Origin of the sequence: Mesorhizobium sp. WSM4311 (assembly GCF_002295115.1) — a bacterium.
GTDB lineage: Bacteria > Pseudomonadota > Alphaproteobacteria > Rhizobiales > Rhizobiaceae > Mesorhizobium.
The window spans coordinates 1-40,711 of sequence record NZ_NSFV01000024.1; the positions used below are offsets into that span (position 1 = coordinate 1).

At 64.2% G+C, this 40,711-nt stretch carries 41 protein-coding genes and 1 pseudogene; 30 read left to right on the forward strand and 12 right to left on the reverse strand.

Annotated elements, in window-relative coordinates; translation table 11 throughout:
- Nucleotides 1-246 precede the first annotated feature (246 nt).
- Nucleotides 247-1,302, reverse strand: coding sequence for an ornithine cyclodeaminase (locus tag CK226_RS32690; RefSeq protein ID WP_095771416.1), 1,056 nt, complete (start codon nucleotides 1,300-1,302; stop codon nucleotides 247-249).
- 2 nt (nucleotides 1,303-1,304) lie between these two features.
- Entirely contained in the window at nucleotides 1,305-2,237 is a 933-nt protein-coding gene (rocF, locus tag CK226_RS32695; protein WP_095794007.1) for an arginase, read from the reverse strand.
- A 134-nt stretch (nucleotides 2,238-2,371) separates the two neighbouring features.
- Between rocF and CK226_RS32700 the strand changes: the two genes are divergently transcribed.
- The gene (locus tag CK226_RS32700) at nucleotides 2,372-2,812 is read left to right on the forward strand and encodes an Lrp/AsnC family transcriptional regulator (RefSeq protein WP_095794031.1); all 441 of its coding nucleotides are present in this window, start codon (nucleotides 2,372-2,374) and stop codon (nucleotides 2,810-2,812) included.
- A gap of 68 nt (nucleotides 2,813-2,880) precedes the next feature.
- Here CK226_RS32700 and CK226_RS35865 read toward each other — a convergent pair.
- The 3 genes and pseudogenes from CK226_RS35865 to CK226_RS32715 all read right to left on the reverse strand — a co-directional run.
- A pseudogene (locus CK226_RS35865) lies at nucleotides 2,881-2,993 on the reverse strand (L-rhamnose mutarotase); the annotation flags it as partial.
- A gap of 35 nt (nucleotides 2,994-3,028) precedes the next feature.
- Nucleotides 3,029-3,703, reverse strand: a complete 675-nt coding sequence (locus CK226_RS32710; protein WP_095794008.1) for a GntR family transcriptional regulator — start codon at nucleotides 3,701-3,703, stop codon at nucleotides 3,029-3,031.
- Nucleotides 3,704-3,870: 167 nt separating this feature from the next.
- Complete coding sequence (locus CK226_RS32715; protein WP_095794009.1) at nucleotides 3,871-4,719, reverse strand: LysR substrate-binding domain-containing protein; 849 nt, start codon at nucleotides 4,717-4,719, stop codon at nucleotides 3,871-3,873.
- Nucleotides 4,720-4,812: 93 nt separating this feature from the next.
- Between CK226_RS32715 and CK226_RS32720 the strand changes: the two genes are divergently transcribed.
- Nucleotides 4,813-5,814 (forward strand): bile acid:sodium symporter family protein, encoded by a 1,002-nt coding sequence (locus tag CK226_RS32720; RefSeq protein ID WP_245437914.1) that lies wholly within the window; start codon nucleotides 4,813-4,815, stop codon nucleotides 5,812-5,814.
- Here the strand turns inward: CK226_RS32720 and CK226_RS32725 are convergent.
- Entirely contained in the window at nucleotides 5,811-7,355 is a 1,545-nt protein-coding gene (locus tag CK226_RS32725; RefSeq protein ID WP_179301175.1) for a GMC family oxidoreductase, read from the reverse strand. The two genes, CK226_RS32720 and CK226_RS32725, sit on opposite strands and share 4 nt — an antisense overlap.
- A 149-nt stretch (nucleotides 7,356-7,504) precedes the next feature.
- Nucleotides 7,505-8,479, reverse strand: a complete 975-nt coding sequence (locus tag CK226_RS32730; RefSeq protein WP_245437915.1) for a GntR family transcriptional regulator — start codon at nucleotides 8,477-8,479, stop codon at nucleotides 7,505-7,507.
- Between CK226_RS32730 and CK226_RS32735 the strand changes: the two genes are divergently transcribed.
- The 10 genes from CK226_RS32735 to CK226_RS32780 all read left to right on the forward strand — a co-directional run bounded on the left by CK226_RS32735 (nucleotide 8,364) and on the right by CK226_RS32780 (nucleotide 17,817).
- Nucleotides 8,364-9,194 carry a 2-(acetamidomethylene)succinate hydrolase gene (locus tag CK226_RS32735; RefSeq protein ID WP_245437916.1) on the forward strand — a complete coding sequence of 277 codons (831 nt, stop codon included), beginning with the start codon at nucleotides 8,364-8,366 and terminating at the stop codon, nucleotides 9,192-9,194. The two genes, CK226_RS32730 and CK226_RS32735, sit on opposite strands and share 116 nt — an antisense overlap.
- Nucleotides 9,195-9,237: 43 nt before the next feature.
- The gene (locus CK226_RS32740; RefSeq protein ID WP_095794013.1) at nucleotides 9,238-10,377 is read left to right on the forward strand and encodes an NAD(P)/FAD-dependent oxidoreductase; all 1,140 of its coding nucleotides are present in this window, start codon (nucleotides 9,238-9,240) and stop codon (nucleotides 10,375-10,377) included.
- Nucleotides 10,378-10,446: 69 nt separating this feature from the next.
- The gene (locus CK226_RS32745; RefSeq protein WP_095790561.1) at nucleotides 10,447-11,037 is read left to right on the forward strand and encodes an amino acid synthesis family protein; all 591 of its coding nucleotides are present in this window, start codon (nucleotides 10,447-10,449) and stop codon (nucleotides 11,035-11,037) included.
- A gap of 30 nt (nucleotides 11,038-11,067) precedes the next feature.
- Nucleotides 11,068-11,526: a YbhB/YbcL family Raf kinase inhibitor-like protein gene (locus tag CK226_RS32750; protein ID WP_095790562.1), complete on the forward strand. Its 459-nt coding sequence runs from the start codon at nucleotides 11,068-11,070 to the stop codon at nucleotides 11,524-11,526.
- Nucleotides 11,527-11,596: 70 nt separating this feature from the next.
- Nucleotides 11,597-12,319: a class II aldolase/adducin family protein gene (locus CK226_RS32755; RefSeq protein WP_095790563.1), complete on the forward strand. Its 723-nt coding sequence runs from the start codon at nucleotides 11,597-11,599 to the stop codon at nucleotides 12,317-12,319.
- Between the two features lie 111 nt (nucleotides 12,320-12,430).
- Nucleotides 12,431-14,062, forward strand: coding sequence for a choline dehydrogenase (locus CK226_RS32760; protein ID WP_095794014.1), 1,632 nt, complete (start codon nucleotides 12,431-12,433; stop codon nucleotides 14,060-14,062).
- Nucleotides 14,059-14,988, forward strand: a complete 930-nt coding sequence (gene fhmpcd1 / locus CK226_RS32765) for a 5-formyl-3-hydroxy-2-methylpyridine 4-carboxylate 5-dehydrogenase (RefSeq protein WP_095794015.1) — start codon at nucleotides 14,059-14,061, stop codon at nucleotides 14,986-14,988. Before CK226_RS32760 ends, fhmpcd1 begins: the two co-directional genes overlap by 4 nt.
- Nucleotides 14,989-15,118: 130 nt before the next feature.
- The gene (locus CK226_RS32770) at nucleotides 15,119-15,949 is read left to right on the forward strand and encodes an ABC transporter ATP-binding protein (protein ID WP_095794032.1); all 831 of its coding nucleotides are present in this window, start codon (nucleotides 15,119-15,121) and stop codon (nucleotides 15,947-15,949) included.
- Nucleotides 15,946-16,773 carry an ABC transporter permease gene (locus tag CK226_RS32775; RefSeq protein WP_095794016.1) on the forward strand — a complete coding sequence of 276 codons (828 nt, stop codon included), beginning with the start codon at nucleotides 15,946-15,948 and terminating at the stop codon, nucleotides 16,771-16,773. Before CK226_RS32770 ends, CK226_RS32775 begins: the two co-directional genes overlap by 4 nt.
- A gap of 33 nt (nucleotides 16,774-16,806) precedes the next feature.
- Complete coding sequence (locus CK226_RS32780) at nucleotides 16,807-17,817, forward strand: ABC transporter substrate-binding protein (RefSeq protein WP_095794017.1); 1,011 nt, start codon at nucleotides 16,807-16,809, stop codon at nucleotides 17,815-17,817.
- Between the two features lie 37 nt (nucleotides 17,818-17,854).
- Here CK226_RS32780 and CK226_RS32785 read toward each other — a convergent pair whose 3' ends face one another.
- Nucleotides 17,855-18,280: a hypothetical protein gene (locus CK226_RS32785; RefSeq protein ID WP_095794018.1), complete on the reverse strand. Its 426-nt coding sequence runs from the start codon at nucleotides 18,278-18,280 to the stop codon at nucleotides 17,855-17,857.
- 153 nt (nucleotides 18,281-18,433) lie between these two features.
- On the opposite strand from CK226_RS32785, the gene CK226_RS32790 reads away from it, so the two are divergent.
- The 7 genes from CK226_RS32790 to CK226_RS32820 all read left to right on the forward strand — a co-directional run bounded on the left by CK226_RS32790 (nucleotide 18,434) and on the right by CK226_RS32820 (nucleotide 25,930).
- Complete coding sequence (locus CK226_RS32790) at nucleotides 18,434-19,408, forward strand: BMP family protein (RefSeq protein WP_245437917.1); 975 nt, start codon at nucleotides 18,434-18,436, stop codon at nucleotides 19,406-19,408.
- A 77-nt stretch (nucleotides 19,409-19,485) separates the two neighbouring features.
- Complete coding sequence (locus tag CK226_RS32795) at nucleotides 19,486-21,054, forward strand: ABC transporter ATP-binding protein (RefSeq protein WP_095794020.1); 1,569 nt, start codon at nucleotides 19,486-19,488, stop codon at nucleotides 21,052-21,054.
- Complete coding sequence (locus CK226_RS32800; RefSeq protein WP_095794021.1) at nucleotides 21,051-22,148, forward strand: ABC transporter permease; 1,098 nt, start codon at nucleotides 21,051-21,053, stop codon at nucleotides 22,146-22,148. The genes CK226_RS32795 and CK226_RS32800 overlap by 4 nt, the downstream gene beginning before the upstream one ends.
- Nucleotides 22,149-22,151: 3 nt before the next feature.
- Entirely contained in the window at nucleotides 22,152-23,087 is a 936-nt protein-coding gene (locus tag CK226_RS32805) for an ABC transporter permease (RefSeq protein WP_095794022.1), read from the forward strand.
- Nucleotides 23,088-23,134: 47 nt separating this feature from the next.
- Nucleotides 23,135-23,941 (forward strand): 4-pyridoxolactonase, encoded by an 807-nt coding sequence (locus CK226_RS32810; RefSeq protein ID WP_095771395.1) that lies wholly within the window; start codon nucleotides 23,135-23,137, stop codon nucleotides 23,939-23,941.
- 25 nt (nucleotides 23,942-23,966) lie between these two features.
- Complete coding sequence (locus CK226_RS32815; RefSeq protein WP_095794033.1) at nucleotides 23,967-25,145, forward strand: alanine--glyoxylate aminotransferase family protein; 1,179 nt, start codon at nucleotides 23,967-23,969, stop codon at nucleotides 25,143-25,145.
- A gap of 38 nt (nucleotides 25,146-25,183) precedes the next feature.
- Nucleotides 25,184-25,930, forward strand: coding sequence for an SDR family NAD(P)-dependent oxidoreductase (locus CK226_RS32820; protein WP_095794023.1), 747 nt, complete (start codon nucleotides 25,184-25,186; stop codon nucleotides 25,928-25,930).
- Between the two features lie 73 nt (nucleotides 25,931-26,003).
- Here the strand turns inward: CK226_RS32820 and CK226_RS32825 are convergent, their stop codons facing one another.
- On the reverse strand, nucleotides 26,004-26,966 hold the full coding sequence (locus CK226_RS32825; protein ID WP_095771393.1) for a dihydrodipicolinate synthase family protein: 963 nt from the start codon (nucleotides 26,964-26,966) through the stop codon (nucleotides 26,004-26,006).
- A gap of 108 nt (nucleotides 26,967-27,074) precedes the next feature.
- On the opposite strand from CK226_RS32825, the gene CK226_RS32830 reads away from it, so the two are divergent.
- From CK226_RS32830 to CK226_RS32880, 11 genes are all read left to right on the forward strand, one after another.
- Nucleotides 27,075-28,115: a proline racemase family protein gene (locus CK226_RS32830; protein WP_095771392.1), complete on the forward strand. Its 1,041-nt coding sequence runs from the start codon at nucleotides 27,075-27,077 to the stop codon at nucleotides 28,113-28,115.
- A gap of 100 nt (nucleotides 28,116-28,215) precedes the next feature.
- Nucleotides 28,216-29,343: a serine hydrolase domain-containing protein gene (locus CK226_RS32835; RefSeq protein WP_095794024.1), complete on the forward strand. Its 1,128-nt coding sequence runs from the start codon at nucleotides 28,216-28,218 to the stop codon at nucleotides 29,341-29,343.
- A 366-nt stretch (nucleotides 29,344-29,709) separates the two neighbouring features.
- The gene (locus CK226_RS32840; RefSeq protein ID WP_245437918.1) at nucleotides 29,710-30,690 is read left to right on the forward strand and encodes a PilN domain-containing protein; all 981 of its coding nucleotides are present in this window, start codon (nucleotides 29,710-29,712) and stop codon (nucleotides 30,688-30,690) included.
- Between the two features lie 2 nt (nucleotides 30,691-30,692).
- Complete coding sequence (gspM, locus tag CK226_RS32845; protein ID WP_095794025.1) at nucleotides 30,693-31,286, forward strand: type II secretion system protein GspM; 594 nt, start codon at nucleotides 30,693-30,695, stop codon at nucleotides 31,284-31,286.
- Entirely contained in the window at nucleotides 31,283-31,840 is a 558-nt protein-coding gene (locus tag CK226_RS32850; protein ID WP_095794026.1) for a hypothetical protein, read from the forward strand. Before gspM ends, CK226_RS32850 begins: the two co-directional genes overlap by 4 nt.
- A complete protein-coding gene (locus tag CK226_RS32855) occupies nucleotides 31,837-32,763 on the forward strand; it encodes a hypothetical protein (protein WP_095794027.1) in 927 nt (308 codons plus the stop codon). The genes CK226_RS32850 and CK226_RS32855 overlap by 4 nt, the downstream gene beginning before the upstream one ends.
- The gene (locus CK226_RS32860; RefSeq protein ID WP_095794035.1) at nucleotides 32,760-34,403 is read left to right on the forward strand and encodes a GspE/PulE family protein; all 1,644 of its coding nucleotides are present in this window, start codon (nucleotides 32,760-32,762) and stop codon (nucleotides 34,401-34,403) included. Before CK226_RS32855 ends, CK226_RS32860 begins: the two co-directional genes overlap by 4 nt.
- Nucleotides 34,403-35,620: a type II secretion system F family protein gene (locus CK226_RS32865; protein ID WP_095790578.1), complete on the forward strand. Its 1,218-nt coding sequence runs from the start codon at nucleotides 34,403-34,405 to the stop codon at nucleotides 35,618-35,620. Before CK226_RS32860 ends, CK226_RS32865 begins: the two co-directional genes overlap by 1 nt.
- On the forward strand, nucleotides 35,617-36,090 hold the full coding sequence (locus tag CK226_RS32870; protein ID WP_095794028.1) for a GspH/FimT family pseudopilin: 474 nt from the start codon (nucleotides 35,617-35,619) through the stop codon (nucleotides 36,088-36,090). The genes CK226_RS32865 and CK226_RS32870 overlap by 4 nt, the downstream gene beginning before the upstream one ends.
- Nucleotides 36,072-36,446 carry a prepilin-type N-terminal cleavage/methylation domain-containing protein gene (locus CK226_RS32875; protein ID WP_179301176.1) on the forward strand — a complete coding sequence of 125 codons (375 nt, stop codon included), beginning with the start codon at nucleotides 36,072-36,074 and terminating at the stop codon, nucleotides 36,444-36,446. Before CK226_RS32870 ends, CK226_RS32875 begins: the two co-directional genes overlap by 19 nt.
- A gap of 104 nt (nucleotides 36,447-36,550) precedes the next feature.
- Complete coding sequence (locus tag CK226_RS32880) at nucleotides 36,551-37,162, forward strand: general secretion pathway protein GspJ (protein ID WP_095794029.1); 612 nt, start codon at nucleotides 36,551-36,553, stop codon at nucleotides 37,160-37,162.
- Nucleotides 37,163-37,183: 21 nt separating this feature from the next.
- Here the strand turns inward: CK226_RS32880 and gspG are convergent, their stop codons facing one another.
- The 3 genes from gspG to gspD are packed head-to-tail and all read right to left on the reverse strand — an operon-like array spanning nucleotide 37,184 to nucleotide 40,277.
- Nucleotides 37,184-37,654, reverse strand: coding sequence for a type II secretion system major pseudopilin GspG (gspG, locus tag CK226_RS32885; RefSeq protein ID WP_179301177.1), 471 nt, complete (start codon nucleotides 37,652-37,654; stop codon nucleotides 37,184-37,186).
- Complete coding sequence (locus CK226_RS32890) at nucleotides 37,654-38,148, reverse strand: A24 family peptidase (RefSeq protein WP_095771384.1); 495 nt, start codon at nucleotides 38,146-38,148, stop codon at nucleotides 37,654-37,656. Before CK226_RS32890 ends, gspG begins: the two co-directional genes overlap by 1 nt.
- Before the next feature lie 2 nt (nucleotides 38,149-38,150).
- A complete protein-coding gene (gene gspD, locus CK226_RS32895; RefSeq protein ID WP_095794030.1) occupies nucleotides 38,151-40,277 on the reverse strand; it encodes a type II secretion system secretin GspD in 2,127 nt (708 codons plus the stop codon).
- Nucleotides 40,278-40,711 lie beyond the last annotated feature (434 nt).

Below are 40,711 nucleotides of genomic sequence, written 5' to 3' on the forward strand. Positions count from 1 at the left end.
TCATCCTGCCGGACGTGCCGGAAATCATCTCGCCGATCATCTACGCGCTGCCGATCCAGATGCTGGCCTATTTCGCCGCCGTGTTCATGGGCACCGACGTCGACCAGCCGCGCAATCTGGCGAAATCCGTGACGGTCGAGTGACGGCAACGTCGATGGCCCGTTATCTCGTCGAAGGGACGATCGACAAGACCTGCAGTCACTCTCAATGCCTGCGGGATCGTTCGCGGCATCTCATCGGTTCTGGTTATGCCGCGCTCTGCATGGCCGCTCTCAGCAGCATGCCATAGAGGTCGCGCGGTTCGTCCGGATCGGCCAGCAGATCGAGCTCCTCGTAAAGGCCCGTTGCCTGCAGCTGGTCGCGCACATAGCGCAGCGCCGAAAAGTCCTCGATGGCGAAGCCGACGGAATCGAACAGCGTGATCTGCTTGGCGTCCCGGCGGCCTGACGCCTGGGCGGCGATGACTTGCCAGAGCTCGGTCACCGGATGGTCGGGATCAAGCTGTTGGATTTCACCCTCGATGCGTGTCTGCGGCGGGAACTCGACGAAAATGTCGGAGCGCAGCAGGATGTCCCTGTGCAGCTCGGTCTTGCCGGGGCAATCGCCGCCGACGGCGTTGATGTGGACGCCGGCTCCGACCATGTTGTCGGTGAGAATGGTGGCGCATTGCTTGTCGGCGGTAACGGTCGTGATGATCCCGGCCCCTTCGACCGCTTCCTGCCCGGTTTCGCAGATGGTGATGTCAAACCCCATGCCAGCCAGGTTCTTGGCGCATTTCAGCGAGGCGGATCGGTCAATGTCGTAGAGCCTGAGCCGGTCGACGCCGGTCAGCGCCTTGAAGGCGATCGCCTGGAATTCCGATTGGGCGCCATTGCCGATGATGGCCATGGTGCGTGCGCCGCGCGGTGCCAGATATTTGGCCGCGACGGCGGATGTCGCGGCGGTGCGCAGCGCGGTGAGAATGGTCATTTCGGTGAGCAGCATCGGGTAGCCGCTGCCGACATCGGCAAGCACGCCGAACGCGGTGACCGTCTGCAAGCCCTGGCGCATGTTCTTGGGATGGCCGTTGACATATTTGAAGCCATAGAGCCGCCCGTCGCTCGTCGGCATCAGCTCGATGACGCCGTCATGGCTGTGTGAGGCGATGCGAGGCGTCTTGTCGAAAAGCTCCCAGCGGCGGAAATCTTCCTCGATATAGCTGGCGAGCTCGGTCAGGAAGCGCTCGACACCGATGGTGATCACCAGCTTCATCATCCGGTCGACGCTGACGAAGGGGACGATGTTCAGCTTTGCCGTGGTCATGATCAAAAGCTCCCGGAATGGCTGCGGGTCGGGCGGTCCATGATGCGGCGGCCCATCAGGCTCGCCGTCAGGTCGACCATAAGCGTCGCGGTTCGGCCACGCTCGTCCAGAAAAGGATTCAGCTCGACCAGGTCGAGACTGGAGACGAGGCCGCTGTCGGACAGCATCTCCATCACCAGATGCGCCTCGCGGAACGTCGCGCCGCCGGGAACCGTGGTGCCGACGGCCGGCGCAATCGACGGGTCGAGAAAGTCAACGTCGAGACTGACATGCAGCAGCCCGTCTTCATCAGACACGCGCGCCAGGAAGGCGCGCAGCAGCGGCGCGATACCATGCTCATCGATGGCGCGCATGTCGTGCACTGTCACGCCCGCCTGGTTGAGCGCGCTGCGCTCGGCCGGGTCGACACTGCGCAGGCCCATGGTGCAGATGCGCTTGGGGTCCACCGCCGCCGGCAGGTCCGGGAAATAGCCGCTGAAACCCGGCTGGCCGCTGGCGTAGGCGAGCGGAACACCATGCAGATTGCCGCTGGCGGTCGTGTCCAGCGTGTGGAAATCCGGATGCGCGTCGAGCCACAGCACGAACAGCGGGCGCCCGGCCTCGGCGGCGCGGCGGGCGAGGCCCGACATGGTGCCGGCCGAGATCGAATGGTCGCCGCCGAGAAAGATCGGCATGGCGTCCTCGCTCGCCGTGTAGGCCGCCGCGGCAATGGCGGATGTCCAGGCCGATATTTCGGGCAAGGCCTTCAGCGCCAGATTGCCATGCACGACGCGCCTCGCCGGCATTGGCTGGACGGCGCCCATATCCTCGACGGTGTGGCCGAGGCCGGACAGCACCTCGGCAAGCCCTGCCGTCCTCAGCGCACTCGGCCCCATTTCGCAGCCCATTCTGCCGGCGCCGTCCTGCACCGGCGCCCCGACGATCTTGCAACGCATTGTTTTTCCCGCGGCCAAAGTTCGAATGGCGAGAGGAGAACACGGCGAGCCGGCAATATGAACAGGTAGAATTGGCAATCCGAGAAGTATAACCTATCATAATGGCGGCCGAATTTATCAAAATGGGAATCCCGATGGATGCTTTGGACGAACGGCTCGTAACCTTGCTGCGGCATAACGCCCGGCGCAGCGTGTCGGACCTTGCCGTCGATCTCGGCGTCTCGCGCGCCACGGTTCGGGCACGCATGGAGAGGCTGGAACGGTCGGGCGACATCATCGGCTACACGGTGGTGCTGCGCGCCGACGCCGTCGATCAGCGCATCCGCGGCATCATGCTCATCGAGATCGAAGGCCATGCCGCCGACCGCGTGGTTCGGGCGCTGGGTGGCTTCCCGGAAGTCTCGACCATCCATACCACCAACGGTCGCTGGGATCTGGTGGTAGAGCTCGGGACGGCGTCACTGACTGATTTCGATGCGGTGCTACGGCGTATCCGATTGATACCCGGCATAACGGGCAGCGAAACGAGCCTGCTCCTGGCGACGCCGCGCACGACGCGGGCACGACTGACGTAAGCACACCTTCAATGAAGTTCTGGCGGCCGAGGACGTTCTCCCCGACGAAGCCGAGGGGAAATAGCGCGGATGTTGGCGCGGCTTATGACGGCGAGAACCTCCGCCAGACCGCGGCGTGGACGCGCTTGTATTCAGCGATCGCCTTAGCCTTCAGGCCGATGCACGGTCCCATTCTTCGCATGGGCTGATCGTATCCGTTGCGATCGACGGCGAGCGTCAGCCGAGAAGCTCGGCGGCGACTTCGAGTGTGTTGCGGAACGACGTCTCGAGATGATTCTCCATCGCCTGCGCAGCGCCCTCGGCGTCGTGTCGCTTCAGCGCGTCGAGAATGGCCTCGTGCTGCTCGATCGTCTGCTCGCCATAGCCGGGCTTGGGAATGGCGAGATAGCGGCCGCGGTCCATCTGCGCCTTGGAGATGTCGACGGCCCGCCAGATCATCGGCAGGCCGCAGATCTCGGCAATGGTGCGGTGGAAGACGTCGTCGAGTTGGATAGCGGTGGCATACCGGCCACGTGCTATGGCGAGCTTGTGCGCCGCCATATTATCCTCCAGCAGTTCGGCGGACGCCGGCGTCAGCCTGGCGGCGGCGCGCCTGGCGCTTTCCATCTCGAGCGCCCGGCGGATGACATAGGCCTCTTCCAGGTCGGCGCGGCTGATCGGTGCGACATAGGTGCCGGTCTGCGCCAGGATTTTCACCAGGCCTTCGTCGCTGATGCGCTTGACCGCTTCCCGCACCGGGGTGCGCGATACGCCGAGCGCCTCGGCGATGGCCACCTCGTTGATGACTTCACCCGGTTTCAACTGGCCGACGACAATCAGATTGCGGATCTTGTGATAGATTTGATCGCGCAGCGGCAGCGCCCGATTGAGTGTCGAAGGATCCAGCTCCATGGCAAATCCGTATCTTCGTTCGCCTGAGACGGTCAATAGAATGTCAATGCACCAGGGACAAGGGGCCTAGGGTCTCCCTAACAGCTATGAGGCATCAGCCAGATGTTTCCGGGGGTGAAGGCTCTGTTCAACGTCAATTTCGTCGCAGGCATCCGCAACGCAATAGGTCAGCGCAGACCTCTCACCTTGGTCAGAATATCTTCCGACAGCGCCGAGACGAGCGCCCTGTCGGCGCCCTTGCTGGGGATCAGGACAAACTCCACATCCTCCAACGGCGGCAGGCGCCCGGATGGAATCTCTTTCAAACCCGAGGGCGACATGCTTTGCGGTTGCACCAGAACCCCCATGCCGGCGCGGGCGGCGGCGGTCAGGCCGCTCAGGCTCCCGCATGTGCAGACAATACGCCACGGCATGCGATGCCGTTCGAGCACTTCCAGCGCAATGCTGCGCGTGACGCTCGGCGTGGGGAAGGCAATCAACGGCAAGGCCGCGAGCGACAGGACGTGTTCCGGATCGCGGGCGAGCCAGACAAGCGGCTCGCGATAGACGAGCCGGCCACGGCTGTCGCCCAGCCGACGCTTTGCCAGAACGAGATCGAGCTCGCCATTGTCCTGCATCTGGTAGAGCACGCCGCTCAACGCCACGGTCAGTTCAAGGTCAACGGATGGGTGAGACCGGACGAAATCCTCCAGCACCAGCGGCAGCCGGCTCGTCACCAGGTCCTCGGATACGCCGAGCCTCAACGTGCCCCGCAGCCTCTGTGCGGTGAAAAGCGCCTGCACCTGTCCCTCTATCGACAACAGGGTCCGGGCATGGCCGAGCAGGGCTTCGCCGTCTGGCGTCAGCACCACCTTGTGCGTATCGCGGGCCAGCAACTGCCTGCCAAGCGCGGCCTCCAGCTTGCCGATGTGCTGGCTGACGGTGGATTGCCCGAGCCCCAGCCTCTCCGCCGCGAAGGTAAAGCTTCCCATCTGCTGGACGGCGACGAAGCTGCGAAGTTGGACCAGATCGAGCATTGATATCTCAAATTACGATAACTGTTATTCCTTGTATCCCATTTCGCAATGCACGAAAAGGCAGCACTGGACTTACTCTGGAGCGAACATGTCATGCGCCGCTTTCTGCCGGACACCTTTCTGATCCTCCTGTTGTGCACCGTCGCGCTTGCGTCGCTCGCGCCGGCGACCGGGACGTTCGCGGGATGGTTCGCGATCGCGACCAATCTTGCCGTGGCGCTGCTGTTTTTCCTGCATGGTGCAAGGCTCTCGCGTGATGTCGTCGTCGCCGGCCTGATGCATTGGCGCCTGCACCTGGTGATCCTTATGACGACCTTTGGCCTGTTCCCGCTGCTGGGGCTGGCGCTTGGCTATCTGCCCGCCTCGATCCTGCCCAAGCCGCTTTATCTCGGCATTCTGTTCCTCTGTGTCCTGCCGTCGACGGTGCAGTCATCGATCGCCTTCACCTCGATCGCCGGCGGAAACGTCCCCGCGGCCATCTGCTCGGCCTCCGCCTCCAACATCTTCGGCATGTTCCTGACACCCTTGCTCGTCGGCCTGCTCTTCTCCATTGGTGGCCATGGCGGTCTTTCGTGGGACGCGGTGAGCCAGATCCTGCTGCAGCTGCTCCTGCCTTTTGCGCTCGGACAACTGCTGGAACCGCGCATCGGCAACTGGATACGCTCCCGCAAGACACTGCTGATGCCTGTCGATCGCGGCTCGATCCTGATGGTCGTCTATCTGGCCTTCAGCACGGCGGTCGCCGAGGGGCTGTGGCACATGTTCTCGCTGCGCGACATTGCCGTGGTCGTTGTCGCCGACATGGTGCTGCTCGGCCTGGTGCTTGTGCTGACGACCTATGGCAGCCGGCTTCTCGGCTTCGACAGGGCCGACCAGATCACGATCACCTTCTGCGGTTCGAAGAAGAGCCTGGCGAGCGGCGTGCCGATGGCCAATGTGATCTTTGCCGGCCAGGGCGTCGGCGCGATCGTTCTGCCGCTGATGCTCTTCCACCAGATACAGCTCATGGTCTGCGCCATGATCGCGCAGAAATATGCCAAGGCGGCGCACCGGCCTGCCATACTGCAAGCCGAGCCAACGGCCTCGGTGGCTTAGTACTGTCGGGCGAAAGTCTCGGCAATCGCGAGGACCGCGGCATGAATCGGTCCCGCGGTGAGGTTGGGCATGATCGAGGCGTCCACGACAAAAAGATTGTCGAGCGCCTTGAGTCGTAGATTTGCATCGACGACGGCGTCCGGGTCCTTGCCCATTCTGCAGGTGCCGCAGGGATGGTGGTGCGTGATGACCGATCGCGCGATGAAGTCGTCCATCTCGGCCGCACTGTTCAGCGCGCCTGGCAGGAGTTCGCGCTCTCGCCAACCGGCGAGTTCATCTCTGTGCCCGATGGTCCGGGCTGCCTCGAGTGCTGTGCGAAACCGCTCGCGGTCTCGGCCGGTGTGCAGGTATGCCGGGTCGATGATCAACCGATCGCCGAGCTCAGGCCCACTTATGCGCACGCTGCCGCGGCTCGTCGGGTGGGTGATGCCGAACAGCAGCGAGTAAGCGGTGCCTGCGGCGGGTGCCTTGAAGCGTTCCGACACGATCGGCGCGACACCGCAGCCAACGACAATTTCAGGCTGCCCGGCGGCGGTGAAGCTGTCAGCCCGCATATAGGCCATCGATTCCGAATGTTGGAGGCGCGATGGCGGCACCGGTTTGCGGGCCGCGTAAAGGTTGCCGGCGCCAAGCAGGTGATCCTGGAGGTTTCGACCGATGTCAGGCATATCGATCACGCAGTCGACCCCCGCTGCATCGAGCACATCGCGCGGACCGATGCCCGAACGCATCAGCAAGGCCGGACTTTCCAGCGCTCCGGCACAAAGCACAATCTGATCCGCAAACACTTCGACCGAACCCTGTCGCCCCACGAACTCGAGGCTGCGGACCTGATTGCCCTCCAGCTTGAGCCGTCGCACCCGGGTGCCCGTGAGGATGGTCAGGTTCTCGCGGCCTCGAACCGCCTTTGTGAGCCAGGCATCCGCCGCCGTAACCCGGCGCCCGTCGCGAATGTTCAAGGAGTTCGGGGTGACGCCGATCATCTCTCCGCTGTTGTGGCCTTCAAGGCGAGGCAGACCCAACGATGCGCCTGCCTCGATGAAGGCGCGAGCAAGCGGACTGACTTCGTCCGCCGGCAAATGGATCGGCAAAGGCCCGCCCTTGCCGTGAAGGCCGTCGCCACCAAGCGGGTGGTCTTCGATAGCCTGGAAAACGGGCATAAGTTCATCCCAACTCCATCGGCGATCCTCGGTTGCATCAACCCAGGCCTGGAAGTCTGACGGATGACCGCGCATATAGCCCATCGCGTGCAGGCAACTCGAGCCGCCGATCAACCGCCCGCGCGCCCAATGATGCACCCGGCCCGCGGTGCCGGCTTGCGGCTCCGTGCGATAATCCCAATCGTAGCTGCGGCCCTGAAGCGCCGGCCAGGCAGCGGGGTTCCAGATGTCCGGGTCCGTCGGCTCCTCGCCGGCCTCGATCAGCAGAACGCGGCTGCCTGGATCTTCGCTCAGCCGCGCGGCAAGCAACGACCCGGCCGACCCGCCACCTACGATGACGATGTCGCAATTCGGTGCGTGCTCAACATTGGCCCCGGTCATCGTCACTCCATCTGCCACTTGCCGGTTGCGATAGTCGTCATGTCTGACACCGACACGGAGAAACCCCGCGCATCGATCCGCCTTTGGCCGATCCGAAACGTCATGAAGGACTTCGAGTCTTCAGACGGAACCTCAGTCCATCGAAGAACTCAAATCCCGTTGTCCATGGATATCTTCGCCGCCGCTTTCGCCCTCAAGACGTGCTGCTTCGAGGCTTTTCGGGCGGCTTTCTCGTCGCCGGCGGCGATGGATTCGAATATCTCCCTCATCTCCGCCAAGCTGCTTTGTGCTCTGCCCTCCAGCGACATCGATCGTCCTCGAAAGAAGCTGATCCGCGCCACCAGACCGCGGTGGACTTCCTCCAGGATCGGGTTGCCGCAATTGGCGAGTATGATCGAATAGAAATCCGCGGCGGTCATCACCTGCGCCAGGCTGTCGTTGCTGGAAGCCGCCTCTTCGAATGCGGAAAGCGATTTCTCGAGTTCACGCAACTGTTCCGGAGAAATCCTTAGCGCGCATCGTCCCGCCGCCTCGACTTCCAGCAACTCTCGAACCTCGTAGATGGCGGTTGCCACCTCCCAGGAAAGTGCCGGTATCGACGGCCCGCGGTTGGGCACGATCTCGATCAGGCGCTCGGCCTCAAGACTGCGCAAAGCCTCCCTCAGCGAGGGGCGGCTGATGCCGAGTTGTGTGCACAGTTGACTTTCGATGAGGCGGCTACCCGGCTGAAACAACCCGGAGAAGATCGCCAGCCGTAACTTGTCGACGGTCTCCCGTTGCACTGTCCGTGGCGAAATTCGCAAATTCAAATCTGGGGGCATTGGTAACGTCTCATGGCCTTTGAGTCGCAAAACTGAAGCAGCATACGCCACGCCGTGCAAATTTGACAGCAGGATAGCCAGATTGTCAAATATGAAGATTGTCAGACAATCGGCTTGACGTGACCCCGGTCTGTATGATCCTTTTGCGGGAGACGGGCAGCGAGGCGAGGATCCAAGGATCATGGACATGGCGGCAGACATGGCTTCCGACCACTTCATCTCGCGACGCGTCGACATTGGCCGCATCACCTTGAACGTGCGCCAGAGGGGCAGCGGCCCCTTGATGCTGTTCTTCCACGGCATCACCTCCAATTCCGCCGTCTTCGAGCCGTTGATGATCCGGCTTTCGGACCGGTTTACGACAATTGCGGTTGACCAGAGGGGGCATGGCCTCAGCGACAAGCCGGAAACCGGCTACGAGGCGAATGACTACGCGCACGACATCGCCGGCCTGATACGCACGCTCGATCGCGGCCGTGCCATCCTTGTCGGACATTCGCTTGGTGCTCGAAATTCGGTCGCGGCCGCGGCGAAATACCCGGATCTGGTGCGATCGGTCGTCGCGATCGACTTTACGCCGTACATCGAGACCGACGCCTTGGACGCGTTGGAAGCGCGCGTGAACGCGGGGAGCCAGCTTTTCGAGGATGTGAAGGCCGTCGAAGCATACCTCGCCGGCCGCTATCCGAACATTCCCGCCGACGCCATCAAGATCAGGGCTGAAAGCGGCTATCAGCCGGTCGTCGGCGGATTGCGTCCATTGGCATCGCCCGCGGCAATGGCGCAGACCGCCAAGGGCCTGCGATCGGATCTGGTGCCCGCCTACCGCGATGTGGCGAAGCCCGTCCTCATCGTTCGAGGCGAGGCGAGCAAGTTGGTTTCGGCGGCGGCACTGGCGAAGACAAGCCGGCTGCGGCCTGACCTGCCCGTCGTCGTCGTGCCGGGCGCCGACCACTACGTCAACGAGGTATCTCCCGAGATCACGTTGAAAGCCATCACCAACTTCATAGACGCTTGACGGCCCGAGCGCCGTCTTCTTGCACGCAGCATCAGGATAGAAAATGGCCAGTGTAAACAAAACTCCGGGCAAAACGCGTCGTGCCGAGGTCGCCGGCGGCGGCTTTGCAGGCCTGACAGCCGCCATCGCTCTCAAGCAGAATGGTTGGGATGTCAGGCTGCACGAAAAGAGTTCGGAACTGCGGGCATTCGGCGCGGGCATCTATCTCTGGCACAACGGCCTTCGCGTGCTCGAAGGGCTGGGCGCCCTTGACGGTGTTCTCCAGGGCTCGCACACGCCTCCGACCTACGAGACCTGGATGCACAACAAGTCGGTTTCCAAGGAGACGTTCAACGGTCTCCCCTGGCGCATCATGACCCGCAGCCACCTGCACGATGCGCTGGTCAACCGGGCCCGTGCCCTGGGTGTCGACATCCGCGTCAATTCCGAGGCGGTTGGCGCCGATCCGGAAGGGCGCTTGACCCTCCAGACTGGCGAGGTTCTCGAAGCCGACTTGATCGTCGGCGCCGATGGCGTCGGCTCCAAGGTCAGGGATTCCATCGGCTTCAAACAGGATCGCTGGGTTTCGAAAGATGGTCTCATCCGGCTGATTGTCCCTCGCATGAAGAAAGAGCTCGGCCATGGCGAGTGGGACAACACCATTGACATGTGGAACTTCTGGCCGCGTGTTCAGCGAATTCTCTATTCGCCCTGCAATGAGAATGAACTCTATCTCGGCTTGATGGCTCCGGCCGCTGATCCTCGTGGATCGAGCGTGCCGATCGATCTCGAAGTTTGGGTCGAGATGTTTCCTTTCCTGGAGCCGTGCCTGATCGAGGCGGCCAAACTGAAAACCGCCAGGTACGATAAGTACGAAACGACCAAGCTGGATAGCTGGACAAGAGGCAAGGTCGCCCTCGTGGGGGATGCCGCGCATGCCATGTGCCCGGCTCTTGCCCAGGGCGCCGGTTGCGCGATGGTCAACGCCTTCAGCCTGTCGCAGGACCTGGAAGAGGGCTCTTCGGTCGAGGATGCGCTTGTCGCTTGGGAGACGCGCATTCGCCCGATAACGGATCGCTGCCAGGCCCTGTCTGGCGACTATGCGGCGAACCGCTCGCTCTCGAAAGGAAACATGTTCACGCCGGCGGCGCTGGAAGCCGCCCGCTACGACCCGCTGCGCCGTGTCTACTCGTGGCCGCAGTAGCGTCGGGCCAGCCGGTCAAGGAATTAATCGGTGCGCGCGGAAACAGCGCGCGCCTTTCAGGAGATAAAGATGAATTATTCCAGTGAAGTCGAAAGAGATTATGATGTCAGGGGATGGTACTCCTCGGTCCAGGAAAGCCGGCATGACGGCGGCACGCCTGGCGAAACCCTCGTCAAAGTCGCGACTGGCGTTGTCATTCGCAATCCCTTCGCCGGAAAGTTCGTCGCCGAACTGTCCGATCTGACCAATCCGAGTGCAGCGATCGGTCATGCGCTCGGCGAGAGGGCCGTGGCGCTGCTCGGCAACAGGCCGGTCGAAAGCTATGGTAAGGGCGGTATCGCGGGTACATCAGGCGAACAGGAACATGTCGTCGCCTGCATCACCACGGTGTTCGGAGATCCGCTGCGGCAGCAGGTGGGGGGCGGCAAGGCCTGGATCTCGTCGGTCAGCAAGGTCGCTGTCGCCGGCACGACCATCGATATCCCGCTTGCCCACAAGGACGAGCTCTATATCCGTTCCCACTACGATGCCGTTACCTTTTCCGTGCCGGATGCTCCGCGCCCGGACGAACTTCTGATCTGCGTCGCCGTCGCATCGGGTCCGCGCGTGCATCAGCGCGTCGGCGGCAAATCCGTCGCCGACCTCAAGGCCGGCGCCTAGTTCGATCGAATTGCTGAAAGGACGAATTCCATGCCCCTGAACATCAAGGACCTCAAGATCACGTCCGCGGATTTCCAGCCGCTCGGGAAAATGCGAGACGAGCATGCCGGCGACAAGGGCAACGTATTGCCCAGGCTCAGGGTCAGCGGCGTCCCGGCAGGGACGAAGGAGCTCGCGGTCATCTGCCACGATCCCGACGCGCCCCTGCCCAACGGCTTCACGCATTGGGTCGTCTACGGCATCGATCCGTCGACCACGGATCTTTCTGGAGCACAGGAAAAGTTCCGCGTGGGACCCAACGGCGCCGGCGGCAAGCAATATTACGGGCCTCAGCCCCCCGCTGGCCATGGTGAGCATCACTACTACTTCTGGGTCTACGCCCTGGACACGAAGGTCGAGGGGACGCCCACCAGGGAGGAGTTCCTGCAGAAATATGCCGGCAACATCATCGAGCAGAACCGGATCGTCGGCATCTACGAAAACAAGTGAAATCCACGGCCCTGGCGACCGATAACAACAACAAGAATGGTCGCCATCGCCGCAATGGGAGAATTTGGAAATGACAGACAACAGCCCCGCGCGTCAGAAGGTCTTCGAGGAACTCGTCACGGCAACGAAGATACTTCTCAACGAAGGCATCCTGGATACGTTCGGGCACATCAGTGCCCGGGACCCTGAGGATCCCCAGAGTTTCTTCCTGGCCCAGAAGCTTGCTCCGAGCCTGATAACGGTCGATGACATCCTGCGTTTCAATCTCGATGGCGAGACCTCGGATAACCGGCCGTCCTATCTGGAGCGCTATATTCACAGCGAGATCTACAAGGCGCGGCCGGACGTTCAGTGCGTGCTCCACAGTCATTCGCCGGCCGTCCTGCCCTATTGCTTCACCGACCAGCCGCTGCGGCCCGTGACCCATATGGGTGCTTTCCTTGGCGACGCCGTCCCTGTCTATGAGATACGCGACACGCAGGGAGACGACACCGATCTCTTTGGCGGCAGCCGGAGCGTCTGCGGGGACATCGCTGAAAGCCTCGGGAACTATCCCGTCGTGCTCATGGCGCGCCATGGCGTCGTGAATGTGGGCAATTCCGTCCGGGAAGTGGTGTTCCGGGCCTTCTATCTCGAACAGAACGCCGCGGCGCAGACAGCCGGCCTGCAGATCGGCACCATCAAATATCTGTCGCCGGGCGAGATCAAGACGGCAGGAAAACTCGTCGGCGCCCAGATCGATCGCGGGTGGGATCACTGGTCGCAGCGCCTCAGGCAAGCGGGTCTCGCCTGATGTCCGTCGGGCTTTGAACATCAGCTGGAAAAGCTTGGTGTCGGCCAGGCTTTTCCAGCCTCCATCGCAATAGTTCTCTGACGCCGGGCGTCGGACGAAAGCAATGAAACCATGCCGCACGCGGAAAGTTACGATTACATCATCGTTGGAGCCGGATCGGCCGGTTGCGTGCTCGCCAACCGGCTGAGCGCCGATCCGCGATGTTCGGTGCTGTTGCTGGAGGCCGGCGGCTGGGACCGCGATCCGATGATCCACATCCCGCTTGGCTGGGGCAAGATTCTGACCGAGCGCCGCCATGACTGGATGTATTTCTGCGAGCCGGAAGACAATGTCGGCGGACGCAGGGTCGAGTGCGCGCGCGGCAAGGTCATTGGCGGATCATCGTCGACCAACGCCATGGCCTATGTGCGGGGAAATCGCGGCGACTACGATCGCTGGGCAGCAACAGGGCTCAGCGACTGGTCGTACGACAAGGTGCTGCCGTATTTCCGCAAGCAGGAAAGCTGGGAAAGGGGCGCGGACCAGTATCGCGGTGGCAATGGCCCGGTCAGCACCCAGTTCTGCCGCTACAAGGACACGCTGATCGACGCCTTCGCGCAAGCCAGCGTGCAGGCAGGCTATGAGCAGACGAAGGACTACAATGGCGAGCGGCAGGAAGGTTTCGGCCGCCTCCAGATGACGATTGCGAAAGGTCGGCGCGCCTCCACCGCGTCAGCCTATCTGCGGCCGGTGCTGAAGCGGCCCAACCTGACCGTTTTGACGGAAGCGAGCGCAACCAGGATCGTGCTGGAGGGTGCGCGCGCCACCGGCGTCACCATCAACCATCGCGGCGGCGAGCGCACGATTGTCGCCCGCAAGGAAGTGCTGCTTTCCGGTGGCGTGATCAACACGCCGCAACTCATGATGCTGTCGGGCATCGGGGCGCAGGATGAGCTTGCCGCGCACGGTATCCAGACGCGGGTCAACCTGCCGGCGGTCGGCAAGAACCTGCAGGATCACGTCTCGGTCATTCTCATGTACCGGCGCCGCGCTCCGGGCGGCCCCTTCCTGCGCAACATGCGTGCCGATCGGATCGGCTTCGATTTCGTCAAGACCTACCTGACGGGACGCGGTTTTTCCGGCGACGTACCCGGCGGGGTTGTCGCCTTCTTCAAGAGCGGTCCGGCGCGACCCTTGCCGGATGTGCAGTTGCTCTTCACGGCGGCGCCGCTCGCGGCATGGCCATACTTCAAGCCGTTCAAGGCGCCGTTTGCGGATGGCTTCGCAACGCGCATCGTGGCGACACAGCCCGAAAGCCGGGGAGCGGTGAAACTGGCCTCGGCCGATCCTTCCGCGGCGCCCCTGATCCACCAGAATTTCCTCGCCTCGCCGAAGGATTGGGAGTCGCTTCGGGCCGGCTTCCGGGTGGCAAGGGATCTGGCCGCGCAGCCCTCCATGCAGCCCTTCATCGAGGCGGAGTTCTTTCCCGGCCCGAAGTGCCAGAGCGACGACGAGATCGACGAGCATATCCGCAAGACCTCCATCACCGTGCATCATCCGGCCGGGACCTGCCGGATGGGGGCCGATGCGGCCTCGGTCGTCGACCCGCAACTGCGGGTTCGCGGCGTCGACGGGCTTAGAGTGGTGGACGCTTCCGTCATGCCCGACCTGGTCTGCGGAAACATCAACGCGGCAGTGATCATGATTGCCGAAAAGGCAGCCGACCTCATCGCGAGCTCAAAAGAAAGCAGGGCAGTGCAATGATCCGAAATATCGCCATCATCGGCCTGGGTACGATGGGACCGGGCATGGCCGCCCGGCTCGCCAGAGGCGGCCTGCAGGTGGTCGCCTGCGATGTTGCCCCGGCAGCGATAGAGCGCGCGCGATCTATGCTGAGCGTGGCCGAGACCGTTCTCGACGCCTTGGGCATCGGGCCGCCGTCGGCCGGCGTCGGGACGGTTCGCTTCACCGATGATATCGGCGATGCGGTATCCGGCGCCGACCTCGTCATCGAGAACGTTCCTGAAAACCTTTCGGTCAAGGCCGATGTCTATCGCACCATCGACAGCCTGATTGCCTCCGACACGATCGTCGCGTCCGACACGTCGGGTATCCCGATCACCAAGCTGCAGGCGCATATCTCGCATCCCGAGCGGATGGTCGGCATGCACTGGTCGAACCCGCCGCACATCATCCCGATGATCGAGGTGATCGCCGGCGAGAAGACCGCGCCGCAAACCGTGGCGACGATCCGCGATCTCATCCGCTCGATCGGCTTGCTGCCGGTGGTGGTGAGGAAGGACGTCCCCGGTTTCGTCGAAAACCGCGTGCTCTATGCGCTGCTTCGCGAGGCGGTCGACCTCGTCGAGCGCGGCGTCATCGATCCGGAAGATCTCGACACATGCGTGTCCTGGGGCATCGGCTACAAGATCGCCGTGATCGGGCCGATGGCGCTGCTCGATATGGCGGGGCTGGATATCTACAAGTCCGTCTCGTCCTTCCTCAACGCCGATCTCTCCAATCGCGACGATGTCGCGCCCATGGTGCTGGAAAAGACCAACGCGTCGAAGTTCGGCATCAAGTCGGGCGAGGGCATGTTCTCCTATACGCCCGAGCAGACCAAGGCGCTGCAAGGCGAGAGGGCGCGCAAACTCGTAGCGGTGCGACGCATCCTGGAAGGCCGGGAGTAGCCAATGGTCTATCGAGCTCACAAAGCCGGCTGGGTTGGGGAGGTCGTAACGGCGGCCGCTTGTGCCAACGGCGCCTTCGCGGACTGGACGGTGCGGCTGCGGTTAACGCCGGCGCATGGGGTGGCAAGCCATGCGCGTTGAAACCATTCGAGCAGCCGGCGGCCGGCCCGCCCATATCCGTCATGACGACCTGATCTCCGCCAAGGGTGTGTCGGTGGTCATGGCCAAGCAACTGGTTCTGCAGAATATCGATCTTTCGGTGCCGAAGGGGTCGTTTGTCTCGCTTATCGGTCCGTCCGGTTGCGGCAAGAGCACCTTGCTCAAGGTCCTGGCTGGGCTTGTCGATCCGACGAGCGGCAGCGTTTCGATTGCCGGGCTTTCGCCTGTCGAAGCAGCGCGCAAGCGCATGATCGGCCTCGTCTTCCAGGACGCCAATTTGCTTCCCTGGAAGAACGCCGTCGACAACGCATCGATGCTGCTCGGCATCGCCGACAAGTCGCTCTCGCGTGCTAAGTTGCGGGCGCGCGGCCAGGAGATGCTGGAGCTGGTGGGGTTGGGCGACAGCGCCCACAAGCGCCCCCATGAATTGTCCGGCGGCATGCGCCAGCGCGTCGCCATCGCGCGGGCCCTGGCGCTCGATCCGAAGGTGCTGCTGATGGACGAGCCGTTCGGCGCGCTCGACGCCATTACCCGCGATGCCATGGGCCAGTCGCTGCTGGAGATCTGGCAGCGCACCGGCAAGACCATCGTGCTCGTCACCCATTCGATAGATGAGGCCATTCACCTGTCGCGCCATGTCCACGTGCTGGGGATCAAGCCTGGGCGGATCACCGAAAGCCTCGACATTGGTCTGCCCTATCCGCGCGACCTGTCGGTCACCGAGGATCCGGAGTTCGTCAGGCTGGTGGTTCAACTGCGCACTATGCTGCGCGCCAGCCATCAACCGGGAGGTGCGTCGTGAGCGATCAACCCACCACCAATTTCTCCGAGTCGCGGCCCGAATCGCGGCCTTCCTCAAGCTGGGGCGCGGCGACAGGCAGCTGGCTTCCGGCGGTCATTCTTCTGCTGGCGACGATCGTGGTGTGGGAAGCCGTGGTGCGGATTTTCGCCATATCCGCCTTCATCATTCCCGCCCCCTCCGAGATCGCGCAATCGCTGGTCGCGCAATGGGGAACGCTGATGCAAGCGACGCTGGTGACGGCGGGCGAGATCCTGTTCGGATTCCTTGTCTCTGTCGCGGTCGGCATTGCCATCGCGCTGGTCATCGTGCGCTTCGACTGGCTGGGGCGAGCGCTCTATCCGCTGGTGGTGCTGTTCCAGAACGTGCCCAAGGTGGCACTGGCGCCGATCTTCATCCTCTGGTTCGGCTATGGGCTCGCGCCCAAGATCGGCCTGATCCTGGTCATTGCCTTCTTCCCGGTGACATTGTCGATGCTGGCGGGCATGCAGTCGGTCGATCGCTCGCTGCTGTCGCTGATGAATTCGGTCGGCGCCAGCCGCACGCAGATCCTGTTCAGGATTCGCGTTCCGCATTCGCTGCCCAACCTGATGGCTGGAACCAAGATCGCCGCGACGCTCAGCGTCATCGGCGCCATCGTCGGCGAATTCGCCGGCGCATCGGACGGGCTCGGCTACGTCATCCAGTTCGCCTCGACCCAGCTTGATACCGCCCTGGTCTTCGCTGCCCTGCTCCTCGTCTCGGTGTTGGGCATAGCCTTCTACTACGCGGCCGAAATTCTCGAACGCATCGTGGTGCCGTGGGCGCCGAAATTCAGCCAGTCCTAGGTCCGCTCTCAACCAACGAAAAAGGGAACAAAAATGCTCAGACGCTCACTCATCAAGGCAGCCGCGCTTGCGGCGTGTGTCGGGACACTCGGTTTCTCGAGCGTCGGCCTGGCGGCCGACAAGGTCAACGTCCAGCTCGACTGGGTGGTGCGCGGCAACCACGCCATGTTCTTCGTCGGCAAGGAGAAAGGCTTCTTCGCCAAGAACGACATCGACGTCGCCGAGATCCGCAAGGGGTCGGGCTCGCCGGACGCCATGCGGCTGGTGGGCAACGAGAACGCTGATTTCGGTTTCGGCGATCTTCCCACGCTCGCCGTCGCGCGGTCGCAGAATGTTCCCGTCGTGGCCTTGGCGGCCGTCAACCAGCACTCGCCGCTGGCGATCATCTCGCTGGCGAAGACGACGAAGCTCACCAAGCCGGCGGATCTCAAGGGTCTCACCATCGGCATTCATCCGGCCGGTTCGACCTACATCTTCTTCAAGGGCTTCCTGGCGGCCAACGGCCTGACCGAGAAGGACATGACGCTGAACAGCGTTTCGCCGCCCTATGAAAGCTATCTGCTTCTGGGCCGGGTCCAGACGGTGGTCGGCTATGTCGATGCCGAGGTTCCCGAACTGGAGGCCAAGGCCGGCGGCCCCGGTTCGCTCAGCATCATGATGGGCTCGGACCATGGCTGGAAGGCCTATGGCTCGGGCCTGTTCACCTCGCAGACAATGATCAAGGACAAGCCCGAAATCGTCGCCCGCTTCGTCAAGGCGTACAGGGAGGCCTTCGACTATGTCGTGGCGCACCCCGAAGAGGCAGCCGAGATCACCGCCAAGGCCGCACCCGGCTACGCCGACAAGAAGGATGTGCTTCTGGCGCAGATCAACGCCGACATCGCGTCGACCTTCACCAGCCCGGACACCAAGGAACACGGCCTCGGCTGGATGACGAAGACGCAATGGGAGGAAACGCTGAAGACGCTTACCGATCAGGGCGTGCTCAAGGCGGCCTTGTCGGCGGACGACGTCTTCACCGACAAGTTCCTGGCCAAGGAATAGGCCGCGCCATGTCGCGGGCAAACGGATCGATGAGCGCCTACCGGCAGACCAGCGTGTCCTGCTCCACGCCGCAGGACACGGCGCGCGCTCCCTTGGCCGCGTCGGTGGGCTCAAGCGTGATCTGCACGCGGGTGGCGTATGCGCGGCCCGACAGGCCGCACCACAGCCGCTCGACCGGCAGGTTCTCGCGCTTGTCGTTGAGGATCGTGAACGTGCCGGTCTTGGCATCGAACCAGAGCTCGACGCGGGCGCTCTTGCCCGCCTCGACCGTCGCGATCCCTGCCGAATACCAGTGGGCGAAGTCGGCATTGCAGGACAGCCCTTCCTTGCCCGCATTCGAAATCGTCAACGGCACCATGTCGAGCCCGTCGGTGCCCTTGCGGACGATGACATGATGCAACTTGACCGCGTTGGCAAAGGATGTGAACGCCAGCGCCACAGGGAGAATGTAACGGATCTTCACTTTGCCTGAGCTCCATGGGTAAATTTTCTCAGGCAGTCTACCTCGCTTCTGCGCAATAACAACAGGAATATTGATTGGCAAATCAACGGAGAGGGTAACATGTTAAAGATTCTAAAAAGCAGTGTAAGTGCAGTTATACTTGGCGGTATCTTGATGGGTGGCGCTCTTGCAGGTGAAATCAAGTCGATCGCCATCCTGACGCCCGAAGAAGGCACCGATTACGGCTGGAACCAGCAAGGCATCGACGCCGCCAAGGCGGCTGGCAAAGCCGCCGGCGTCGATGTGGTCGTGGCCCAGGGCCTCGGCTATGGCGACGTTCGTCCGACCTTGCGCGAACTTGCGTCAGACGGCGCCAGCCTGCTGATCGCCCACGCCAGCGGCTACAACACCTCGGGGCCTGAAATCGCCAAGGAGTTGAAGGTTCCGGTGGCGATCGTCGACACGCCGAACGGCCTGGAGAAGGGCCTCGTTGCCGATTACACGCTGAGCGGCCACCAGGGCGCCTATCTCGCCGGCCGTCTCGCCGCCAAGGTGTCGCGTTCCAAGTCCGTCGGCATCGTCGTCTCGGGCGAACCGCCATCATGGAATTCGCAGTCGGCGGCGTTCGCGCAAGGCGTGAAGGCGGAAAACCCGGACGTCAAGATCACCTATGCGGTGATCGGACCGGCCGCCTACAGCGATGCGGCCGGCGGCAAGCGCGTCACCGAAAGCGTGATCGCCTCGGGCGCCGACATCATCTTCGGCCAGGGCAACGGTTCGAGCTTCGGCATGCTGCAGGCGGTCGAAACGACCAAGGCAGCGGATGGCGGCAAGGTCTATTTCATCGACGTCATCGGTGACAAATCGCCGATCGACAAGGGCTTCCTGCTGTCGTCGGTGGTGTGGAACATCGAGCCGGTCTATGCGGCCATGATCGCCGACATCAAGGCCGACACGTTCGGCACCAAGCACTACACGATCGGTCTCAAGGACGACTCGGTGAAGCTGCTGAAAACCGCTGCCATTCCGGACAATGTCTGGGCCGAAATCCAGACGCTGCGCGAAGACGTCATTTCCGGCAAGATCAAGGTCGATCCGGTCTATGACGCGGCCGCTGTCAGGGCGCTGATGACCAGCGTCGCCCAGTAAGCGATCACGGGTCAGCCGCCGGAGGGGTGATCCGTTCGCCCCTCCGGCCGATTACCATTCTTTGGTGCAGGGCTTTCATGAGCGGTTCTTCTTCATCGTCTGTTGCCGGGCGCGACATCGTCGCGCTTGAAGGCGTGACCAAGCGGTTTCCCGGCATTGTTGCCAATGACAGCGTCGACCTGTCGATCCGTCCCGGCGAGGTGCATGTGCTGCTCGGCGAGAACGGCGCGGGAAAATCCACTTTGATCGGCATGCTGTCGGGCCTGCAGCAGCCGGACGAAGGGCGCATACTGGTCGACGGCAAGCCAACGCCGATCACATCGCCGCGCCATGCGCTGGCGCTGGGCATCGGTACTGTCTTCCAGCACATGATGCTGGTGCCGACGCTGACGGTGGCGGAAAACCTGTTGCTTGGCGGACCCTGGTGGCAACGCCCCAGGACCGAGGAGCTCGAAGCGCGCGTCGCCGAGATCACCCGCAGTCTCGGCATCACGGTGAAGCTGCATGCCAAGGTGTCGGAGCTTTCGCTTGGCGAGCAGCAGCAGGTCGAAATCCTGCGCGCCATGGTGCGCAACAGCCGGCTGCTGATCCTCGACGAGTCCACCTCCATGCTGACGCCGAAAGGCATCGACGAACTTGGCGCGCTGATGCGTCGCCTCGTCGAGCAGGGCCTGGCCATCGTCTTCATCACCCACAAGCTCAAGGAGGCGGCGGCCTTCGGCGACCGCATCTCGGTGCTGAAGCTCGGCCGCAAGGTCGGCGAGATCCCACCCGAGCGGTTTCGCGCGCTGGGCGAACAGGCGATCATCTCGGAGATCGTGGAACTGATGTTCGGCAAGCAGAAGGACGATCCGGAAGCTGTCGAGCGTCCGGTCCGTACAGTGCGGGCCGAAGCGGCGCCGCTGCTTCAGGTCGCGGATCTGGCGGTCGCGCCGACGGACAATGCGCCGGGCCTATCGTCGATCTCCTTCGACATCCGCCCGGGCGAGATCCTGGGCATCGCCGGCATCGACGGCAACGGGCAGAAGCAGCTGGCCGAAGCGCTGGCCGGCCAGCGCGCGGCGACCAGCGGTTCGGTGCGGCTGGAGGGCATCGCCATCGAGGCGCTGAGCGTCGGCGAACGCCGTCGGCGCGGACTGCGTTATCTGACCGACGACCGGCTCGGCGAAGGCACTGTCGGCACCTTCCCGGTTTCGATCAACTTCTTCCTCAAGCAGGTCGGCGCTGCGCCGTTCTGGCGCCACGGCGTCGAGCAGCGTGGCGAAATCGACGAGCGCGCCGCCCAGCTCGTGCGCGAATACGACGTGCGCACGCCAAGCCTGAAGACGCCGGTCGCCCGGCTGTCGGGCGGCAACATCCAGAAGGTGCTTCTGGCACGCGAACTGGCCGAAGGCGCCAAGGTGGTGATCTTCAACAAGCCGACCTATGGGCTCGATCTCGCCAACACATTGGCGTCGCGCCAACGCATCCGCGATACGGCGGCCCGCGGCCTTGCCGTGCTGCTCATCTCCACCGACCTCGAGGAGTTGCTCAGCATGTGCGACCGCGTCGCCGTCATCGCCAACGGAGCGATCGTCGGCACGGTCGAGAACACGGACGATGCCCGCACCAGGATCGGCCGCCTGATGATCGGACTTGCCGCATGAGCATCGACACCGCCCCCACCACCAGTGCCGCCGCGCTCGATGCCACGAGCGCGGCGGCGACGCGTCGCGACATCCTGCATCGGCTGCTGATGACGCTCGGCCCGATCCTCATCGCTCTCGTCATAGCCGGCTGCATCCTGCTTGCCGTAGGCGTCGACCCGCTCGCCTATTACGGCTTCGTGCTGGAGAAAGGACTGTTCTCCCCGCTCGGCATCCAGCAAACGCTGACCCGGATGGCGCCGTTGCTGTTTCTTGCCGCCGGCCTGATCGTCGCCTTTCGCGCGGGCATGTGGAATCTCGGCGGCGACGGCCAGTTCCTGCTTGGCGCGGTGACGGCGGCGGCCAGCGCGCCCGTACTCGTTCAGATCATGCCGTCCTGGCTGGCGCTGACCTTTTCTTTCCTCATCGCCATGGCGGTGGCGATGATCTGGTCGCTGGTGCCGGCTCTGCTGCGTGCCTATCAGGGCGTCAACGAGATCATCACCACGCTGATGATGACGTTCCTGGGCACCTCGCTCGCCAATGTTCTGGTCAAACTGGTGTTTCGCGATCCCAGCACGACCGTGCCGCAGACACGTACGCTGCCGGTGGAAGACCGGCTGCCGCGCCTGTTCGAAACGACCATCACCAGCGGCCTGCTGCTCGGCCTGGCGGCGATCATCATCGTGCATCTGGTGATGACGCGCACGGCGTTCGGGCTGAAGCTCCGGATCGTCGGCGCCAATCCGCGCGCCGCGGTCCATGCGGGGCTCGGCGTGTCTGGCCTGACCGTCACTGTTTTCGCCATTTCGGCCGGGCTGGCCGGCCTTGCCGGCGCCGTCGACATCATCGGCGTCCAGGGTAATGTCCGCGCCGACTGGAATCCCGCCTACGGGCTGGCGGTCATTCCGGCCGTGTTCCTCGCCCGCATGAACGGCTTTGCCGCGATCGGTTTCGTGTTCCTGCTCTCGGTGCTGTCGATCGGCGGCGAAAGCGCGGCGCGGCGGCTCGGTGTGCCCAATCATTTCACGCTGGTGCTGGTCTCCATCGTGCTGATCGTGCTGGCGCTCGCCGAATATGTCGACCATCGCTACAACCAGTCGAGAAAGGCTTAGGGCATGACCGGGCTCTTCAGCGAAGTCTTTCTCAGTGCGCTGCTGTTCGGCGCCGTCACCGCCGCCATCCCGCTGCTGCTGGCCGGCCTCGGCGAGCAGATGTCGGAAAAAGCCGGCGTGCTCAACATCGGTATCGAAGGCATGATGCTGGCCGGCGCCTATCTCGGCTTCGTCGGCGCCTTCTATTCCGGGTCGTTGTGGCTGGGCTTCCTTACAGGTGCCGCCGGCGGCGTCGCGGTGGCGCTGATCATGGCGCTGCTGTGCGTGCGCATCGGGCTGAACCAGATCGTCATCGGCATCGCGCTGACGCTCGGTCTAGAAGGCCTGACGGCACTGCTTCATCATTTCCAATTCTCGCGCAGCTATCCCCGCCTGCCGGCGGCGGACGCTACCGTCATTCCGCTGTTGTCGGATATTCCTGTCGTCGGGCCGGCCTTCTTCAAACACCATCTGATCGTCTATCTGGCGGTCGCGCTGGTGTTCGGCATGGGCTACCTCTATCGGCGCACGCAGCTCGGCCTCAATCTGCAGGCGGCCGGCGACAAGCCGGCAGCACTCGACGTTGCCGGTATCGACGTCATCAGGACTCGGACGATCGCGGTGCTGACGACCGGCGCGCTGGCCGGGCTCGGCGGCGCCTTTCTCGCCAATGTCGGGGCCGGCCTGTTCATTCCGTTCATCACCAATGGCGCCGGCTTTCTCGGCATCGTGCTGGCCATGCTGGCGCGCGGCCGCCCGGTCTGGGTGCTTTTCGGCGCCCTGCTGTTCGGCGTCTGCCTGTCGCTGACGACGGCCATGCAGGTGGCCGGCATCAACATACCGACCGACGTCATCCAGATGCTGCCGTTCCTGGCGGTGATGATCATGCTGGTGCTGTTCGGCCGGCGTGCCAGCCTTCCGGCGGCACTAGGCATTCCATACGAGCGCGGCGCGCGCTGACCACAATCAGATGCGCGGAAGGGACCCGCGCCAAACAGGAGGCAAGAATGTCGGATACCAAGGTCTACCTGCTCGACGGCGGCTCGCTCGTTCTCGACGGCTATCACGTGTTCTGGAATCGCGGCCCGGGCGGCGAAGTGCGCTTCCCCGTCTATTCGATCCTGATTGAGCATGCCGAGGGCCGGTTCCTCATCGACACCGGCTACGACTACGATCACGTCATGAAGGTGCTGCCCTTCGAGAAGCCGATCCAGGAAAAGCACCAGACCATTCCTGGCGCGCTTGCGCTGCTCGGGCTCGAACCCAAGGACATCGACGTCGTCGTCAACTCGCATTTCCATTTCGACCATTGCGGCGGCAACAAGTATTTTCCGCATGCCAAGAAGATCTGCCATCGCTCGGAAGTGCCGCAGGCGTGCAATCCGCAGCCTTTCGAACATCTTGGCTATTCCGACCTGAGCTTCTCGGCGGAGGCCGCCGAAGCGCGTGGCGCGACCGCGCAGCTGCTGGAAGGCACGACGCGCGCCAACTCGACCTTCGAGGGCATCGACGGCGACGTCGATCTCGCCAAGGGCGTCAAGCTGATCTCGACACCAGGCCATTCGATCGGCCACTACAGTCTGCTGGTCGAGTTCCCCAAGCGCAAGCCGATCCTATTCACCATCGACGCCGCCTACACCCAGAAGAGCCTGGAGACGCTGTGCCAGGCGGCCTTCCACATCGACCCGGTGGCGGGAGTCAATTCGATGCGCAAGGTGAAGAAGCTCGCCGAGGACCATGGCGCCGAGCTGATGTACTCGCACGACATGGACAACTTCAAGACCTACAGGACCGGCACGCAATTCTACGGCTGACCGCCGCCAATCCGGAGACAAGATGATGCCCTATCCCGAACACGCCGATCCGGTCATCACCCTGACCGCGGGGCCGGTGAACGCCTATCCAGAAGTGCTGCGCGGCCTCGGCCGCACGGTGCTTTATGATTACGATCCTGCGTTCCAGCTCTTCTACGAGCGTGTGGTCGACAAGGCGCAGAAGGCGATGCGGCTGTCGAACAAGCCGGTCATCCTGCATGGCGAACCGGTGCTCGGCCTCGAGGCGGCGGCGGCGTCACTGATCGCGCCCGATGACGTCGTGCTCAACCTTGCCTCGGGCGTCTACGGCAAGGGCTTCGGCTTTTGGGCGAAACGGTACTCGCCGCATCTGCTCGAGATCGAGGTGCCCTACAATGAGGCGATCGACCCGCAGGCGGTCGCCGGCATGCTCAAGGCGCATCCGGAAATCACCATCGTCTCGGTCTGTCATCACGACACCCCGTCCGGCACCATCAATCCGATCGACGCCATCGGTGAGCTGGTTTCGGCGCATGGCGGTTATCTCATCGTCGACGCGGTCTCGTCCTTTGGCGGCATGAAGACGCATCCAGAAGACTGCAAGGCCGATATCTATGTCACCGGCCCCAACAAATGCCTGGGCGCTCCTCCCGGCCTCACCATGATGGGCGTCAGCGAGCGGGCCTGGGCCAAGATGAAGGCCAATCCCCTGGCGCCGCGCGCATCGATGCTCAGCATCGTCGATTGGGAAAACGCCTGGTCGAGGGACAAGGCGTTTCCGTTCACGCCGTCGGTCTCGGAGATCAACGGGCTCGATGTCGCGCTCGATCTCTACCTCAATGAGGGACCGGAGGCGGTGTGGGCGCGCCACGCGCTCACCGCCAGGGCCATGCGCGCGGGCGTCACCGCGATGGGCCTGGCGATCTGGGCCGCCAGCGACAGCGTCGCGTCGCCAACGACTACCGCCGTTCGCACCCCCGACGGTGTCGACGAGAAGGCGCTTCGCCAGGCCGCGCGCGCCCGCTACGGCGTGGTGTTTTCGTCGGGCCGCGGCGAGACATTGGGGAAGCTGACGCGCATCGGCCATATGGGGCCGACCGCCCAGCCGATCTATGCCATCGCGGCGCTGACGGCACTTGGCGGCGCCATGAATGCCGCCGGCCAGAAACTCGCAATCGGAAAAGGCATCGAAGCGGCGCTGGCCGTTGTCGACGCCGACGGCTGAACAGACATCACCAGATCACGGATTGAGGGAGCATTTTCATGACTGAACGGCTTGCGGGAAAGACGGCCCTGGTTACCGGCGCCGCACAGGGTATCGGCAAGGCGATCGCCGCGCGGCTTGCCGCCGACGGGGCAACCGTCATCCTCAGCGACATCAACGCCGAAGGCGCCAAGGCATCCGCCGCGTCGATCGGCGGGAAGGCGAGGGCGATCGCCTCCGACATTTCCGATCCGGCCTCGGTCAAGGCACTCTTCGCCGAAATCCAGGCTCTGACCGGAGGGATCGATATCCTGGTCAACAATGCCAGTATCGTGCCGTTCGTCGCCTGGGACGACGTCGATCTCGACCATTGGCGCAAGATCATCGACGTCAATCTCACGGGGACCTTCATCGTCACCCGCGCCGGCACGGACCAGATGCGCGCGGCAGGCAAGGCCGGGCGGGTGATCAGCATCGCCTCCAACACCTTCTTTGCCGGCACACCGAACATGGCGGCCTATGTCGCGGCCAAGGGCGGCGTGATCGGTTTCACCCGGGCGCTGGCCACCGAACTCGGCAAATACAACATCACCGCGAATGCGGTGACGCCCGGCCTGATCGAGAGCGATGGCGTCAAGGCGAGCCCGCACAACGAGGCGTTCGGCTTTGTCGAAATGCTGCAGGCGATGAAGGGCAAGGGGCAGCCGGAACATATCGCCGATGTGGTTTCGTTCCTGGCCTCCGACGATGCGCGCTGGATCACCGGCCAGACGCTGAATGTCGACGCCGGGATGGTCAGGCACTAAGTCAGACAGCGGCTGCTCAGCCCCGCGATGCAACCGGCGGCCGTACCATGGCCGCCCGTCGCATCTGCCAGGCTCAGGCTGCGGACCTTGCAATCACACCGGGTTGCCTCGACCATTGGGCATACCAGCTGTCGAACAGTTTGAGCTGCGCTTCGGCATAGCCGCGCTGGCTGTCGGTCAGGGCATCCGTGTCGTTGAAGTGCAGCAGGTACTCGGGATTACCCTTCAGCACCATCATGTGCTTGAAATAGAGCACCAGGTCTGGGCCTTCGTCGAAGGAGGACAGCACGGCGAGCGCGGCGTCCAGTTCCAGCGCGCGCTGGCGGGCCTCGGCGTCGCCCTTGGCTGCCGCCTGGCTCAAGCCCACAAGGTGCAGCACTTCCTTTGGCAGGACGTTGCCGATGCCGGTGATGGCGCCGGACGCGCCGCAATTGACGAAACCGTGGAAGACCGCTGTGTCGACGCCGATCATCAGCGTGACCTCATCGTCGCGGCTGGTGATGTTTTCCGCCGCGTAGCGCAGATCCGACGGGCCGCCGAACTCCTTGAAGCCGACCAGGTTCGGATGTTCGGCGCGCAGCGCGAAGAACAGGTCCGCACGTGTGGCAAAGCCGTAATAGGGGCTGTTGTAGATGACCGCCGGCAGGTCGGGCGCGGCGGCAAGAATTGCCTTGAAGTGATGGCGCTGCGCCGTCACCGAGGGCCCGCGCGACAAGACACGCGGGATCACCATCAGGCCCCGCGCGCCGACCTTCTGGGCGTGCGCCGCATGCGCCACGGCCTTGGCGGTGTTGACCGCGCCGGTGCCGACGATCACCGGCACGCCGGCCTTCGCCAGGCGCTCGACGCCTTCCATGCGCTGCTCGTCGGTCAGGAGCGGCCAGTCGCCCATCGAGCCGCAATAGACCACAGCCGACATGCCGGCCGCGATCAGCTCTCGTCCCTTGCGCACCAGCGCGTCGAAGTCGGGCTGGCGGTCCTGCGTGCATGGGGTCATCAACGCCGGCATGCAGCCGGAAAAAACATTAGAGGTCATTTCGGATTCTCCTTGAGGCTTGCACGCGGATTGATCAGTTTGTCCCGAAGCGGCACGGCTTGCCAAGCAAAATAGTCGTGGCCGCCAGGGACCAACGCAGGAACAGCAATGCGCAGCAAAACCAGCATTCGTGTCGTCGGCTGTCATGCCGAAGGTGAAGTCGGCGACGTCATCATCGGCGGTGTCCTGCCGCCGGCTGGCCGCACGATGATGGACAAGATGATCACGATGGAGCGCGATCATGACCATATCAGGCGCATGCTGATCTGCGAGCCGCGCGGCAGCGTCGCGCGCCACGTCAACCTGCTCGTTCCGTCGACGCGCGAGGATTGCGCCGCCGGCGCCATCATCATGGAGCCGACAGAATATCCGCCGATGTCCGGATCCAACACGATCTGCGTCGCCACGGTGCTGCTCGAGACCGGCATGGTGCCGATGCAGGAGCCCGAGACGCGCTTCAAGCTCGACATGCCGGGTGGCGTCATCGAGGTGCGCGCGCAATGCCGCGACGGCAAATGCGTCTCGATCACGTTGCGCAACGCACCCGCCTTTGCCGAACGTCTCGACGCTGCCATCGAGGTCGAGGGGCTGGGCACGCTCATCGTCGACATCGCCTATGGCGGCATGTTCTACGCCATCGTCGATGCCAAGGCGCTCGGCTTCTCGGTCGCCCCCGACGAGGCGCGCGAACTGGCGGTGGCCGGCGAGAAGATCAGGCGGGCCGCGCGCGGGCAGCTCGATGTCGTGCATCCGCAATTCGACCATGTGCGCGGTGTGTCGATCGTCCAGTTCGCCATGCCGTTCCAGGGGCCGGGCAATGTCACGCGCAACACCTGCATTGTCTCGCCGGGCCGCTCCGACCGCAGCCCGACCGGAACGGGTACGTCGGCCCGCATGGCCGTGCTGCAGGCGCGCGGCATGATGGGCGTTGGCGACGTGTTGATCCACGAATCGATCATCGGCTCGCGCTTCACCGGCAGGATCGTCGAGCTGACGGAAATTGCTGGGCGCAAGGCCATCGTTCCGGAGATCACCGGCCGGGCCTGGATTACAGGCGAGCACAGCTACTATCTCGATCCGACCGATCCCTATCCCCAAGGCTACGTGCTGTCGGATACCTGGGGCACCTCCACCTCGGTGAAGCAGTAGGCCGAAGCCGGCAATTCACTGGACTGGCGGGTTCTCGCCAAGCCAGAATGGCCTCAACGGCGGCATGCCCGTCATATCAGTACCTGGTGAGAATTCACGCATGAACATGGATGGTATCTGCGATCCGCGCTTTGGTGCCGTGCGCGCGGCGTTTGCCGAGTGTTTCGTCGAGGGGCTGGAACATGGCGGTGGCGTATCCGTCGTCGTCCACGGCAAGACTGTCGTTGACCTGTGGGGCGGTCATGCCGATGCCGCGCGAACCCGCCCGTGGCGGCAGGATACGCTGATCAATGTCTGGTCCTGCACCAAGGGCGTCGTGGCGCTGGCGATTGCAATGTTGGTGGAGCGCGGCCGGCTGGACTATGCCGCACCCATTGCCCGTTACTGGTCGGAATTCGCGGCCGGCGGCAAGGAGCGCATCACGCTCGACCAGGTGATGTCGCACCAGGCGGGGTTGAATGGTCTTGCCGTGCCGATGGACGAGGCGGGTATGTTCGCCTGGACGCCCTTTGTCGACGCGCTTGCGGCCATGCCGCCGCTCTGGGAGCCCGGCAGCCGCTGCATCTATCACGCGCTTACCTACGGTAATCTTGCTGGCGAAGTGCTGCGACGCGTCGACGGACGAAGCATCGGCCGCTTCATCGGCGAAGAGATCGCGGGCCCGCTCGGAGCCGATTTTCATGTCGGTCTGCCGGACGGTGAGGATTCCAGGGTCGCCGAGATGATCGAAGGCCCCGGTGCCTCGGACTGGGTCGACTTTGTCCGCGCCTCGCCCTTTCCCCACGCAGCCGACAATCCGGCGCCCCGTGCATTGGCCCCCAACGACCGCGTCTGGCGCGCCGCCGAGGTGCCGGGCGGCAATGGCCAGTCGACGGCGCACGCACTGGCGCGTATTTACGGCATGATGGCAGCCGGTGGCGTCTGGGAGGGCCATCCACTGATCGGCCGCGCGGCAATCGAAGCGGCGGCGCGTCAGCGTGTTCGCGGCACGGACGAAAGCTTTGCCGCACCCACCGCCTTCGCCGCCGGCTATCAGATGGAAGATCCGGTCTATGGCGGCCGTGCGTCGCCGCAAACGTTCGGCCACACCGGCTGGGGCGGCGCCATCGGCTTTGCCGACCCCGGTGCCGGCGTCGGTTTCGGCTACGTCACCAACCGCATGCTGGGTTTTGACGACATGGACCCGCGCCGCAAGATGTTGATCGAAGCCGTATACGACTCGCTCTGACTGAATGGCTGAGAGCCAGCCGAGTGGCCCGGCAGGCCGGAAGCGGTGCGCGCTCGGCGGGGCGAAAAGTGACCCTGGTTCACGCCGGCGGCTTGCCGGCTTCGGGTCGTTCGGGATTGTAGGCCCATCCTTCCGATGGAAGACACATAGCTCCCTCGCTATCCCCCGGCGTTCCAACAAAAGCTGTGGCTAATCCCTCTCCTGCGCCTTCGCAAATATCCGCATCACGCCACCATCTGTAGTAGTCTCGGCCTGAAACCCCGGCTGAGAATCAGCCGGGGCGGCGGGTGGTTGATTGTGGCGACATTCAACGCGCAATTTCTGGATTTTTTCGACTGGTGGCTCGATGAGCTGCGAGGGGTCTGGATGCGTGTTGTTCCCAGGAAAGAGCAAGCGTCCGCCGCCGACTGGATCGTCAGCCTGGCGGATGACGGCATTCGTGTGCGCGAGGCCAAGGCGCCGGAGTTCCAGTCGATCCCGCTGGCGCTGACGGCTTCCTCCGACGAGATACTGGCACTGCTCCAAGGCGGGTCTCGGCGCAGGCGGCCGAGCTTCGATATCAGCATCCAGCCAGGCCTGTTCCTGCCCCGCCATCTCGCGGTGCGGCGGTTGCCGGTTCGGCAGGCACGCGACATGGCCGAACTCGACCTTATGGCTTCGACGCCGATCGACCCGGCGCAGGTGCATGTCGTCTTCGCCACGACGGCGGCGCAGGACAGCGTCTACCACGTCGTCAAGGCCAAGACGCTTGCCGCCGTGCTGGACGCGGTCCGCCGCGCCGGCGGGTGCGTTCGCTGCCTGTCGCTGTCGCACCCGGCCGGCACGCTGCGCGGCGATCCGCTGAGCCTCGCCGCCATCTGGCCGCCGACGGCGCGTGACCGGCGTGCCAGGACCGCCTGGATTGCGGCCCTTTCGGTGCTGGCCGGGGCCGTGCTGGTGACCTTCGTGCATGCGCATTGGCGCGCCTGGCAGGCCGAGGCTGAACTGGATACGCAGATCGCCGATGCGCAGGTGCTGGCCAAGGCGGCGCGCACCTCGCTGCAGAAGCGCCAGGCCGGCATTGAGCGGATCGAAAAGATCCGCCTGGAAAAGAAGACGACGGCATCGCTGGTGCGCGTATGGGCCGAGCTGACGCATCTGCTGCCCGACACGGCCTGGCTGACCGATCTCTCGGCCAAGGGCGACGACCTGACCATATCAGGTTTTTCCACCTCGGCCGCCGAGCTGATCCAGCCGATCGACGCCTCGCCACTGTTTTCGGCGCCCGAATTCGCCTCGCCGGTGGTGAAGGTTCCCGGTCAGGACGGCGAGCACTTCACCATTTCGGCCAAGATCGGGGCGCTCTGACGATGCTCTCCGCCATCCTCAACACGAGGCCGACGATCCGCCGCCTGATTGCGCTGGCGATCGCCGCGGTCACGGCCTGTGTGCTTGCCTGGCTGGTGTACGCGGCGTTCGACAGCGTCGCCTCCGCACAGGCTGGGATCGAGGAAAAGCGCGAGCTTCTCGGCCAGCTGCAGAGCGTGGCCGCCCTGGCAAAGCGCCTCGACAGCGCCGCCAGTCCGGAAGCCGCGGCCAATCCCGAATTTCTCACCGGCGGCAGCGAGGCGATCATCCGCGGCGGGCTGCAGACCCGGCTGAACGCGATTGCCGCCGCCAATGGGGTCAGCGTGCTGTCCGCCGGCAATGCACCGGTGCTCAGCGAAGCCGGCGTCGATTTCATCGGGCTGCGGGCCAACCTTTCGGGGCCGCTGGAAGGCATCCACAACGCCATTCTCGCCATCGAGACCTCGCTGCCGGTGCTGTTCATCCGCGAAGCCACTTTGCGCACCACCGATGTCAGGCCGGCGGCGGGACGGACCGGCGACCCCGAGCTTTTCGCCGAGATCCTGTTTTACGGGCCTTTGCAAACGCAGATGGCACCCGCCGGGGTCAAGCCATGACCGGGAAATTCACCGGCCTGGCGATTGCGGCGGTGATCGCGGCCCTCGCTTTGGTCAATGTCGCGCTCTACGATACGCCTGTCGACATCACACCTGTGGCCTCCGGCAAGGGGCACGATGGCGGCCCAACCTCGGTGGCGGGATCGCTGCAATTTCCCGAAGCCGGCGATTTCAGCGAGACGTTCCAGCGCCCGCTGTTCACGCCGACACGCCGGAAATTCGTGCCCCCGCCGGTCGCGCCGCCTCCGGTGGAGGTTGCCGTTGCGCCGGTCGAGCCGGCGCCGGCGCCACCACCACCCGAAGCCCCACCGGCCGTCGCCCCATCGCTGCTGGGCATCAGCATTCACGGCGGCGCCGCGAAGGCGCTGCTGCGCGTCGCCGGCAGCAAAGCCGCGGTCTGGTATGGCAGTGGCGACACTGTTGACGGCTGGAGGGTGTCGGCGATCGACAAGGATCAGGCCGTGCTGGAGCGGGATGGCAAGCTGGCGCGCATCCCGCTTTATCCGCCATGGAAGAATGCGCCGCCGTCACTCCCGAGCGAACCGCAACTATGAGCGACCGCGCTCCCCATGACAGGGCGGGCACCAGCTCGCGGGATGAAAGCGCCCGCAGCGGCTTCTCGCTGGTTGCCGTGCTGGTGTTCATGCTGATCGTCTCGGCGATCGTCGTCCCCTTTGCCGTGACGGCCAAAACACGGTTGATGATCGCCAACAGCGAGGTCGAACAGGAGCGCCTGTCGCTGCTGGCCGAAGGCCTCGGCAATGTGGTCGCGAGCATGTTGACCGGCACCTCCGGCCGGCAACAGTTTCCGCTGGATTCCACGCCGGCATCATGCCGGTCGGCAGGGTTCAGTTTCGCCGTGCGCGTCCAGGATCATGGCGGGCTGATCGATCTCAATGCCGCGGATGACCGCCTGCTGGAGCTCGGCTTCGCGGCGCTCGGCTTCGAGCAGCGGGCGTCGACCGAACTGGCCAAGGCCGCGCTCCGGTTTCGCGACAACGCCAAGCTGTTCGCCGACCTGCCGCGGTCGAGAAGCGCCGTCGGGCCGCCCGAGGACAAGCAGGCGCCGTTCGAATCCGTATCCGAACTGCAGGAGTTTTCGGCACTGTCGTCGATACCCCTGCGGACCTTGAATGGCGTTTTCACGGTCAACTCGAAGCGTGGCACGATCAGCGCCGACCGCGCGCCAGACCGTCTGCGCGCCACCCTTGCCGGTGGCTCCAGTGCTTCGGTCGTTCAGGCGGTGGCCGATGCGTCCGCCTATACGGTCGAAGTGGTGGTGAGGCGGGACGGCTCCGGCATCGCGGGCGAGGCCGGGTTCATCATCGAAAAATCTCCGACAGGCGCGGCATTCTCGCGCGTCTCCCGGAGCCCGGCCGCCGAAGCCGGCGCATTGCCGCCGGTCGCCGGCATCGCCGGCTGCGAGGTGCTTTTCGGCAATGAGGCGGCGCAGATCCTGCGGGGGTGGAGCTCATGAACGCTGCCGTCCAGACGAAGGGGATCGAGGCGTTTCTCGCCTTTCTCGAGGGCGAGAAAGTGCTGACCGCGCATGCCGCCCAACGCGCCTTGGGGGCATCGCGAACTTCGGGACATCCGTTCGATACGGTGATGACGGAACTTGGGCTGATCGGCGAGCAGGAGCTTGCCAGCAGCCTCAGCCGCTACCTCGACGCACCGATGCCGGTCGAGATCCCCGAACAGGTCAGCCCCGAAATGCTGGCAAGCGTGCCGCTGGCCTATCTCAGGGAAAACGCCATCCTGCCGCTGCAGATGGACGCCGAACGGCTTGTCGTCGCCGTGGCGGATCCTTTCTCTTCGGCCACCATCGATGCACTGGCCTTCCACTATGAGCGGACCCTGGCGCTGCGCATCTTGCCAAGGCGCCTGATCGCCGAATGCATCGACCGCATCGAGCAATCAGCGCTGGCTGCCGTTTCGAATGGCGGCAGCAACGGTGAAATCCTGGATTTCGGCCCTGACGACCTCGAGCGCTTGAAGGATTTTGCCCGTGAGGCGCCGATCGTGCGCTTCGTCGCCGAGACCATCCATAAGGCGGTCGATGCGAGAGCCACCGACATCCACATCGAGCCGCTCGAGGACCATGTCCGCATCCGCTTCAGGCATGACGGCATGCTGTCCACCGTCGACACCGCGTCGATCGCGATGCTGTCCGGTATCTCCACCCGCATCAAGATCCTGTCGCGGCTCAACATCGCCGAACGGCGCCTGCCGCAGGACGGGCGCATGCGTATTGCCGTGCGCGGCCGCGACGTCGACCTGCGCGTCTCGGTCATTCCGTCCATTCACGGCGAGGCCATCGTACTGCGCATTCTCGATCGCGCCGGCGTCGAACTGAAGCTGGAGAAGCTTGGCTTCGATGGTGCCGCGCAGGCCAAGATCCGCAACATGTCGCAAGCGGCCAATGGCATCGTGCTGATCACCGGGCCGACCGGCAGCGGCAAGACGACGACGCTCTATTCGATCCTGGCCGAGCGTTCGCGGCCGGACGTCAAGATTTTCACCGTTGAGGATCCGGTCGAGTACCGCATGGCCGGCATCACCCAGTTGCAGGTCAATCCCGCGATCGACCTCGACTTCGCCGCTGCCTTGCGCTCGATCCTGCGCCAGGATCCCGACATCATCCTGCTCGGGGAGATTCGTGATCGCGAAACGGCGCAGGTCGCGGTCCAGGCGGCCTTGACCGGCCATCTCGTGTTCTCGACACTGCACACCAACAGTGCCGCAGGCGCGCTGACGCGGCTGCGCGACATGGGCATCGACGGCTATCTGCTCGGCGCGACGATCCGCGGCGTCATCGCGCAGCGGCTGTTGCGCCGTATCTGCCCGACCTGCCGGGGCGCGGAGCAGATCGGACCGGCCTGCCGCACCTGCAACGGCTCCGGCTACAGCGGGCGCACGGTGACCTATGAAATGCTGCAGGTGTCACCGCGCATTGCCGAGCTTATCGATCAGGGCGCCGGCGAAATGGAGATCGGCCGCATTGCCGCCGAGGACGACCTCGTGCCGATGTCGGTCCATGCAACCGCGCTTGCCCGATCGCAGGTCACCACGATGGACGAGGTCCGCCGTGTCATCGATCTCGCGGGAGGTGACTGATGCCGGCCTTCGCCTATCGCGCCTACCTGGCCGACGGCTCGACGGAGGCCGGCGTTCTCGATGCGTCGACCAAACAGGACGCCGCCCGCAAATTGGCGCAGCAAGGCCGCCGCTCCTACCATCTTGCGCCGGTGAACAGCGAAAGGCCGCAGCTTCGCCTGCCGGGGCGCAGCGCGCTGACGCTGACCCGCAGGGTCGACCTCAGCCGACTGTTTTCCGAGCTTGCGGTGTTGCTGAACGCCGGTTTCACGGTCGACCGCGCCTTGGGCGCGGTCATTTCCGGCGAAGCCAACCGGCAGCGGCGCCAGCAACTGCAATCGGTGCTCGACCTGACGACCGGCGGCCGGCCGATCGCCGAAGCCTTTGCCGCTCTGCCGGGCATCACCCCGGACGTTGCCGCCTTGCTTGCCAGCGGCGAGCGCAGCGGCAAGATGGCCTTTATCTGCCAGCGGCTGGCGGACACGTTCGAGGCGACGGCCAAGCGCCGCGCCGCGATCATCGAGGCGCTCGCCTATCCGGCCTTCCTGCTCCTGGTCATGAGCGGCGCGCTGGTCATTCTGGCAACGGTCCTGGTGCCGGCGCTGGAGCCGATCTTCGAGGGCTCATCGGCCCCCAAGCCGTTCACCATGACCATGCTTTCCGCCTTCGGCACGGTGTTCCGCGACTACCCCTTCATTTTCCCGCTGGCTGCGATGCTTGGCCTGCTTTGTTATCTCCTGCTGTCCCGTTCCGCCGGCGCCAGAAGACAGCTTTCGCGCTGGCTGTTGAAGATCCCGCTGATCGGCGCGCTGGTCAGGGACGCCGTGATCGCGCGCTATCTCGAAACGCTTGCGCTGCTGCTCGGCAATGGCGTGGCGATGACCGAGGCGCTTGGCCTTGCCGCCAATGTTTCCAGGCAGAGTTCGCTGGCGGCAAGCTTTGCATCGATCGAAGACAATGTCGCCAATGGCGCCCGCCTGCACGGCGCGATCGTCAAGGCAGGGATTTTCGATCACGCGACAATGTCGCTGGTCTCCCTTGGCGAAGAGGCCAATGCGCTTCCCGTGGTGCTGGATCGCGCCGCCAGGATGCTTCAGCTGACGCTGACGCGGCGGATCGACACCGTGCTGAAGCTGTTGACGCCGGCGCTGACGATTTCGCTCGGTTTTCTCGTCGGCAGCCTGGTCATTTCGGTGATGACGACGATCCTCAGCATCAACGATCTGGCGCTGCAATGACCGCCGCTTCCGGAGCCGACGCACCGGCGGACGCAACGGCGGGGTTCACGCTGGTCGAGATGCTGGTGGTGCTGGCCATCATGGCGCTTGTCGCGGCCATCGCCGCACCGGGGCTGGTCAGCCACTATCGCACCAGGAGCCTGGAGACGGTGGCCGGCGAGATCACCATGCGGCTGCGCCTGTCGCGCACATCGGCCATCGCCACCGCCCGGCCGAAGCAGGTCCTTGTCGATCTGGGTAGCCGTTTCATCCGTTTCGGCGAACGAGACAGCCTGGCCTTGCCGGACGATGTCAAAATGACCGTCATCACCGGCCGCGAGACTGTCGTCGCCGACCGGCAGACGGTGCTGACCTTCCTTCCCGACGGCCGCGCTTCCGGCATGGACATCACGCTGCAGCAAAAAGGCCGGACGGCGCGCATCGCGGTCAACTGGCTGACAGGGCTTCCGACATGGCGAACCCTGCCGTGACCGGGTCATTGCCCCAACCGTTATCCGAAGATGGATTCTCGATCCTGGAGATGATCGTCGCCATGACGATCCTGGCGCTCGTGCTGGGCATCGCCAGCCAGTCGATCGTGCTGGCCAGCCGCAGCATTGCCGCGGCCAAGCGCCAGGTCGAAGCCGCCAGAACGGTTCGCATGATGCTGGCCGACTACCAGGCCCGGGCACAAACCGCGGCGCAACCCGGCTGGACCCTGAAGACCCGCACGATAGACGTCGCGAAAGCGAAGGTGACCGCTGTTCTCATCGAGAAGCCGGGCGGCGCGTTTCCAAGCGGGTCGTTTCTGACCTTTGTGCCGGCGCAAGGCCCGGCCGCGCCATGAGTTGGCCGCTCTCCCGCACTCGGACGAAGGCCCGCGCCGTTCGCCGTCATCTTGCGGGTGCTGCTTCATTGGGCGTCGATGCGCATCCGCAACCCTCTGCACCGGTGGCGGGTTTTGCGCTCATCGATGTGTTGGTGGGGTTGGCGCTGATCGGCGTCATCACATCGCTGATGGTGGTCTTTCTCGGCCAGGCCCGAACGATGATGCGCATCGAAAAGGCAACCGAGTTCCAGATGGAGGCCGATGCCGCATCGCGGTTCCTCGAAACGGCGATAAGCCATGCCGAGCCTTTGCCCCTGTCGAAATCGTCGCCGGACCAGGTGCTCTATCTCGGCGGCGATGCTGCCCGGATCGAGTTCAATGCCGTTCAGGCGATCGGTTTCAAATCCTCCGCATTGCGCGAGATTACCGTGTCGCTTGGCGACGGAGGCCAGACGGGACCCGCCCTGGCCATCGTCCAGAAAACGCGGCGCGGCGGCAAACCCGGCGCAGCGGTGCCCGGCGAACCGGTGCGGCTGATCGGCGGCGTGAGTGCCATGAAATTCGAATATCTCGACAACGCGCTGGCGCCGCCATCGTGGCTGCCGGGCTGGAATGCGCCGCGGCGACTGCCCGCCGCCGTGCGCTTCACCCTTTCGGTGGTACGCGATGGCGCGGCCTATTCATCGCGAGGGTTTGCCCGCCTCGATCTGGCCGGCCCCCCTCGCACGAATTGAGCGCGCTCTCTCCGGCCGCCGTCAGTTGGTGACGTCCTGATCCTCGCCGGTGCCGTCGGGCTTGCCGTCCTTGCCGAGGCTGCGGATGACCACGCCATTGGCATCGGCCTTCACTTCGTATGAGTAGGGCCTGCCCCATGGATCCTTAAGGCCGGTGCTTCCCTTGAGATAGGGCCCGTTCCAGCGCGTTTCACCGGCCGGCTGCGCGACCAGTGCGTTGAGCCCCTCTTCGTCGGTCGGGTATTTCGCATTGTCGACATAGTAGAGTTCGAGCGCGCTTTCGATGTTGCGGATCTGCGCCTTGGCCGCATTGGTCCTGGCCGCGCCGAGATAGCGCAGCACCTGTGGCGCCGCCAGCGTGGCGATCAGCGCGATGATGGCCAGCACGACCAGAAGCTCGACCAGGGTGAAGCCGCTTTCGCGATCGTCGCGAGCACGGCCTTTTGTTTCGGAGGATTGAAGGTTTTCGGAGGGTTGAAGAAAGCGCATCATCAGAGCAGTCCCATGTCTAGACCTGCAAATTGCTCCAGCGCCCAGCTTGCGCCGAGGCCGATGGCGATGAACGGACCGAAGGCGACGCGGGCCCGCGCTGCCGCCGGCCCTGTCGCGACCACCTGTCCGCCGACGAACAGCAAAGCGCTGGCGCTGGCGATGAACAGCAGCACCGGCAACAGCAGCGGACTGATCCAGCACGAAGCGGCCGCCAGCATCTTGACGTCGCCGAGGCCGAGGCCGATCCGGCCGGTCATCAGGAAATGGCCGCGCCGCAGCAGCCAGGCAGCCGCGAAAGTCGCGGCGGCGAAGAGGATCTGCACCGGCACCCCCTCGGCGTCCGCCGCCAGCTGATAAGAAAGGCCGATGCCGGCGAGCGCCAGGTTGAGCCCGTCCGGAATGATCTGCCGGCGGAAATCGGTGATCGAAATGGCGGCGAGAACGGCCGCCAGGGCGACCGTGGCGGCAAGCACGAGAGAGGGGTGCGTAGCCATCGTCAATATGCCAGCCTCTTCAGATCCTGCTGCAGCTTGGTGCCGCCGCGCCGTTTCTGGATCGGCGTCTGCAGGCTGATCTTGCCGCGGAATTCGTCGGTCACCTCGCGGGCTTCATTGATGTCGCGCACGACATGCGGCCGGATGAAGATGATCAATTCGGTCCGCCGGATGGTGTCGTTCTTTTGCTTGAAAGCATTGCCGAAAATCGGGATGTCGCCGAGGATCGGCACCTGGCTGCGGTCGACACTGTTGTTCTGCTGGATGAGGCCGCCCAGCGCCAGGCTCTCGCCGTCATTGACCAGCACGCGCGTCTGGATCTTGCGCTGCTGGATGGTTGGCGAGTCGATATCGGAACTGTCCGTCTTGGTGACGTTGCTGACCTCCTGCTGGATGTCGAGCATGACCCTGCCGGCATTGTTGATGCGCGGGGTCACCGTCAGGATGACGCCGGTATCCTTCATCTGGACCGAGTTGATGATCGGCGCGCTGCCATTGCCGGTGTCCTGCGACTGCTGGGTCAGGATCGGCACCTGGTCGCCGACCTGCAAGATCGCCTTCTGGTTGTTGAGCGCCATGATGGTGGGCGCCGAAATGACGTTGACGTCGGTGATCTTGGAAAGTGCGCTGAGCGTCACCTGGATGTTGTCGGTTGCATAGCTCCAGTTGAAGCCGGGCAGGGTGGCCGCCGCGGCGGCCTTGGCCACGTCGGTCACGGAGACCTTGGTGCCGCCATTCTCGAAGAACCAGCGCAGGCCGTATTTCAGGTCGTCGTTGAGCGTGACCTCGGCGATCACCGCTTCCAGCATGACTTGCGTCGGCAGCACGTCGACCTTGGTCAGGATCTGCTCGATGCGCTGGTAGTCGCGCGCCGTGGTCTGGATCAGCAGCGCATTGTTCTCGACATCGGCGACGACAGTGGCATGGGCGGGCGCCTCGTTGTCCTGCTGGGGCAGCGAGGGCGAGGGCCCGGTCAGCGGCGCCGGCGTGACGCCGTCCGACTGCATGGCGATCGGCGTCTGGTCGGGCGATACGTTCGAGCCGCCCGATTGGCCTTCTGTCTTCACCGTGGTGCCGAGAACCGAACTCAGCACCGATGCCAGTTCCTTGGCCGGCCGGTTCTGGATCTGGTAGACGAAGAGCTGGCTTTCATTGGTCTCGGCCAGCCTGTCGAGCTTGTTGATCCAGGTCGCGGCGCGCGCCAGATAGGCCGGGCGCGAGGTGATCACCAGCACCGAATTCAGCCTGTCATTGGGGATGAACTGGATGAGCTTGGCGCCCGGACCGTCCTTGGTGCCGAAGATCGAATCGAGTTCGGCGGCGACCGCTTCCGGCTTGGAGGTCTTCAAGGGATGCAGCGCCACCGACATGCCGCGCATCCAGTCGACATCGAACACCGAAACCGCCTCCCGGATGGCATTGAGGTCGCTGTCGCTGCCGGCGACGGTGATGATGTTGCGGGTGGAATCGACGCGCAGCACCGAGCCCTGGCGGGTGATCGGTTCCAGAATGGTCTTCATCTCGTCGGCGGCGATGAATTGCAGCTGCAGCACCTGCACCTTGACGCCGGGGCCGGACGGCGAGGTCGACGGCACGCTGACCGGCGGCGTGCTGGCCATGATCTCCGACAGCGGCACGATCTGGTAGGTGCCGCCGCGGCTGGTGATGCCGGCGGCGTTCACCGCCAGCGCCGATTGCAGGATATCGACCAGCGCATCCTGCGACACCGGCTGCGAGGTCTGCAGCGTCACCGTGCCCTGCACGCGCGGGTCGACGATGTAGTTGAGGTGCAGCGCATCCCCCAGCACCGCCTTGGCCGCGTCGGCGATCGGCGCATTGACCAGATTGAGCTCGAACTTGCCGGATCCATCGCCAGTCACTTTGGTGACCGGGGCGCCCGACGAGACGAACTGGCCGGTGCCCTGATATTGCGCGCCGTTGAACCGCTGTGCCGCGTTCGACGCCGAAGTGACGGCGGCAGGCCCGCTATAGCCCGCCCGCAGGGGCGAGTTCTTGGCGTGCAGGCTGTCGATGGTCTCGGTGAAGAAGTCCTTGCCTGGCGCGGAGGTGCAGCCGGCAACAGCCAGCAGCGTGAACAACACGACGCAACGACTCGGCTTGCTCGACATCCACCCGATTCCCCAAGGGCTTCAGTCTAGGGCTTCTTGCTGGCGGATGTCGGGAATGATGGCGGTGTTTGGGGTCTATCCACAGGGTAGGTGGTGGAGGGGGGACGGGTTAGGACCGGAGCGTCAGCGATCTGGATATAGATGGACGACGGCTGCTACTTCGGCAGAGAAGCGCAAACTCGCTCGGGCTGCTTTGGCCTCAAGGGTTGGCATGGCCTTCGCCGCCTAGGCGGCCAAGCCGCCATGGCAAAAGTGCACTGTCACCGTAATTCGCCCGCGCGGCGTGCATGGGCATCCGCACACGCACGCCACGGCATCCGTCTCGACCAGATCGTACGGCCCGCTCGATGATGGCGGACGGTGCCTCATTGGCTGCAGATCGGCAGCGCCATCGGGCTCACCTGTCAGATGCGCCCGAGCGCTTGACCAGGGCC

Excerpts from the sequence above, each read along its gene's own strand:
- CK226_RS32690 (WP_095771416.1), bottom strand. The coding sequence starts at position 1,302 with ATGACCACGGCAAAGCTGAACATCGTCCCCTTCGTCAGCGTCGACCGG.
- rocF (WP_095794007.1), bottom strand. The coding sequence starts at position 2,237 with ATGCGTTGCAAGATCGTCGGGGCGCCGGTGCAGGACGGCGCCGGCAGA.
- CK226_RS32700 (WP_095794031.1), top strand. The coding sequence starts at position 2,372 with ATGGATGCTTTGGACGAACGGCTCGTAACCTTGCTGCGGCATAACGCC.
- CK226_RS32710 (WP_095794008.1), bottom strand. The coding sequence starts at position 3,703 with ATGGAGCTGGATCCTTCGACACTCAATCGGGCGCTGCCGCTGCGCGAT.
- CK226_RS32715 (WP_095794009.1), bottom strand. The coding sequence starts at position 4,719 with ATGCTCGATCTGGTCCAACTTCGCAGCTTCGTCGCCGTCCAGCAGATG.
- CK226_RS32720 (WP_245437914.1), top strand. The coding sequence starts at position 4,813 with ATGCGCCGCTTTCTGCCGGACACCTTTCTGATCCTCCTGTTGTGCACC.
- CK226_RS32725 (WP_179301175.1), bottom strand. The coding sequence starts at position 7,355 with ATGACCGGGGCCAATGTTGAGCACGCACCGAATTGCGACATCGTCATC.
- CK226_RS32735 (WP_245437916.1), top strand. The coding sequence starts at position 8,364 with ATGGCGGCAGACATGGCTTCCGACCACTTCATCTCGCGACGCGTCGAC.
- CK226_RS32730 (WP_245437915.1), bottom strand. The coding sequence starts at position 8,479 with ATGCCGTGGAAGAACAGCATCAAGGGGCCGCTGCCCCTCTGGCGCACG.
- CK226_RS32740 (WP_095794013.1), top strand. The coding sequence starts at position 9,238 with ATGGCCAGTGTAAACAAAACTCCGGGCAAAACGCGTCGTGCCGAGGTC.
- CK226_RS32745 (WP_095790561.1), top strand. The coding sequence starts at position 10,447 with ATGAATTATTCCAGTGAAGTCGAAAGAGATTATGATGTCAGGGGATGG.
- CK226_RS32750 (WP_095790562.1), top strand. The coding sequence starts at position 11,068 with ATGCCCCTGAACATCAAGGACCTCAAGATCACGTCCGCGGATTTCCAG.
- CK226_RS32755 (WP_095790563.1), top strand. The coding sequence starts at position 11,597 with ATGACAGACAACAGCCCCGCGCGTCAGAAGGTCTTCGAGGAACTCGTC.
- CK226_RS32760 (WP_095794014.1), top strand. The coding sequence starts at position 12,431 with ATGCCGCACGCGGAAAGTTACGATTACATCATCGTTGGAGCCGGATCG.
- fhmpcd1 (WP_095794015.1), top strand. The coding sequence starts at position 14,059 with ATGATCCGAAATATCGCCATCATCGGCCTGGGTACGATGGGACCGGGC.
- CK226_RS32770 (WP_095794032.1), top strand. The coding sequence starts at position 15,119 with ATGCGCGTTGAAACCATTCGAGCAGCCGGCGGCCGGCCCGCCCATATC.
- CK226_RS32780 (WP_095794017.1), top strand. The coding sequence starts at position 16,807 with ATGCTCAGACGCTCACTCATCAAGGCAGCCGCGCTTGCGGCGTGTGTC.
- CK226_RS32790 (WP_245437917.1), top strand. The coding sequence starts at position 18,434 with ATGGGTGGCGCTCTTGCAGGTGAAATCAAGTCGATCGCCATCCTGACG.
- CK226_RS32795 (WP_095794020.1), top strand. The coding sequence starts at position 19,486 with ATGAGCGGTTCTTCTTCATCGTCTGTTGCCGGGCGCGACATCGTCGCG.
- CK226_RS32800 (WP_095794021.1), top strand. The coding sequence starts at position 21,051 with ATGAGCATCGACACCGCCCCCACCACCAGTGCCGCCGCGCTCGATGCC.
- CK226_RS32805 (WP_095794022.1), top strand. The coding sequence starts at position 22,152 with ATGACCGGGCTCTTCAGCGAAGTCTTTCTCAGTGCGCTGCTGTTCGGC.
- CK226_RS32810 (WP_095771395.1), top strand. The coding sequence starts at position 23,135 with ATGTCGGATACCAAGGTCTACCTGCTCGACGGCGGCTCGCTCGTTCTC.
- CK226_RS32815 (WP_095794033.1), top strand. The coding sequence starts at position 23,967 with ATGCCCTATCCCGAACACGCCGATCCGGTCATCACCCTGACCGCGGGG.
- CK226_RS32820 (WP_095794023.1), top strand. The coding sequence starts at position 25,184 with ATGACTGAACGGCTTGCGGGAAAGACGGCCCTGGTTACCGGCGCCGCA.
- CK226_RS32825 (WP_095771393.1), bottom strand. The coding sequence starts at position 26,966 with ATGACCTCTAATGTTTTTTCCGGCTGCATGCCGGCGTTGATGACCCCA.
- CK226_RS32830 (WP_095771392.1), top strand. The coding sequence starts at position 27,075 with ATGCGCAGCAAAACCAGCATTCGTGTCGTCGGCTGTCATGCCGAAGGT.
- CK226_RS32835 (WP_095794024.1), top strand. The coding sequence starts at position 28,216 with ATGAACATGGATGGTATCTGCGATCCGCGCTTTGGTGCCGTGCGCGCG.
- CK226_RS32840 (WP_245437918.1), top strand. The coding sequence starts at position 29,710 with ATGCGTGTTGTTCCCAGGAAAGAGCAAGCGTCCGCCGCCGACTGGATC.
- gspM (WP_095794025.1), top strand. The coding sequence starts at position 30,693 with ATGCTCTCCGCCATCCTCAACACGAGGCCGACGATCCGCCGCCTGATT.
- CK226_RS32850 (WP_095794026.1), top strand. The coding sequence starts at position 31,283 with ATGACCGGGAAATTCACCGGCCTGGCGATTGCGGCGGTGATCGCGGCC.
- CK226_RS32855 (WP_095794027.1), top strand. The coding sequence starts at position 31,837 with ATGAGCGACCGCGCTCCCCATGACAGGGCGGGCACCAGCTCGCGGGAT.
- CK226_RS32860 (WP_095794035.1), top strand. The coding sequence starts at position 32,760 with ATGAACGCTGCCGTCCAGACGAAGGGGATCGAGGCGTTTCTCGCCTTT.
- CK226_RS32865 (WP_095790578.1), top strand. The coding sequence starts at position 34,403 with ATGCCGGCCTTCGCCTATCGCGCCTACCTGGCCGACGGCTCGACGGAG.
- CK226_RS32870 (WP_095794028.1), top strand. The coding sequence starts at position 35,617 with ATGACCGCCGCTTCCGGAGCCGACGCACCGGCGGACGCAACGGCGGGG.
- CK226_RS32875 (WP_179301176.1), top strand. The coding sequence starts at position 36,072 with ATGGCGAACCCTGCCGTGACCGGGTCATTGCCCCAACCGTTATCCGAA.
- gspG (WP_179301177.1), bottom strand. The coding sequence starts at position 37,654 with ATGATGCGCTTTCTTCAACCCTCCGAAAACCTTCAATCCTCCGAAACA.
- CK226_RS32890 (WP_095771384.1), bottom strand. The coding sequence starts at position 38,148 with ATGGCTACGCACCCCTCTCTCGTGCTTGCCGCCACGGTCGCCCTGGCG.
- gspD (WP_095794030.1), bottom strand. The coding sequence starts at position 40,277 with ATGTCGAGCAAGCCGAGTCGTTGCGTCGTGTTGTTCACGCTGCTGGCT.